Raw genomic sequence first — 57671 nt, 5'->3', positions numbered from 1 at the left:
AACCCCCACCACCAGAATGAGGCCAGACAGGATGTTGTTTTCTAAATCCGCCACCATGACACGGATGTTTTTTTCCTTGTTCATCAGCTTGGTGATGCGTGTGGTCTCTGCCCAGCCCTTCTGGTGATGAGCCACCAGGCGATCCAGCTCTTCACAGATGGCCAGGATGTTTTCGCCGCTGCGTTTTTTTACGGAAATATTGACGGCTTCATGTCCGTTGAGCCGTGCGCGGCTGTCCTCCTCCTTAAAGGTGTCGAGGACCCGGGCCAGCTCTTTTAAGTAGACCGGCTTTCCGTTGTGGTGTTTGACCACCAGGCCGAAAAGTTCATCCGGCGAGTCAAACTCACCGGGGACCCGGAGCAGGTAGCGGCCATCTCCCATGTTGAGGGCGCCTCCGGAGGTGTTGGTGTTTTCCCGGCTGACGGCTTGGGAGAAGTCGGTGATGGGGATGCGGTACCCGGCGAGTTTTTCCGGGTCTACCTCGATAAGAATTTCCCGCTCCTGGCCGCCGGTGACCGTGACCTCCAGAACCCCTGCCACGGACTCCAGGTCCTCCTTTAAGTCGTCAGCCAGGCGTTTCAGGGCGGTGCTCCCCTGGGGGCCGCTGATGGAGTACACGACGATGGGCATCTCCGAGATGTTAACTTCAAAGACGGAAGGGTCTTCTTCCATGTCAGACGGCAGGTCTCTTTGAGCCTCATCGACCTTGTCTTTGACCTTGCGCAGCACCTCGTCGATGTCGGTACCCGGAATAAACTCGATGTTGATTTCGCTTAGCCCCTCGGAGCTGACGGAGCTGATCTTCTTGACGCCTTCCAGGCCTTTGAGCTTTTTTTCAATGGGAATGGTGATGGCGGTTTCAATATCCTCTGAGGCCACGCCTTTGTAGACGGTGGCCACGAAGACGTAAGGGATGGTGATGTCGGGTTCATCCTCCCGGGGAAGCACCGAGTAGGCGTAGCTGCCCACCAGAAGGATGATGACGGCCAGAACCAGAACGCTGATACGATTCTTAACGGCCGTATCTGAAATGATCATGGATGCAGCTCCCCAGGCGTTTCGGTGTGGCGGACCACGGTCATCTTGCGACCCTCACTTACCGAACGCTGCCCCACGACGATGACGTGATCTCCCGCCGTCAGGCCCTGGGTTACTTCCACCCTCCACCCTTCCTGAATGCCCGTCTGAACCTCTCGCATGACCGCTTTTCCTCCCTCCTCGATGAACACAATGGGGCCGTTTTTTCGTGCGATGATGGCGTACAGGGGCACGATGAGGGCCTGGCTCTGAATCTGCGTGACCAGCTCCACCCGGGCGAACATGCCAGGGGCCATGCGTCCTTTTTTATTGGGGAAGAGAAGGTCCAGATTGTAAAGCCTGGCTTTGTTGTCGGTGGCTCTGGCCAGATGGAAGACGCGGCCTCCGGGGAGGGGCGAGTCGCCCAGGGCATCCACAAAGACGGAGAACGCGGCGGCGGTGCGGACCTTTGTGACCTTTGATTCCGGAATACCCACGCGTATTTTTACCGGGTCGAGCTCCACCAGCCGGCACAGCAGGGTCCCCGGGGTAACAAAGTCTCCTTTTTCCACCAGGTAGGCGTCGAGGTACCCGGAAAAGGGGGCTTTGATCTCGCATTTCGAAAGGTCAAGGCGTGCAGCGGTCAGTGCGTTGCGCGCTTGTTCAAGGTTGGCCGCGGCGTGATCCAGATCTGAAGGGGTGGCCAATTGGGTGAGGTTCAGGTTTTTCAGCCGCCTGGACGAGGCCTGGGCGGCAATGAATAAAGCCTTTTCTGCCTGAAGTCGGGCCGAGTAACGGGAGGTATCGAGTTGCGCCAGGGTCTCACCCTGTTGAATGAAATGTCCCTCGTGACGCGTTTTTTTCAAGAAAACGGCCGACACTTCGGAGGGGACGGCGAGTTGTCGGTTGGCACGGATTTCACCGGGAAGGGTGATCCTCTCTTTGATGAGGGCCGGTGCGAGAGTCAGTGTGACTACATTGATGGGGGGAGGGCCTTCTTTTCGTTGGCTTCGGCGGGCTTTGGCCACGGCCTCTGTTTTGAGGACGCTCATGAGGTAAAGGAGAACAAGGATGAGAAAAAGCACAAGCACCGGCCACCAGGACAGGCAGATTCTTATCACCGATTTTTCAGGGCATGGGGGGGACAGTTTTGGGGTCATGGGCAGCTCTCTTTGTCCTGAAGCGACGTTTACGGGGCCTATCCGTCATCCCTTGTTTCTATAGTGAAATAGATGGCGGTGTGGATGTTCCGCGGTGTCATGGATCACGGGTGAAGGTCGAAAACAGGTGCAGACCTGAGGCGTGCCTGAGGCGGATGGCGGCCAGGTGCAGGGTGAAGCGTGCGTCGGCGAGTTGATTTTCAGCTTCGACAAGGCGCGTGTTGGCGTCGATCAGGTCGAGGCTTTCCGCCAGGCCCTCTTCAAATTGCCGGGTGACAGCCGTGAGGAATTGCCGGGAGTAGGTGAGGCTCTCCGTGAGGGCGCGGACTCGTTGAGATTCGTTGTCGTGATCATACCAGGCCCGTTCCACGGCCAGACGGATTTTTTTGGTTTGTTGACGCCTCCTGTGGTCCACGGATCGCTTGTCGGAGAGGCTTTTTCGGATGTCGGCGCGCCGAAGTCCGCCATCTAACAGGGGAAGGGTCAGGGTGAGGCTTGCGCTGTATTGGGTGGTGTCCAGATCGAAATCAGCCTCCCTTGAGTCATAGCTTCCTTCCACGCGCTGCTCCCCCTTTCCGGCGGCTCCTTCGAGGGTGAGCCTGGGCCAGTAGGTGCTCTTTGCCACCGAGACCTCTTTATCCGCCACCTGGGAGGCCAGGAGCAGTGCTTTGAGTTCTGGGCGATTTTTTTCGGCCAGGACCTGGCATTCTCGAAGGGGCAGGGATTCAACGGTGGATATTTTTTCAGGTTCGGCGAGTTGAAAATCATCGGGCAGGGGGACCAGGCGCTGAAGGCTCCGCCGGCTCAGAGTGCGTTGGTTTTGCGCGTTGGTCAACCGGGCGCGCCCACCGGCGAGGTCGGCGTCTGATCGGAATCGTTCTGTGGTGACAAGGCGCCCGGCCTGGATTCGCCGGACCACGGCCTCCCGGTGGGAGGTGAGCCGTGAAAGGTTTGCTTCGGCAATGGCCAGCCCTTTCTGGCTTCGAAGACATCCGATGAAGGCCGCGGCCACCTGCAACAGGTAGTCCTGTGTGGCCGTTTGAAGTTCCATGCTCGCTTTTTCCACCAACTCCCCGGTGGCTTTGTAAACGATCAACTCACGGCCGTTGAGGTAAAAGGTGTATTGGAGCCCGATGCCTGCAAAGGAACCGTAGCTTTTTTCCTTGATGCGATTCGGAGGGGCGGAAGCCCCTTTAAGGTCTGTGCTGTTTCCGCTGAGGCGCCCTGTGAGTTCCACACTGGGGACAAGCACCGCGCGGGCTCGGAGTCGATCCTGTTCTGCGGCATAGAGAGATTCTTCGGCCAGTTGGATGGTGTCTGCATAGGGAAGGGCTTTTTTCATGCAGGCCGCGAGGGTGAGCTTTTCAGAGCCTGCCGAAGATGGACAAGGGAGGCTCCATGCGAAAAGGAGAAGCAGGGTCAGTAGGGGAAGAGATCGGTTCATGGCATCTGTCCGGCGGGTGAAGGGGATGCGGTGGCTTCCGGGAAATCTCTTGTGCAGTCCGTAGGTTACCCCACGGAAATAACACGCGTTCACGAATGGTGTCAAGAATCATTCGCACCCTGAAAGGGTACGCTATTTTTGGAAGGGGGCAAGGAAAGAATAAACGGACAAAAAGCAATGCCTTCTATGGTTAAAGTTCGGGGCAAAAACGTGCCTCCGGCGGCAAGGTGTGCCACCTTGAAAGCAGGTTGCAAATGCGCTTTGCCCCCATGTCACGGCGTAGCCGCAGGCGAAGACGGATCGCTTGTCGCGCCGTAGCCCATCGGCGTTGTTCGGATGGTGACGCATTGACATGGGCGTAGGCGGCCTTGTCACGCCGGAGGCTTTTGTGTCGGCGGCCTTGTCACGCCGGAGGCTTTTGCGCAGGCGGACTTGTCACGCCGGAGGCTTTTGCGCAGGCGGACTTGTCACGCCGGAGGCTTTTGCGCAGGCGGACTTGTCACGCCGGAGGCTTTTGCGTAGGCGGATTCCTCGGGTCAAATCACATTCGCCTTGGGCTTTAGATTTACCTGAGATTATTTTTTAAGACCTGTTTATCAAACTTTTCAAAAGTTTGGCCCCCGGCAGGGCCGCCGGAGGCATTTTTAACCTGGCTGCCTCCGGTGGCGAGGTGGCGAAGCCACTGTAGCAAAAACCACCTCGAAAGCGGGTTGGCGAATGCGCATCGGGAGTCGTCACTCCAGGCTGAAATGCATCCGCATTCGCGTGACGTGCAAGGAAACGCACAGTGCGTCGCAGGTGCATGAGCTGTAGGTGGGCAGAATCAAACTCAGCCGTTGACTTTAACCGGAATACATTTCGGACGAACCCGGGGATTCTCTTTGGAAAGAGCCTCCCCGGGTGATGGAGGGGGCTCAGTGGAGGGTGTTGATGAAACAGGTGGTGGCATCGTCCTTCCAGGTCTGGACCTGGGAGTTGTCGTCATCCGTGGCCTGGCGGATGGCCAGCCCTCCCTGGCCGTCGGCGACATAGGCGGCGCGAAGGGATGGCTGATCCAGTTCGAGTCCACCGGTGGTGGCCGCGATGATGGCCGTGGGATTTCCCAGGGAGGTCTCACAGGCATGGAGGCGGATGATCGATGGATCGGAGATGTCAAAAATCAGGATGTTGTCGATGGGTTGATCCGTGATGGCATAGAGGTTGTTGTTGTCGGTGACAAAGAGATCGGTGAATTTGCCTTTTTCAAGGGTGTACTGGCTTGTCTGGCGGAGGTTGATGACGGCCGGTGTGTTGGGGTCGGAAAAGAGATCAAAGGCGACAATGCCAGCTGTGTCATCGGCGATATAGGCATATCGGCTTCCGTCTGAAGAGACGCTCACGGTATTCGACAGGCCGACGGTGTGGAAGGCCTCGATGACAGGGGAGAGCGTCCCGGGGGTATCCGGGTTTGAGAAGAGGTCCACGACCTGAAGGCCTTCAGAGCCGCAGGCCGTAAGGACATAGTCCCTCAGAAACGGGTGAATGGCTTGAGGCTCATCGGGAAGATGTATGCTTGAACTTGGGGTGAGATCGATGGTTGGGTTTGTATCATCGGTGGGTAGCTTGACGGAAACCAGGGTGTTGGCCTCGGTGAGAATATGCAGAAAACCGGTGTTAACGTTATTGATATTTTTGTAGGTGGTGACGACTTTCAGAGCGTTTCCGCCGATGGCATCTGCCGAAAGGGTCTGAAGGTGGCAGGGGGCTTCTGAGGAAGGAACGGGGATTTGTCCTTCTCCTCCAAAGTCGTGGGCTGTTTTGCCTTCAGGAATCAGGTTGCTGTTTAGGGAGTAGCACTGTACCCCTTTTTCCGTGTCAGCGACGAAGAGCCGGTAAAAATTGCCATCCACGGCGAGATCACAGGCCTGCCCTTCGGTTGGCATAAAGAAGAGCCTCTTGGGCTGGGTGGCGTTGGCGATGTCCATGACGCGGAATCCGCCGGAGTGGATTTTCCCCTTCGAGTCGGTCCAGCTTTCAAGATCATCCACCATAAAGAGATACGTTTCTCTGGCCAGCAGATCTGCCACGGCAAAGGGGGTGGGCAGGGGGTCACCGACGCGCTCCGGGTTCTCCGTGATCGAGACATTAATTTTGGACAGGCCGTTTTTGAGATCCATGAGAAAGAGGAACGGTGTCTCTGAGCTCCGGTGGAGGGCGCCGGCACCCGATTGTTCATAGGTCCCGACAATGGCTTTGTCGGAGAGTTGCATGACCTGAACCCCGGGCAGGTGGCCATTTTTTTCCATGAGGGTGGCGAAGCAGGCATGGTCCCCCTGGGGCGCGAGATCCAGGGGGTAGCCCAGGGCGACCCCTTCCGTGTCTGGCAAGGGATAGATCTGTGTCAGATAGGGCGGGGCGGTATTCACCCTGAATGTGAAAAAGTTCCCCAGGGAGTTTTCGATGACATGGGCCTTATTCCCTGCGACCCTTAAGGTGAGGGAGCTCATGTAGAGAAGTTCGGTGGACGGAACGCTTGGGATGGTGAGGGTCGCCTTGTCCAGGCCCTTGATGACCCATTCTCCGAGGCTGGTTTTCTGTATGTTGAGAAGCCCTATCTCTCTGTTTTTGGCCACGGTGAGGATGTAGTCGTTTTCTCCCGGTACCGAGTTTTCCCATCGGGCCAGATCCACCAGCATCGTGTAGGTTTTGTCGGAGAGCATCTGCTGGGTAACCTCGACCAGTGTGGGCGTGGTGGTAAACTGAAAGACGCGATAGCCGAAATTATCGTCAATGGCGGCGATGAGGTGCGCGCTTTCGGCTGTGAAACCTACGCTGTTTTTGATGCTCAGAGGGGTGGGACTGGGTGTGTCGGGCTTGACGGTGGTGGATTCGTCGACGATGGCATCCGGGGACAGCGAAAAGGACGACCCCTCAAACTCCACAACCTGAAGGCCCCCGCTGCCGCAGGAGGCAATCACATAGTGCCGGTCTGGGATACCCACCATCTCCTCGATTTTCATATAATCAATGGCAATAATGCCTTCCGGGGCATGGAGTTCAATTTGAGCCTTCAGTTCAAAAGGTTCTTTTGAATAGGCCGATAGAATGTCCCCATTGGCTGCAAAGAGGGTGGCGGTGTTGCCGGTCAGAGTCTTCTTTAAACCCGAGGGCCAGCGTGTGCCCATGGTGGAGAAGGTATCTGCCCACGTGAGAGCGGGAAGCAGAAGGAGCGACAGAAGCAGGGTGAGAGCGCGCTGTTTGGTCATGAGACCTCCCGAGTGTTGGAAGTATTGCGTAGCTAACATTGTTTATTGCAATGTAATGGAGTTCTTCCTTGAAGTCAACATGACGCAGATGTCGTGGGTCAAATGGGTTTGTGTGGGGGAGTGAGGTTGGTTGGGGCGCTTCGTGGGTGGGGATGCGCAATGACGGAGGCAGGTAGCTATTTTAGTTAATTTATTTGGTAATTATTCAGAGCATGCCACCCAATCGTCACGCACCGATGCTGCAGGGGCGATGAGGAAGGAAACCGTATAAAGGGCCTGTCCTTTGGCAACCGTGTCGATGTGAAAGGTAGGGTGCGCCGTGCGCACCGCTTAACGTCCGATAAACCGGCAACTTTAGTCTCCGGGCGAATGCGGATGCATTTCAGCCTCAAGATACGCAGCCCGAGGTGCATTCGCAAATTCGCTTTCAAGGTTGCTCACCTTGCCGCCGGAGGCTTTTTTTTAATATTTTTTCCACCTCGCCTTCGGGCCGTAAGCGGCGAGGTGGGTAAAAGAGGGGCCGGGACGACCCGTTATTTGACGGTGATGCGTACCGTCCCATGGGTGGTTACCCGGATATGTTCTACGGAGACCGTGCCAAGACTATTCCCGGTGCCTGGTTGATTGCCGATGTGAAGACGGGTCTGAAAATTTCGAAGCGTCAGGCCTGGATTTTTAATCTCAAAGGAGTAGGAGGTTCCGTTTGCGGCCATTCGAATAGCGCTGACTTCACCGGTTCTTTCGATCTGGTACGAGGCGTCTGACAGATGCAGGGCGGCGCCAAGTCCTCCGAGGTGCATGTTGTTTGTTCCGGCGTTTCGTTGTAAATCGCTATAGCTTCCCTGGGGAGAAAAACCTGCCTGCCCAGTGATTCCAGCTAATTGTGAATCACTCATGGGAACAATCTGGGCCTGGGAACTGACAGCGCCGGATAAAACAACCAGTGAACATATCAAGGTGACGATCATATACTGCTTTTTCATGGTATTCCCCTTTTCTGCCTTTTCGGCAGGTAACCCGGCTGTCCCGTGGGTGTCAGGTAAAGATCTCCGTTGGCAGGTTTTGCTGACAGGTGTCAGGTCGTGCCGTGGGAGGTCCTTTCCGTCTCTTCTGGACCCGTGGCTTTCCGTCCCAGGGTTGCCCCTGGTTTGGTATGTTGGGAGGCGGCCCGGCTGTCCAATAAAAAGGAGCCTCTCCTGTCTTTGGAGATGGATGACCCCTGTTTTGGACCCGTGGCTTTCCGTCTCGGGGTTGCCCCCGGTTTGGCATGGTTATGTAAATCCCGCACAGGTGCGCGGGCGGTTCGGCTGTCCATGGATGATGGACCCGTGACTTTCCGTCCCGGGGTTACCCCCGGTTTGGCGTTGTACGCTTAGCCTCTCTTTTACCCACCTCAACGCTTACGTCGTGGGATGGGTTTTCATTGTCAAAGAACGATAGGTCGGGTGGGGGAGAGATGATGGGTATAGTCCCCTGCTATCTCTATATTTCGACATATCATACATGGAAGTTTAGATAAAAAACCTGCATTTTTTTAGAGACTTGCCGGTGTGATCGTGATGTCAGCCGTGTGCTTGAATTTCAGGTTATATCTGTTTTGTCTCTGATTAAATTTAATACAAAAAGGATGCCAGGTTTGCGGGAAGAGTTTCGTGAAGGATGGCTGGGTTGGAAGGCAGGCGGGAACCGGGCGGATCAGGGGATGTTCTGCATGGATGGCGCATCGGGTGGGGAAGGGATCCGGGGTGGGGCGAGGGGCAAAAAAAAGGGCGTTTTATCGGTAAAGTGAACAGGTGGTCGGGATTGCGGATCACGGCACTGGCAAGGTGCCGTGCGGGCCTGACGTGAAAGAGGTCTCGGATCGGGAGGGCATGTCAGGCTTGGACGCTGAGAGTCGAGGGGGTGGAGTCCGCTTGGCTTTGACTGTTTGCCGGGAAGGGATGGCTCCTGGCCTATTCTCCGTCAAAGGGGTTGAGGAAGTGATAGGCACTTTTCACCATTTCTGCCTGATGGTGCATATGCTCCTTCATGACATGGATGGGCATACGGACATTGACTGAGACAATGTAGGCGGTCATCTCCTCTTTGAAGTCCAGGCCTGCGTAAGGGTTGTAGACAGGTTTATTGAAGTCGGTGGAGTTCATGTTGGTACTGCCGTTATTGGGAATCTCCATCGTCTCACCGATAAGATAGGCGAAAGAGACATCGATAACGACATTGCTTTTGGTTTTAATGCCGAACCCGGTGCCGAAGTTGTGCATATCTGGTACGGCGTACATGGCATCATAGAGCTCTTCCTGCACGGAGGTGGGGCGCCATTCATACCCGAAACGCCAGGTGAGCCAGTCCGTGGGAAAAATTTCGAGGCCTGTGGCCCAGCTGATGGTGTCTTCAAAATCGCGTTGAATGATCATGGTATCCGGCCCACCAGTGTAACCCATGAGGGTGGCAAAGCGCAAAAAATCAGCCTGGCGGTCAAAGGAAAATTTATCTTGAGCAAGAACCGACCAGTCCACCCAGTTCACATCGAAGAGGAGCTGGAAATATTTCGTGGGCTTTAAGGCGATCCCGGCCTGGACGCGCTGCGGGATGGTCATGTTGTTGGTGACGTAACCGGCTTGGTTTTCTCCATTGGTGGGGAGGTTGAGCATGGCGGCCGTAACAGGCAAGATGTTGCCCTGGCCGAGCCAGTCGATCATGGCCTTGAATTGTTTGGAGTACTGAACCTCCCAGTTTCCCACCTGTTCGACATTGATCTCGCTCTGGTAGGTGATGCCCAGGGAGAGCCAACCCCAGGGTTCGTAAAGCACCCCCAGGTTATAGTTGGGCGAGAAGTCGTCTCGCATGGTGATGCTGAGCTGGGCCACTTTGTCGTAAGGCCCGACGCCCCCACCAAACCAGGGGGGGGGCAGGGTCATCTGACTGATGATGGGGATGTTGAGATCCTTGGTGGCGTCACCGAGGACCTTGGTCAGGGCCGTCATTTGGTTGGGCATGCGCATGTCGAGGGTGGCGTAGGTGGCGGTCTGGCCCATGCCCACAGAAAATCCCAGGGCGAGTTTGTCGTTGACCTGGTAGCTTAAGGCCGGCGCGGCGTAGATCAGGTGTTGCTGGCCCAGGGCCTTGGCCTGATAGCGTGCGGGGTTGTCCTCGCCTTCCTGGGTGAGGCCCACGGCGAAGGGTGAGTAGTTGGCGTAGGCAAAGGTCCATCTGGAGTCTTGTTTGCGCGATGAAATACCTAAGGTCGGGCCGGCCAGAAAGGGGATCGTGTCATTCAGGATCGGAACATACATGGATGGGCCGCTGGTCCCGGAGGTTCCGGCCAGGGGGTCCACCTTGGACGCTTCTGAGGCTCCGTTTCCATTGGGTAAATTTACCGGGTTCGGGCTGGAACCATCCATAAACGGCTCCATGTCCGGATCGGCGGTCAGGCTGATCTCTTGAAAGATAAAGGGAAGGGTCAGGCCCTGGCTGAAGGCCTGGTCGGGGAGCCTGGAGAGTCCTGCCGGGTTGTAGTGAACACTCATGATGCCTGGAGGGTCTGCGGTGCAGGCATTTCCCAGGGCGATGGCCCGGGTGGAGACCGCCATTTGCTCCACAAACATGGCCCCGGCCTGTTGAGGGGCTGAGATCAGAAGGCAGAGTATCGCCAGAGTTGAAACAGACGGTAAGTGCCATCGCATGCGCAAGGTGTTCACAGCTCTTCTCATCATGGTTTCCTTAAAGGCTCTGGGGCCGGGTTCGTTTAAGCAGATGGCTTCCTTATGTCGTCAGTAGAAGGAAACGGGATTTTTTTACTGGAACCTTTGAACGCCTTACATCGTAAAGTTAAAGGGCATGGAAAATGACAGCGTAAAATCAGAGGTCGCGTCCGTGAGGCCGACGCCCAATGTAATGTTCATGGAACTTTCGGGGGAGAGTTTCCAGCCGGTACCAATGTTCATGGAGGCTGCCGTTGAACTGCCGGTTTTGTTGCTCTCTCCGCCATGCCAGTCAAACTCGTAGCTTGTGGTATGTGAGTACTGGCAACTTAAGTGGAGGGTCACCTGATAGGAGAGAGCATAGGCGATGCCCATGGAACCGCCGATGGTGTCTCCCGGAGAGACCTCTTTTAAGGCCGAGGCGTCATTGGGACCGTTTCGTACCTGGTTGAGCCCTGTGATTTCATGGGTGTAGCGGTACGAAAGGCTGCCGAAGGCCATGATGGGGTCGATGGGTTTGCTGATGGAGAGCTCCGCCAGGGCGGAGTAGAAACCGGATCCTGTGGAGAGGGCATCGTCGACATCGATTTTGTAGGGGCTGGTGCCCGATGGGATGATCAGGGAGGTGTTGACAATGTAAGAGGCCTTTCCCGTTGAGGTGGGCACAGGCTGCCATTGGCACCCGAAGCTGATGTCGCCGATGTCGGTGGCGTTGCGTTCCGAGGAGGTGGACTGCTGGTCCCATTTGTAGAGGAAGGGGATCGACCCATTGACGGTGAGATAGTTGCGCAGGCCGTATTGTACGCTGACGCTGTTGCTGAGGCTGTGGTTGCTGGTGTGGTCCACCGTGAGCTGGGTCTTTGCATTTTCAAGGACATCGGACGAGTTGTAGGAGTAGCTGGCCCCGTAGGTGACGCCCAGAGAGCCCTCCCTGCGGAGGACATACTCCTGGCCGACGGCCGTGAGAATCCGTTCGCTCTCTTCGGTCTTTTCCTCACTGGTGGATTCGAGTTGGTCACGGATCTGGGCCGCCTGCTTGATGGCGGCCAGCTCGCTTCTCAGCTGTTCGAGTTCTGTGACAATGGATTCGAGGGATGCCTGATCCTTGCCGGTGGGCTCCTCTGCCCAGGTAAACGCCGGGAGAAAAAAGACTCCCATGGCAACGATCCATATAAGCAGTATGCCGGCTCTTCTCATCACAACCGTCTCCTTGATCAGGGGTGAACACGCTGGGGGCGTTGGGGGAACCAAACCTACCTGTCGTGCTGAGTTAAAATCATACAAAACGAATTAATTTCTGAAGTAGAGGGTGTCCCCGCTGGATTCATTCAGGATCCGCTGGGTGTCGACCTGTTTTTCGACCATGTCCTGTTGAAAAAGGGCAAACCGGGTGATCTCTTCATCAATAAAACGCAGATCGTCACGAATCAGAGTCAGATTTCCCAAGGGGCGAGAGTCTTTGTCCGACACGATAAACATCACGTTTTTATACCAGATCTTTTGAAACTGGGGCACAGTGTAGCTGCTGTGGCCGCGCCAGGGGTCCGCCACGAAGACATGCCCTTTGTGAATGCCTTTCACCACCACAAAGTGACGGTACCCGAAGAACTTGATGGGCACGATGCAGGGCCAGTATTCCGAGGCGGAGAGATCTTCCATTTTTGCGGTGTATCCGTTGGCCTCATAGCCCAGAACACTGACAAATTTTTTCATGTCCAGAAGAGAAAATGCCCGTCTTTCCTGAATGCGCTCGACATCACCGTATTTCAGAAGGCCCCAGATTACCTGTTGCTCGGTAAAATCTTCACCCATATGGAATTTGAGCAGGGTGGCCAGCGCTGCAGACCCACAGCTGTAGTCGTAGTTTTGCTTGATGATACGTCGCTTTTCGATCTCGGACAGGGGCTCAATGGGATGCCCGACCGCAAACTGGGGTTTTTCCAGGTCGAGGACGGTTACCTGATTCTCCGGGACCTTGTCGAGAGGATGGTAGATGGAAAAAAACCCGATACCGATAAGAAAAGCGGCGAGAATATGCATGCGTCCATCCTTAAGGAAGAAAAGGGTGACTTGTTTTGGGTCATTCCGAGAGGTAGAGGCCGTTTGTTGATGCGTGTCTGGCGCTCAAGGCTTTGGGAGACACATCCAGTAGCCCTCCCCTGACAGTCTGAGTCATAGGGTTCAGAAGCAATTCACTGTTCGATACCTTAGCTTTCTATGGTGACGATTACTTCTGTTCGTAAACAATGTTTTTATCAGGTGGAAAAAAAAGTGTAAAGCATTATTTCCTGTTGGTGATGCCTGATGGTCAGGCGAAGTCGTTTTATATGGTTTCAAATAAGAAAATGGGAAAAGTGGTTCTTTTAATAAAGGCGGCATGTTTTTTATTACAGGCTATTGTACGGTGATTACCATTGTGCCGCCTTCGACCAGTGTTTCGCCGGCAAAGTAGAGCGTGCCGAGCACACCGGTGTGGTCTTCTGGTGATGCCCCGATATCCCCGGCGTTGAGCCCTTTGGCATTGTTTGACAGTTTGACTGTGTATGCTGCGTTGTGTGTGGTGATCAGGCGGTTGATGTCTATTTGTACAAAGTTTGTTTTGGCAGGGATGGTGGTGAATAATCGCCACTCTGTGTTCTCTTTTTCTCCATGTGGAATAAGCAGGTTCAGAGGGACGTCACCGGTTTTTCCGACCGTCTGGACTTGGCGGTTGGGATAGATTAAAAAGGAGGCCTTGTCGGAGAGGTCATTCTTTGTATAGAGATTTCCCTGATAACTGAGAAGGTAATGTCCCTCGAGGTTGGCCCCCTTGATACGATCTTTCGAAGCCAGGATGGTTTTAAACCGCGTGACTTTATCCGCGTAGGTTGAGGGCACTGTAAATTCGCCGAGAAATGTTCCGTGAAGATGAACATACGTAAGGGTGTCCTCATCCCTGTAAAAAATATTTCCTACTTCTACGTCGCCGTGGAAATCTTTGGCGTCAATGCCCCTTCGTGCATCCCCCTCAATCCCGAGAAAATCGATAATTACAGAATGGGTGTCGGCGCTACTTGAGGTGGAGGGGGACATGCTCTGTTTGGGAAGGGCCATGCGGAGGATATCGTCATGAGCCATGGTCTCTGTCTGAACGGAGTAGGTCGTTTCGCGGGCTTCATTGGATTGCTCCACTACCGCCTGGCCCGTGATGCCGTCCATGGCATGGTTGGTGAGGGATTCAATGGCCAGAGCCACCGAAGTATTCAGCAGCAGAAAGGTAATCCACACAACAACGATTCTGAGCACTCGGCATGTCATGCTTCTCTCCTCCCCTGGCTTGATTGCCATGATTGTGGTGGTGAGCTGATTTGGATTAAGTGAACATCGTTTATGCCATAGAAGAAACGTTAGCAGAAGGATATGGGGGGGTCAAGGGAAACATGAGGGGTGGGCTCTGTCAGGGTAGATGTCCATAAACATTCAAAAAAAAGTTGACAGTAGGTGTTAAGTGACAGATAACTATTTTAGAAAGTGAACCTTGTTTATTTTGAAGTACATAGAATAAACGTGGCGTTGTGGCAGTTATCCTGCCTCCGGGTGGGACTCTCATGTGCAGGAGATAAGTCACAACAGAATCCGTCATGATGCATCGGCGGATGATTCGTTACTCAATTTACTTTTAGGAGGGTGGATTTATGAAAAAGATTCTTTTGGTTGCTTTGTTGGTTCTGCTTCCCATGTCTGTGTATGCAGATATGAAGTCTATCTCGGACGAAGGGCTGAATGAGATTACGGCTCAGGAGGGGGTGCAGATTGTTGTTGGTGGTACATTTACTGGTGCGTATGTGACCGATGGTGATGATGCTGGTGATGCTATCAATACTGGTGGTGACTACATGATGATAACCAAGACCGGAAATTCGACGGCGTGGGAAAATATAAATGCTGATGGGACCACCCGAACAGCTATCCGCATGAAGCAAGTAGACCAAGTTGATACCTTCATCATGGCCACTTTGACGATTGAGGCAAAAGATGTAAATGATTTTACTGTTGCTGGTGCCATAGGTGAAAGTGTCGTTGACATTGGTGTTGATGCTACTATTGTTAAGCCTAAAGCTACAGCAACACAAATATCTTTGGGTAATGGGCTTAAATCAAAGGATATGTCCTTTGTCAATGAAGGAATTCTGGGTACCCAATATCAGCAGGGAGGAACCACAACTGTTCAAGGAAATATCATGATCGGTGCAATAGCGTATGGTGCCCCACCCGCACCCTAATCCTTGTTGAAAACCAACTAAAACATCAGTTGTTAAAGCTTCATTCATAATTATGGGTGGAGCTTTTTTTCGGAAGAAATGGATCATCCATTTAATAAGTGTCAATGGTCGTGAGGAAATGTATCATTTTCGGTCGTCAAAAGTGTACCACCTCTGACAACTATTCAATTCCCTGTGAAAACCGAAAGAAGAGGTCACCCATTTAATATCTTGTAAAGAGAAAAAACACCCTCTTCTCCGAAAAGTTGAACTTTTCAGTCTTTTTGTTTGAGTCACCAATAAAGGTAGTTGCAAAGTGCTTTTTTTATATCGGATTCTGCTCCTGAAGTTTCAATAAATCGGTTGCAGAGGCAATCGGCACCAGTCACCCATCGGGATTAAGGCAGTGCAGGAGAAGCTACGCATCGCCTGCGGCCTTTGGCGCATTTGCGCCCCAGAAATCATCCAGTGCCATACCGTGTCCAAAAATAAATGACAGACCTAGTGGTTTTTAACCAACCCCTTATTGGTTCGCGGCATGGGCAGATCGAAATAAAAAGAGCAAAAACAAAGGGGTGATGCGGTGCCAATCAGACCTGGTGGTTTTATTCCAACCCCTATGTGGGCTACCACACCACCCCAGTGTTTATAGGATACGAAGTATCATATTTCTCCTTAGACCTTCTGTCGCCCTTGACCTCTGGAGAACGTAGCTGTCAAGGCTGTAAGAAGGGCTCAAGCCTACACATCTGACAAAACCTAAAATTATCGTCAATTCAGCGGCTTATTGAATATGGCTTTATTGTTGAACTACTTCCCATACCCTCTGCATACCTGAAAACAGGGAATTCTTCATGCCGACCGGGTTTTTGGTGTTGTGCCGGACCCTCATATCCAGTCCATCTCTTCGTCTGATGGAAATCCCCCATGTGATATCAAACAAATTTGCCTGTAAAATCAGTTTTTTCGCTGCTCCTGGGCGGCGTAAGGGATATCCGGGCATGGGTTTTCATGACCGTTGCGGTTGATCCGCGGTGCGCAAGCACACCCTACCTTACAGCCCCCACACCGTTGGCAACGCGTCTTGCCAGGGAAAAGAAGGGGTCAAGCCTACACATCTGACAAACCCTAAAATTATCGCCAATTCAGCGACTTATTGGGAATGGTTTTACCGTTGAACTGCCTCCCACACCCCCTGCACACCTGAAACAGGGCTTATTCATGCCGACTGGGTTATTGATGTTGTGTCGGACTTCATATTAAGATCACCTCTTCGTCTGATGGCAACCCCATGTGATATCCAACAAAGTGTGCTCTATCGCGCCATTCCTCTGGGAAACCAACGTCTTTAGCTAATCCTTGGCGGCGTAGGGGATATCCGTTTATGGGCATTTATGACCGTTGCGGTTAATCCGCGGTGCGCAAGCGCACCCTACCCTCACAGCCCCGGCACTGTGGGCGGATTGACCAAAGATGGTCAAAGGGAGTGCCGCGTCCATCGGGCGCGGGGTGAACCGATTCTGCCGGGAGATATCATACAGTGGCTCGCCAAGAAAAGGGGTCAAGCCTACACATCTGACAAAATTTAAAATTATGGCTAATTCAGTATCTTATGTGATGTGGCTTTAGTATTGAACTGCCTCCCACACCCCCTGAGCACCTGAAAAAAGGGGCTTCTCCAAGCCTACCGGGTTTTTGGTGTTGTGCCGGACCCCTCATATCAAGTCCATCTCTACGTCTGATGGAAATCCCCATGTGATATCAAACCCGTTGTGCGCCAGCGCACCCACCCTGATCCCGGATATTTCACGAGTTGGGTGCGCTCATGTGCAAGGCATCAGATCTGAAGATGTAGTGGTTTACCTCAAAGCTCTGATAACGAGACAGATGAGTGCACCCGGCTCGCCCGAAGGGTGAGAAAATCAAACAGAATACCGTGGATTACATTTTGCATTTTTGAAACGGCTGAAAATATGACTGCAAAGAACTGTAATTACCTATTTATTCCTTAGTCCTGATTGTTTTCTCATGAAATATCCGGGTTACAGCCCTGACACCATTGGCAATGCGTTATACTGTCGGGTGTGGTTGCGCATCATTTGCATGAAAACCAACATCTTTTGTTATTTCTGGGCAACGTGGGGGAGAGCCTGGCGTGGGTTTTATTGACAGGTACCGTTAATCCGCGGTGCGCAAGCGCACCCTACCCTCACAGCCCCGGCACTGTGGGCGGATAGACCAAAGAGGGGCAAAGGTCGTGCCGCGTCCATCGGGCGCGGGGTGAACCGATTCTGCCGGGAGATATCATACAGTGATTCGCCAAAATACCGCTGGGATTTGACCCGAGGAACGAGGGGCAAAGCCCAGCGGTAACCCGCTTTCAAGGTGGCCCACCTTGCCGCCGGAGGCTTTTTTTTCTTTTTTTTCCCTTTTTTATATCACGGACACGCTTTGTTTTCCGGCAAACCGGATGGCGGCTTCGGCGATGACGGTTAAGGGGTCCACGAAGGGGCCGGAAAAGCCATAGAGCTTCTGGGCGACGGAGAGCTCGGTGCAGCCGAGGACGAAGCAGGTGGCGCCTTGGGTTTTAAGGGATGCGACGGCTTGCATGAAGCCATCGATGGGTATTTTTTCTCCAGCTTTTATGCCGTAGATGAGATCGGTGACGTGTTTCTGCATGGGGGCATCTGGGGTAAGGGGGGTGAGCCCTTGCTGGGTTAATGCCTTATCGTAGACTCCGGCCTGACAGGTGCCTTCGGTGGCGAGGACGCCGACGTTTTGCGTATCGGGAAAATGGGTGCCGATGTAGGCGGCGGTTTCGTTGACCATGTGGAGGAAGGGGATGGTCAGGTCTTTTGTGATGTCATCGTAGAAGTAGTGGGCGGTGTTGCAGGGCATGATGAGAAAGTCGGCGCCCATGGTTTGAAGGTGTGTTGCCGTGGCGGTAAGCGCGGGGCGGGGGTCTTCTCCATCTGCCACGATGTGGGCGGTGCGGTCGGGTATCATCGGGTTGCTGTCGATGAGGACCCGGATGTGGTCCTGATCCTTTGAAACACGGGTCAGGGTGGTGACTTTCTCAAAGAGCATGGCGGTGGCCAGCGGTCCCATGCCGCCGACAATGCCTAAAGTTTTTGAAGACATCGGTTACTACAACTCCTGTAAATGGTTATATTTGTAAAAGCAAAAAAGCCTCCGGCGGCAAGGTGAGCCACCTTGAAAGCAGTTTACCTCTGGGCTTTGCCCCTCGTTCCTCGGGTCAAATCCCAAGGGTATTCAGGGGGGCAACCTGTATCATTATTTATTTCCACCAACCGAACCCGAAGCGTGGGAAAAGCGAGTAGAAAACGGTGAATTATATTTTGCATTTTTAAAATGCCTATATCTTACCTTGGTAACCATTTGTAATGACAATGCTATTGCTCGTCTTGGTCGTTTTCTCATGAAATATCCGGGCTCATGCCGTATCGCGTCCGCATTTGCGTTGAGTTTGAGGGCATGCAGCCTGTGTCACAAGCGCATGTGACCGTCGTTTAGCAAGTTTTAACTCAAACAAATGTATTTATTTAAAAAATCCCTCTGGTGGTAATGCTGGCTAAACCCCTTCGGCAAAATTTACAAAAACTTATACACCAGATGACGTGAGGTTGCATGGGGAAATGTCATCCACAGGGGTGGCAGGAGGGGGATAGAAAGATTGGGCTGTGTTTAATCATGGACATTTTAGGGTCACACTGGCCGGGACCAAGCCCCCCGCAAAAAAGCGATACCGCTGGGAGGGCGTCGCTTGTTGGGATGTGACAACGGATGCGAGGCACGTTTTGGTTGTTAAGGTAGTTCGGACGGGGGCCAAGCCCCCGACTAAAAAAGCCGCGGCGGAGCACGGCGCGCCCGGGAGGGGGGCGTGGTGCCGCCACTCCATTGCCAAAACTCTGGCAGTGTTCCTGTTCTGTGGCCCCGTTCTCTTCAACTTCTCGACAAATGTGGGCCGACATTATGGTTATTCGTAGAGGTGAAGAGAAAAGAGCGGATGGGGGGAGACGTTTTTTGTGTATTCCAAAAAATCGGGGATGTCGAAGGGGCCCGAGGCGTGACATCTTTCCTTTTTTCCAGGCTCTGCCTGGGAATGCTCTCCTGGGGGCTCGGTCTTCCTGGGGATGTCGCTTCAGCAGATGTATTCCATCACCCGGTTTTTCGTTTCCCACACCGGCAAGGCAGAGCCTTGTACAGCACGCCTCCAGGCAGAGCCTATGAGTAGGTTGAAGGGTGTCGTGATGAACCTGAGATGCTTAGCCCGGATATTTCATGAGGAAATGATCCTGTGTAGCAATAAGACGTTATTACAGCCTGTTACTGTGAAAAATTTAGATATTTGTAAAATACAAAATGTAATTCACGTTTTCTTCTCGATTTTCTAACCCTTCGGGCGAGTCGAGTGCATCCATCTTCTTTGTTATCAGTGCCTTGAGGTAAACCACTACATCTGCAGCTCTGATGCCTTGAATATGAGTGCACTCGACTCGTGAAATATCCGGGTTAGGGTGACGGCAAACAAAGCGCATTCGCAAACCCGCTTTCAAGGTGGCACACCTTGCCGCCGGAGGCGCGTTTCCTTTTTTTTGCCGTTTCAGGTGGCGATCACCTCCACGGGGATGGAGGCCATGCGTTTGACCTTTTCGAGCGTACGTTCACCGATGTCTGGGATGTGGGAAGGGTGATCGGCCATAACCACCATGTCTATCTGTTCGGCTTTAATGAGTTTTAAGATCTCTTCGGCGGGTTCTCCCACGGCCGTGTGGCGGGTGAAGAGGGCGCATCCGTCGAGGTATTTGGTGCAGAGCTGGTGGAGGCGTTTTGTGGCGGACTGTTCTTCTCGCCGGGTCAGGCGCTGGATATGGCGCTCATCGTATTCACCGTACCAGGGTTCATGGCGGGCGATATCCGGAATGACGTAGAGGATATGGACATCGGCGCCCTTTTCACGAATCAGGGAGGTGATAAAGGGGAGTGCCTTTTCGGCTCTTCGTGAAAAATCGGTGGTCCAAAGGACTTTGGGGCTGTTCATATGTGACCTTCCTTGGGCGGTCTAAAAAACCGCCTGATCGTACTTGAAGGGTTTATGCGGTGGAGGGTTGCAAGGAGCGTGGGTTGTCAGGCAGGGGTGGGGAGAGTCAGATTACTTCTTGGCAGGGGGTGCAACCGAAAAACAAGTCTATTATAGCACAATTCGGCTTCGGTTGTGCCGTTTTTTTCGCGTATAGCAGATGAGCAATTGAGAGCCCCGGAGGCAGGGCCTTAATCGGGTGGGTTCCCTGTCCGTGGTGTGTGTCTCTACAGGCCATACGAATGGGTCATGATTCCTTTGTCTCCGGGGATTGTGGCTCTAAACGGCGAGACGTTGACGTTGGGAAGAGACGCGGTTCACTGAGTGACTTTCATGGGGTATAAAATTTCGAATTGAGGAGATGTTTTTAGATTGATTTGCAGCCAAGAGTGTGAGAATGTATCAGTACATTGCATGTGAGTAACACAGGCATAATATTTTTTAAAGCTTCCCCGCTGAAAAGGTCATCGTGACCCGAGGGAGGGGGGCTGGCTGCGCTCTCAGGAATAAAGAAAAATGTGTCATCGTGACATCTACCTTAGGAATGAGAATGCATGAAAACCCAGAACAATGATGAGGAGATCGTCACCATGGCAAACGGTATTGTAAAATGGTTTAATGAGCAGAAGGGTTATGGTTTTATTGAGCAGGAAAATGGACCTGATGTATTCGTTCACCATTCAGGTATCAATGCATCCGGTTTCAAAACCCTTAACGAAGGCGACCGAGTCACCTTCGATGTTGAGCAGGGTCAAAAAGGTCCTGCGGCTGTGAACGTAACCGTTCAGTAGCTTCTGCTTGACACGTCGATTTTATAAAGCGCGATTCCTTGTTCACAAGGGGTCGCGCTTTTTTTTTGTCCGATGGTTTCAGGGGGGAGGCGGGGTTATTTTTTTCCCCACCGCTTAGGTGTTGCGGGGTTGGCATGTTGTTTGCTATTCATTTACTGAAGGGATACCGGCTCTTGGGAATGACGGGCTTTAGAAAAACCGGATCCCCTGGAAGATGTCTGTTCCGTTGCCACGTTGATAACAAGGAGGACACCATGCTTATTTCCGAACCGAAGTTTGTTCAGGTTGCCGAAGCCATCGTGAACGGCGTTCGCATTGAACTGGGTACCACGGCCCATGACGATTCACTGGTCCGGGCCTACCATCAGAATGAGCTGATTGCCGAGTGCAAGGGATCATACGCCGACCTTGACGAGGTCTTTACCGAATTGGACAATTTGCTTTACGACTGGAATGAGGTCAGGACATCCGGTAGTCGAGATGCGTGAATAAGGTGATGATGAAAAAAGCGTTACGGGTTTGCTTTGTCCTGCCGTAACGCTTTTTTTTGCGTTGGGTGATGGGGGACCTTCGTGGTGGGGTAAATATCGGTCCATGCGGCCATGACATAGCCCTTTTTGGCGCGGTAGAGTTTTTGAAAGAGGCTGTTAAGAAAGGTGGCCATCTCTCCGGGGGGGAGCCAGGGACCTGTGAGGATGAAGTGGTCGTGGCGTTTCCATTCGGCCAGTGAGAATCCATCCGGAAGAGGAAGGCCAATGGCTTTCAATCGCTCTGTCGGTGAAAAAGGCGGGCTGTACCGGACGAAAATTTTCACGGGTTTATCATACTGGATGCAGATGAATGGGTCTTGAATATATTCGAGGGAGAAGCAGGCGTACCGGTCGATACGATGCCGGTAGCTCATGAGTATCCATGTGATCAGTGAGGTTGGATCGGGAAAGTCCGGCGTGGCGCTGACGCCGGAGAGGAGGTCTTTCCGCCGCTCTTTTCTGAAGAGGTTTCGAAGCCAGCGTTTGATGGTTCTGACGATGGGCATGATCTCAAACACTCCATGATGACGGAGTTATCAGCATTTTGGGCACCCGGGGGGCGATTTCGGGTACCCTGTTCTTCATTATACCAAAGCCTTGACCATCAGTCGTCAGTTTTTACATTTTGAGTCGAAGGGTGTAGGACTTGAATCTCCGGTGGGGGTGGTAGGATCGCTTGGCATGGCGAAGCCCGGGGTCGTCCATGTCGCATTCCTTGTTGATGAGAGGGGTGTCGGGAAAGAGCATCCTGGCGCATTGTCGATCGAAAAATTGATACAGCCCTTTGACGGCGGGGTCGGCTTTTTCAAAATTGAAGTCCCCCATCTCTTCTGTGAGGTTACTCGCCATTCCGAAGGCTTTGACCTTGCCATCGATTCGAAGCAGGATGCCTCTTAACCCTTTAAGGGTTCCGACAAGATCCAGCGCGTGGGTACAGGCCACCTTTTCTCCTAAGGCATCTTCATCGGTATGGGCCTCGGGGGTCCTCAGGCTCCACCAATAGGCCAGGAGTGACTTGCATTCTTCAGCATTCTTCTGGGTAAGGGCCTCGACGCCCACCCGACCCGTTTCCACATATTCCCGCAAAAATTGATTGATGAGGTTCCTTTTCTTGCTGAATTTATTTCCTTTCAGCTCTGCCAGGTCCTCTTTTAGGTAGACATAATCTTCGTAGTCGGTTTGCTCTTCAAGGAGAAAATGCTGTTCGATGGTTTCCCTGTCCCAGGCGTGCAGATAACGTTCATCGACAAAACAGACCTGGGAGAGGCGATGCGTTCGGCATAGCTTGGCCAGGTTTTCCGGAGACCGGGCGGTGCCGTTTGGAATCGGAAGGATCAGGTAACTCTTTTGGGGGGTCACCGGGAAGAGGCGGGCCATGATGGCATCCTCTTGATCCATGGCAAAAGCCGGGTAATAGACGTGGGTTTTCCAGATGATGAGTGCCTCGAGGGAGTAACCGCACAAGGGGTTGGTTTGTCCTTTAAAACTGGGCGCGAGCCTGGCGTGGTGTTCGGGCAGGAGGGGGGTCAGGTCGCAGATGTCGTGTAATTTTGTCATGGCTTCTTCTTAAGAGGTGAAGGAAGTTTCAGTGGGGTCTGTTTCGAATCGAAACATGGGAATGGCGCCTTCAAGGGCCGTGAAACCAAATTTTCGGTAGAGGGCGGGGGAGCCTTTTTCCGCAATAAGACCCATCCAGGTGATGCCGTCTTTTTCAAGTCTCTCCATCAGCATTGCGACGATCTGCCGACCGACTCCCTGACGCCTGTGGCTTTTTACCACGGTGATGTCGTGGAGATAAGCGTCTCCCACTCCGTCACTCAAGGCCCGGCCAATGCCAATGATCTCCCGTTTGTCCCTGGCCACCACGTAACAGTGGCTTCCTCGGATCATCTGGCCGATTCGTTCTGGGTCCGACAGGGTTTCCGGCCACCATTTTTGCTGGTGATAGATGGAGAGAATGCGTGATTTTTCTTCAGGGGTTGGATGGGAAAGAGGTTCAACAGTAATCATGCAGGTTCCTGGGTCATATCGTCTTGCCATGTGTTGCAAGGTAAATCAGTGTCAAAAGTTTGGCCCCGGCAGGGCCGCCGGAGGCAATTTCAGCTGTTTTATTCGGTGGTGTTGTCCTTGTTCAGCAGGGAAATGAGATCTTTTCCCCTCGCTTTAGAGAGGTACATGGCTTGGTCCGCTCTGCGGACAAATTCTCTCAAGGGTTCCCCTGAGGCGTATTCGGTAAGCCCAATGCTGAGTGTCGTGATGACGGGTTCGGGTGCCGAGGCGGGAGAGAAAGAGCTGTCTCTCATGGCCTTCTGAATTCTTTCCGCCACCACAATTCCTTCATTGATGGTGGTCTCAGGAAGAATTACGGTAAACTCTTCTCCGCCGAAGCGGTAGCCAGAATCCATGGTCCTCAGGCACTCCCGGATCACTTTACCCAGGTTTACCAGGATGCGGTCTCCCTCAAGGTGACCATAGGTATCGTTGAAAATTTTAAAATTGTCAATATCGAGAAGCATCAGGGCCAGGGGGCGGTTGTAGCGGTTAAATCGCTCGATCTCTTTTTCGAGTTGATTGTAGAAGTAGCGGAGGTTAAAGAGCCGGGTGAGCGGGTCGGTGACGGCCATTCGTTTGAGTCGGTTGAGCATCTCGTTGCGTTCGCTTGTCAGGCGTCGTTCATGGAGTACCCGTTTGATACGCAGCAGCAGCTCTTCAAAGCGGACTGGTTTGAAGACAAAGTCACTGGCCCCTTTGTTGATCGCTTCCTCGTAGGAGTAGCCGGTGCTGTATCCCGTGAGGATGATGACATCGGCGGCGAAGTTTTTTTTGATGGTATCGGTGAGCTCAAACCCGCTGGTCCCTTTCAGGGGGATATCGGTGATCACGATATCCATGGGGGTGGACGCAAGGTGGGTGAGGGCCTCGTTTGCTGAGGCAAAGGCGATGACCTCAAACCCTGCAAGGGTAAGGTAGTCGGCCACGGAATCCCGAACGCTTTTGTCTTCATCAACGATGGCTATTGAGCGCATGGCAACCTGGGGCAAAGGGTGAGTGGCAGTCGTTCTAACGTGCAACGAGTGGCTGTTTTTAACCGTGTGTGCGGCTGGCGGAGCAACGGTCGGCAGTAAAAGACACCATGAACCGTGGAACCGTCATGAAGTCTTGCCATTGTGCCTGCTCTTACAGAAATAATGCAGGGAAGGATCCATGGAGACAGCCTGTTGGCAAGGCTTTAGGCAAGGTCCGCCGGGTAGGTGAACGACCCTTGGCTTGACAGGGCAAAAATCTATTTGATAATTAATGATGTTTTTATTGGGAAACTATAGCGGTTCGGTTTGGTTATGTCAACCCACATAGACCGTCGCATTTCTTTCATACATCTGAAATTTCACAGTATTCATTTGGTTTGTGTCTGAAACTCTGTCCGTCGTTTTCTCGGCGGGGCAGGGGACCTGCCAATGGAGAATCTCTCAGGAGCAGCAGTCGAAACGGCATGAAACATATTCGTAACTTCAGCATCATCGCCCATATTGACCATGGAAAATCCACCTTGTCGGATCGTCTGATTCAGGAGACCGGCATTATTTCAGATCGTGATTTTAAAGATCAGATCCTGGACACCATGGACATCGAACGAGAGCGGGGAATCACCATCAAAAGCCAGACGGTGTCCCTTCCATACAAAGCCAAGGATGGAAACGAGTATGTGCTGAACCTCATTGACACCCCCGGTCATGTGGATTTCACCTACGAGGTGTCACGTGCTTTGGCCTCCTGTGAGGGTGCTCTGCTTATTGTCGATGCCAGTCAGGGGGTGGAAGCCCAGACCCTGGCCAACCTCTACCTTGCCATGGAGCATGACCTGGAGATCATCCCTGTCATCAATAAGATCGATCTTCCGAGTGCCGAGGTCGACTGGGTGAAGGGGCAGATTGACGAGGATCTCGGGTTGGATTCTCAGGCCGCAATTTTGACCTCAGCAAAAAACGGCATTGGGATTGTGGATGTGCTTGAAGCTGCCGTGACATTGCTTCCCCCTCCGGAAGGGGATCCCGATGCGCCTCTTAAGGCGGTGATTTTTGATTCACATTATGATCCGTATCGAGGGACCGTTGTTCATTTCCGGGTATTTGACGGAACGATTAAGGCGGGCGACACCATCAAGTTTATGAGTAACGACGCATCCTATAAGGTCGAAGAGGTCGGTGTTTTTCAGATTGTGCGGGTTCCCAGAAAGGTGATCTCCGCCGGTGAAGTGGGGTACCTGATTGCGGGCATCAAGACGGTGAGCGATACCCGTTGCGGTGACACCATCACTCACCTCAGGCGTGAGTGTGAGACGATTGTGGCTGGCTTTAAGGACCCCACACCCGTGGTCTTTTCGTCAATCTACCCCGTGGCCTCGGACGATTACGAAGAGTTGATCGTGGCCATGGAGAAGCTTAAATTGAACGATGCCTCCCTGATCTATGAAAAAGACTCCTCTGCAGCCCTTGGCTTTGGCTTTCGTTGCGGTTTTCTTGGCTTGCTTCACCTCGAGGTGGTCCAGGAGCGCCTGGAACGGGAATATGGGCTTTCGTTAATTCTGACGGCGCCTTCCGTACAGTATGAGGTGGAATTTCATACCGGTGCCGAAGAGATTATCGATAACCCGGCTCTATATCCGGACCCGACCACTATCAAGCGGACCAGCGAGCCCTTTATCAAGGCGGCTATCATTGTGCCGGAACGGTACATGGGGGCGGTCATGAAGCTGTGCCTGGATCGACGCGGTATGAGCGTCAACTACCAGTACCTCACCAACAGCCGCATGGAGATGGTCTTTGAACTTCCCCTGGCCGAGGTGGTCTACGATTTCTATGACAAGCTGAAGAGCATCACTCAGGGCTATGGCTCCTTCGATTACGAGCTCGTCGGGTACAAGGAGACCGATTTGGTCAAGCTTGATTTTCTCATCAACGGGGAGAAGGTGGACGCCTTGGCTCAGCTGGTTCACAAGGACCGTTCCGTCTCCCGGGGGAGAATTGCCTGCGCGAAGCTTAAAGAGGAGATTCCCCGTCAGATGTTCAAGGTGGCGATACAAGGGGCCATCGGCGCCAAAGTCGTATCTCGGGAGACCATCTCCGCCTACCGCAAAGACGTCACTGCAAAATGTTATGGCGGGGATATCAGCCGGAAACGAAAGCTTCTGGAGAAGCAGAAAAAAGGGAAAAAACGGATGAAGATGGTGGGCCAGGTAGAGATTCCTCAGTCCGCTTTTCTCGCCGTGCTTAAGTCCGACGATTAAAGAAAACCCGACTTCCTGAATACGGGGTGGGTATGAACCTACAAATGGCCATGATTCTGTTTAAGAATCATGGCCATTTTCCTTCAGCCTTCAGCCTTCAGCCTTCAGCCTTCAGCCCCTTTTAACTTCTTTATCGTTTTTCCAATAAAATCCAGGACCAGGGCGGTATCTCCCGCACGGAGTCCGGCCCGGGTCAGAAGCTTTCGAAAGCGGGCGGGCCAGTGGTCGGGGTTTTCCGGGTTGTGCAGGTCGATGGCGCAAAGGAGGGCCTCTACGGCGTCAAACATCTTGCCAATCTCTTTTTTATTGGCCAGCCTTAAGGCATTTTTATTTTCCGAAGGCGGGGTCCGAGACAGTTCGTAGCAGAGGATCATCACCGCCTGGGCCAGGTTGATGGATGAAAAATCCAGGGTGGAGATGGTGACCAGGGCGTCGGCAAAGCGGAGTTCCTCGTTGGTAAGGCCCTTGTCCTCCGAGCCGAAGAGAATGGCTACCTTATCCTCCGGGGAGAGGGTGCCCACGCGTTCCACCAGGCCATGGGGGCTGATCAGGCCCTGTCGTTTTTTCCCCTTGCGGGTAGTGGTGGCGGCCACAAAGGTATAGGGCTTGAGAACTTCTTCCAGGCTGTCATGAATGGTGAGGGTGTCGATGATTCCGGCCGCATGGTGGGTGGCTGTTTTTCGCATGCGTTCCTGGTCCGGTTCTAAGGGGTTTACGAGAATCAACTCGGAAAAGCCCATGTTCATCATGGCTCGCGCCGCAGACCCGATGTTTTCAGGGTAGCGGGGGCGTACCAGGATGATGGAAATCTGTTGGGTTGGGATCGGGGAGAGGCTCATAGTCTTGTCTGGTATCTCATGGTTGAATCGGGAAATAAAAAAACGAGAGCACCGGATGATTCGGTGCTCTCGGGGGTGCTTTCCGTTTAATCGAGGAAAATATGATGGAATCAGGCCATGATGTCAAGGGATGAGAAGAAGTAGGCGATTTCGGTGGCGGCTGTTTCCGGTGCGTCGGAGCCGTGGACCACGTTGCTTTCGATGGAGGACGCAAAATCTTTTCGGATGGTACCCGCCTCCGCCTCTTTAAAGTCGGTGGCCCCCATGATTTTGCGGTTCAAAGCGATGGCCTCTTGCCCTTCAAGGATCATGACCACCACGGGGCCGGAACACATGAAGTCTGTGAGGCTGTTAAAGAAAGGGCGTTCCTTGTGGACTGCGTAGAACCCTTCGGCTTCCTCTCGGGTCATCTGCAGCATGCGCATGGCTTTGACGGAGAGGCCGTTTGATTCAAAACGACGGATCACCTCACCGATGATATTTTTTTTTACGCCGTCGGGTTTGATGATGGAAAGGGTCTGTTCCATGAGTTTTTAAGCTCCTGATCGAGGGTTAAGGGGAGAGGTTCATACCGGTGCCGCGGTCTTATTTCGCATGGTCCGGAAGCCTCGCAAGGCGCAGCCAGGCCCTGAGAAAAGCGGGGCGAATAATGAAATGGCTTGACGGGCAGTGCCTTAAAACCGATATTGGTAAAACCTTATGGAGATGGGCTTTCACATAGCTTTTCTTTATTGACAAGGGGAAATCGAATGTTTACATTGTGCGAAGCCTGAGAGACGAAACGAAAGTTTCATTTTCCTTATATATTTACAGGTTCTATGGAGGTCCCATGTTAGAGGTGACTGCAGCTGCAACGCAACAGATTGCAGAGTATTTTAAGGGCAGGGAAGTGATGCCCATTCGTATTTTTCTCAACTCCGGTGGCTGAGGGGGTCCTTCCCTTGCTATGGCTCTGGATGAGTCTAAAGACACTGATGAAAAATTTGAGATTGATGGGTATATTTATGTCGTTGACAAGGAGTTCCTTGCTCAGGCTCAGCCTGTGAAAGTTGATTTCCTTGAGATCGGCTTTAAAGTGACCTCAAGCCTTAAGCTTGAGTCGGCATGCGGAAGCTGCAGCACGACAGGTTCCTGCTGCTCCTGATCCAGTCGAGACCAACGAAAACAAGGCGCCCTCCTCATCTTTGAGGGGGGCGCTTTTTTTTATTCGAGATGTGCCAGTTTTTGCGCAATTTCTCGTACGGCGACCGGGACGGTTTCGAGGTCGTCGTAAGGGCGCGTCCCCAAACGATCGGATTCTGCTATTTCATCCAGTTCCGGAACAAAACCCAGAATTTCAAAATCGCTTAGGCTATCGATAATCATCTGTTGGTCTTGCGGGTTGCGGACACGGTTTCCGATAACCAGTACGCGCTTAATCCCCAACTCTTCGGCCAATTTTCTGATTTGAAGGGCCGCGACCCTGCTTCGTTTGCCGGGGTTGACGACGGTGACCAGGGCGTTTACCGATGAGGTGGTGGCCCGGCCCAGATGTTCCACCCCTGCCTCCATGTCCATGATCACCACTTCATCACGTTGCAGCACAAGGTGCAGCATCAGCGCTTTTAAGATAGTGCTCTCCGGGCATATGCAGCCGGAGCCCCCTTTCTGGACGGTGCCCATGACCAGCAACTTGACGCCGTCCCGTTCCAGGGAAAATCGGTCGGGGATATCGTCGACTTTGGGATTCAGGGTGAAAAATCCCCCCATGGTGCCGGGGGTGGCCCCGGTGCGCTCGGCAATGAGGTCGGAGAGTTGGGCGATGGGCGTGATAGGGGTCTCCTCGGAAATGCCCAGGGCCGATGCCAGGTTGGAGACGGGGTCGGCGTCGATGGCGATGACCTTTTTTCCCTCACAGGCGATGATGCGTGCAATTAGAGCGGTCAAGGTTGTTTTTCCCACTCCTCCTTTGCCTCCAAAAGCCAGTTTCAAACTCACAGAATGTTCTCCTGTAAAGGGGCTCGCTCGCGTAAAGGGGCGACCCCGGATATTTCATGGGACATGATGCCGGGCCTGTACCGGAGTGCTTGCCCGTTAAGCTCCAGTTTAATTGACTAACTATCGGCCATATGCAGGATTACTGCAAGTATTCTCACGTTTTCGGCATGATTTTTTCAAGTATGGAGCCTGCTTTGTCCAGGATGAAGATAAGGACATCGTTTTCAGTGGCGTAGTGTTTGAGGTCATCTTTGTGGATGGCCTGGACTTCATAAGTGGCGTGGCGGTCCATAAAGCGTCCTGAGCATATCAGAGCGCTCTCTTTTTCGTAAAATGCAGGAATAAAACGGATGCCCAATTCTTCATCGAACAATCCTGCAAATGACTCATCTTTGCCGGGGTTGTTGACAAAAAGATAGATCCAGTCACTGTCGTTTTTTTGTTTGTCCATGGGGGGCCACCTGTTTCTTTCCGTCGTATCGGGAAGATGCGAAAAGCCCCGCAGAGTCTGCGGGGCTTTCGGTTAATGGAATGCTGGGGGGTTCTGTCGAGACGTAATCAAGCAGCTTGATCGCCAGAATGCTGCGATTTCGGCCTGTTGAATTTCTCGGGATGCCCCCGTGCCGTTAGACTTCAAGCCAGGAATCGGAGAAGAGGGTTTGTCCGAGAATGACGTTACAGGTCTTCACGTAGCCACGCAGCTCATCATTCAGGGATGCCATATCAGGGGTGTTGCCATCCATGGTGTTCTGGATCACTTCAAAGATATCGGGTCGCTTGCCTTTGGCCAGTTCCATGGTGGCAACATCTTTGGCATCGGCTATAAAAGAAGCCATCCCTTTGATGCTGAGCATGGTGGTAAAGGTAATGTTGATGATATGGCGAAGGTGATCGGGTACACCGTTGGAGATGTTGGAGACGCCACAGGTGCTGCGGGCGCCGGGGGCAATGTCCTGAAGCATTTCCATGAAGTTGAGAAGGCTGACGGCCTGGGGCTGCTGGATGTTAACGGGCGTGACAATGCCGTCGACCCAGATTTTTTCGTTGGGAATCCCAGCTTCATTGGCTGCATACACCAACTCCACGCAAAGGGCTGCGCGCTCGTTTTCGTCCCTGGGCAGGCCATCCGGTCCCCACATGAGGGCGCAGAAGTTGGCGCCACTTTCGGCGGCCAGCGGAATCATGCGCTCATAGCGTTCGGGAACGGCCATGATGGAGTTGATCATGGGCGGGAGTTTGCATTTGGGAAGGGCGGCGGCTATGGCATCGATATTGGACGTATCCAAGACCAGGGGGATGTCGTCCACGACTTCTTGAACCGTTTCAACAATCCAGGGCATCAGATCCACGCCATTTTTTTTAGCCGGACCGAGGTTGATGTCGATCCAATCTACACCCTTGGATTTCTGAAAGAGGGCCTCTTCTTGAATCGGCTTGGGATCTTTTTCTTTGAATGCGCGCCCAATCTCTTTGCCGATAACGTTTAAGCTTTCTCCGATGACTTGAAAACTCATAAAATTCCCTCCGGATGGTGGTTGATATTGCAGGAATCGAAAAGACTCGTGTTGGAAAATAAGCCCGACCCGGTGGAGGCCGGGGCGGGCTTTATCAGCAACTATTTATCAGGCCGCTCCTACTTTGGCCTTCAGGAAGGCCGGCAGGTGCGCCGCTTCACGTGGACCGACGGTGATGGTCCAGCCGGGAAGTTCCTCTTCCACGTCCCCTGCGATGGCAGCGGCGTAGCCGGGAATCACCAGCTCGTTGTGTTTTACCTTGTCGGAGATACCGCTCTTCTTGACAAAGGTTCCCACATCATCGCCGCTGAATTTACCGGCAGCCCAGGCGGTCAGAACAGAAAGCCCCTCGGCATCTTTGATCAGGAGCCAGCAGGGTACGCGGCTGCCTTCGGCTTCGCCGGAGACGATGAAGTACGTCAGAGCGAAGTTGGTGGTGACCATGACCGGGGAGTTTTCATCGGGGTTGCCGATTTCGTAGATTCCTTCGGTGACCATCATGGGTCGCTGCGGATCGGTGAAGATGTTGAGTCGCTCAAGCAGCAGCGGGAAAAGGGTCTCGGTGTTAAACTCGGAGAGAACCACAATGCCGCCGTATTTGGCGATAAACGTCCCGGCGATGAGGGCTTCCATGTCGGGGTTTCCAGCCATGTCACTGGGAAAAGTGATGGTGGGGAATCCCAGGGCGCGATTACCGCCCTTAAGGGCCGCGCGGCGAATGGCCACCTGATCTTTAAAGGCCTCCTTGAGTTCACGGCTGCCCGAATCGATGACGATGTCCTTGATCCCCATTTCGTTGAGCTTTTCCGTGAGGGGGATCAGGGCTTCCACGCTGTCGGCTTTGACGGCGATGGGAAGATCCGCATCTTTGGCGATCGCACCCAAGGCATCAAGGGTGCTTTCTGTCGCCGCATAGATAAGGGGGCGTTTGAACCCTGAGGTCTCCACGCCTGCTTTGATCACATCGGGATTTTCACTCATGAGAATGAGGTTGAATTCCGATGTCTCGGCGATTAGTTTCGCTACCCTTGCAAAATTTTCAGCATTGCCGTCGACGTCTTTGACTGCGACGAGTTCCGGGCGAAGGTTGAGGCCTACGCGTTCATACTGAAAGGCATTCCAACCCTTGAGGCGTTCTGCGAGGTCGGCCTCACTGATGGAGGACGCGACGGTGGCCGCCAGGAGGGTGGGGCTGTAGAAGGTTTTTTCGTGACGGTACATCACTGTTTCACCGCCCGCGGTGGCTTTCCGAACACCTTGTCCGATTTTTACGGGGCGGATGGGGGGAGCCGAAGCTTCGGCGAGTTTTTCCCGGGCTTCGTCCGAAACATAGGGACAATTGTCCAGCTCTGCCTTGCCGGAGGCAAGGTTCATGGCAAAGGCTAGACAGGTGGGCACCCCGCACTCTTTGCAGTTTGTTTTGGGCAGAAGTTTGAATATCTGAATACCGGTAAGAGCCATGTGTATCTCCTTGTCTGAGTCCTGTAACGAGGATGCACTCAATTGTGTATGGATAATGAGTGACCCGGGGGGCAGGGCGGCCCCCCGGGTACGAACGCATTAACCAATAAGTGAGTCCATGGACAGGGCAGGGTGACCTTTTTCTTCGAGGAAGGGCATAATCTCCTCTTCTGTGGTCCCCACGGTTTCGTCGGCAATCATGTTGTAAAAATCCGGATAACCGGTTTCTTCTCCGTACTTATCAATGCGATCTTTGATCTCTTCTTTCAACATCTTGGGCATCCAGACCATGCGAAGCAGTCCTCCATCGCCCTTGATAAATTTTCTCTGGGTGATGTTGTACTTGGAGTGCCCGACAAAACCGGGGGAGGAAGCGCCGCCGCCCATGACACCGGCCAGCGTGGTAAACTTCATGCCCGAGGGGGTTTCCCCTGCAAATTCGCGGTTTACGGTCATGATCCCGTTGCAGCTGGGGAGCATGGCGGCGATACACTCACAACATCCACAGGTGGTCATGGGATCGACAACCAGGGAGTAGAAGTTGTAGTGGGTCACGGCTCCGCGTGAGGCTTTGAAGACGAAGTCGTTGACCCCTTTCCACTGACCCAGGACCGGATCAAGGCATTCGCCTTTCTCAATGGGCTGGTTGGGACCGGTGGGGTTGATCTCAAAGGCAGCCCGACAATCCATCCAGTTGTAGGCGCCACAGAGGCCGGTTCGCTCGGGGCTGACCGTACAGACGTGGTTGGGGGCAAAGGACTGACAGAGAGAGCAGGAGTAGTAGGTCTCCACGTCTTCGTCGGTCATCTTGTCCACGCGCTCGTCACGGGTCTTGTACTCGGCACGGGCCGTCTTAGTCAGCTTGGCCACGTCCTCTTTCTGGGTGTAAAGGGTGACCTGTACTTTATCGACAATCTTTTGGAATTCCTGATGAAATTTGGCATGGAGGACCACACCGATGTCCTTCAGGGTAAATCCCTTGTCCACGGCATTTTTGCCGACGCGAACCCAGGAAATATCACGCTGGCCGATGTGCATGATGCCTTGAATGTAGTTGACCAGGTGGTGGATCTGACGCTCCAAAATGGGCTCGAAATCCTCCTGGAATTCACGTCCGGCGATCTGGATGAAGATCCCCAGAGGCAGGGTCTCGCCTTCCTTCAGGTCCGGGATGTCCTTGCCGACGATAATGACCTTTCCGTCTTCGATCTCACTCATCTCGGCGCGTTTTACCAGCTCGGTACACTGGGTTTTGCCGCCACCCATCTGGCTGTGCAAATCGCCGCCGCGCACACGCTCGCCCTCAAAGGCGGGGCCAAAGGCGCACGGAATTTCAATGTCGGAGATAGACACCTTGAGGCCTCGAACTTCAACGGATTTCTGGCAGATTTCATCGTGGGGGACGTTGGCCACCACGTGCTCGTAGGTACAGATACCGGTGGGGAGAATCTCGGGGATGTCGGTGTCAGCAAGGGTCGGAAAACCCCAGTTGACGCAACCGGCAGCCGCTACGCCCCACTCGGTGCCGATGTCGCCCAACGCGTTGACAAAGGCAAAAATACGTTCTTTGTTGTACATGAGCATTTTGCGATGGTCACCAGGCTGGACCCCACCAAAAGTCATGGCTGCCCGGTTGGCGAAGCCAAGGGCAAAAACAGCCGAGGAGATGTCCGGTCCGAAGGGCACGATACGGGTGTTCCAGCCCACCTGAATATCTTGATCCACCAGCTGTTGAATAACGCTGGTGTTGTTGTGGTTGGCGGCGCAGAAGATATAAAGACTCTTCTTCTGGTAGTCTTCCACAATATTCTTGGCGATTTCAGGGGTAGGAGCGGCTCCGACGATGGCGGCAAAGCCAGGGGCGCTGCCGTCCACGAATTCCACGCCACGTTTTCGCAGGATGGTGTCGTCGGCAGGACCGACCCATATTTTCCCGGATTCCACATCGGGATCTTCCGTAAAGGTATAGAAATCGGGCTCGTTCAGGATACGCAGGGCTTCCATGATTTCGTAGCCGAAGATGGCGGCCATGCCGGCGTCAAGGAGAGGGCCGAGGTAGGGAAGGTTGTTCTTGCCCTTGACATGGGGAGGCAGAAGGCCACGGGCAAAAGCCAGGGGCTTTTTCAGGTCTTCCAGGGTTTCAACTTTGATACCCAGAAGAGAATAAATAACCGGCAGGTAGTAGGCCGTGTTGCCAAAGCTTATCTTGGTGCTGGCGTCGAAGGTTTCGAGGGCTTTTTGGTATTGCCCTTCCACCTGAGAGATTACTTTATAGCCACCCTGGATGGCAGCAAATGCAACTAATTTGGACATGCTCTTCCTCCTTCGTTGAGGATATTCTTAAGTTAGATGATCAAGCATGTGGACGGTGACCTGTCGGTCACCGACACGTCAAACGTCGATGGCCTGACGAGCGGCCATGTCCATGAGGACACGATCCCTTGCTTTGTCGATGCCCAGTTCCTTACGTTTTTTATCAATATGGGCGATCATCTTGTGAGCGTGTTTGATGGGATCGGGCTCGCAGTCCCACATCCCGCCGTATAAATCTTCCAGTTCGTTGTAAAGGTGGTCTCTGAAGACGGGCGCACCGTCCACGGGCAGAGTGACGCCGAAGACCGTGTATACGCCGGAGACGACGAAGTAATGACCGATGGAGATGGCTTTTTCACTCATCCATTCCGGGGCGCTGCCGGCCACGGGGATGTCCTTGATTGACTTGCCGAGTCCGCCGGCTTTGACCACTTCCGTGGCGGCCAGAAGGATACGGGAGTTGTCGACGCAGGAACCCATGTGCAGGACCGGAGGAATCCCCACCGTTTCACAGACTTCGGCAAGGCCAGGGCCACAATAGACGGAGGCACATTCTGGAGTGAGAAGACCTGCCATGCCTGCTGCGATGGCGCTGCAGCCGGTGGTGAGGACGATGACGTCGTTTTTGATGAGCTCTTTGATGACGGCGATGTGGTCGTTGTTGTGCTTGGTTCGGGCGTTGTTGCAGCCCACAACCCCAGCGATACCGCGAATGCGACCGTTGATGATGTTGTCATTTAAGGTGTAGTAAGAGCCGCGGAAGGTCCCGCCGAGGTTGTACTCGATGGATTCCACGCCAAACCCAACCACCTGGTTTTCCTTTTGAGACGGAATCATGACTTCAGATTTACGGTTCTCGAAGTTATCGATGGCCAGCTTGACAATACGTTTGGCATCGTCCATGGCATGGTGTTCGTCAAATTCGATATGAAGAACGTTGTTTTGCTCCATGCGGGCGATGGGGTGGGTGGTAATCAGCTTGGTGTGGAAACATTTGGCCACGTTGGCCAGGTTCTGGAAGATACACTGAACATCCACAACCATGGCGTCGCAGGCCCCGGTGATGATGGCCAGCTCCTGTTGGAGGAAGTTGCCCACAATCGGTACGCCGTGGCGTTGGGCGAGTTCGTTGGCGGTACAGCAGATCCCGCTGAGTTGAATCCCCTTGGCGCCTTTGGTGGCTGCGTAGTCGATCATCTCCTTGGATTGGCAGGCCGCAACGATCATCTCCGAGAGAATCGGCTCATGGCCGTGGACAATGAGGTTGACATGGTCGGCCTTCATGACGCCCAGGTTGACTTCAGACTGCACGGGATTGGGCGTTCCGAACATGACATCCTGGAGATCCGTGGCAATCATGGAACCGACCCAACCGTCGGCCAGGGCCGCCCGGGTGGCTTGTTTGATCAAGTTTTTGTAGTCCTGATCCACGCCTATGTGGGTGCGGTGCATGATTTCAACAATTTCGCGGTCCACGTTTCGGGGAAGGACGCCCAACTCTTTCCAGCGATTGTACATGGCTTCAGGAGCGCGCTGCAAGTAGAGGCATTCACCGTCAGATTTGCCCCACTCGTTCATGGCTTTTTCTGCCACTTCCAGAGCGATTTCGTCCATGTCCCGATCTTTGACTTCGCCGTCCACGGTCACCGTGATGTCCACGCCAAAGTGCGGGGCGATGGAAAGGAGCTTGTGGTAGTCTTTGATGTGGTAGGCATCCGTCTCTTTTCGTGCCACAGAGAGAAACACTTCGGCCACGCCGCGTCCATGATCGGAGTGGGCGGCTGCTCCGCCGGCGACCATGCGGCTAAAGTTACGTGCTGCGATGGTGTTGGCTGTGGCACCGCAGAGGCCTTTGCGGGTGTCTTCGCCTTCAATTCCCCCTTTGGGGAGGGGGAGGCGGCAGGGACCCATGGCACAGTTTTTACAGCAGGTTCCTTGAACGCCAATGTTACAGGGCTTCATGTTTTGTGCTCGGTCAAACACGGTTTCGACGCCGAGCTCCTGAGCTCTTTTGATCATTTGCTGAGTGGCCGGATCTATGGAAGCTTCGAGCGGATCTGCCAGCTTTAATTCCTTTGACTTCTTTTCGTCTGCCATCAGAGGTTCCTCCTCTTGTTGTATGGTCGTCCATTGCCTTGCATCCGAAGTTCGCTTCGATGCGGCTTCGTCAAGTTCATAAGGCTTACGCCACGCGACGATGGATCATGTTGAGACGATCGATGATCTTGTCAAGCTGGCTCTTCTGGTCCGCAGCGGCCGTGAGCGTCCGTTCGGTCGCACCAGAATGGCTATGGGCATGGGCCATTTCGTCCTTGGCTTTTGCCCGCTCTGCCCGAATGGCTTGCTCTTCCTCTTCCCGCTTGGTCTGAGCATCGGCTTCAGCTTGTTTCTTGGTTTCTGCATCTGCTTTAGCCTTGGCCTCTGCGTCTGCTTTGGCCTTGGCTTCTGCGTCTGCCTTGGCTTTGGCGTCCGCTTCTGCCTTGGCTTTGGCGTCTGCCTCTGCCTTGGCTTTGGCCTCTGCCTCTGCTTTGGCCTGCGCTTCGGGGTCTACCTTGGGTGCTTCAGCCTTGGCTGGCGCAGGGGGAGCCTCTTTGGGCGCGGCCGCAGGCTTCACTTCTGCCTTGGGGGCAGGGGCGGCAGCTGCTTTTGGGGCCTCTTTTTTTGCGGCTGGAGCGGCTTTTTTATCTTCAACGATGGTGGTGTCCGGGGTGGGAGCCAGAGCTGTAAAGTCCACCGCGACATCAGCGAGTTGCTTGGAGATGGCTGCGACATCGGTGGCCATGCCTCCGTCGATCATCAGGTCGATGAAGGATCGGACCAGGCGGATGGCTTCCGGGTGACGCATGACGAGAATGTCTCCCCCTGAAACAAGGTAGGAAACAGCGCAGACGGCTTCCATGAGGATGCCGCGTTTTTCAGGGTCCCCGAGAAGAGGCGCTTCTTCTACGCTCTGCTTGGCTTCCTTGCATTTCCAGATTTCATTTCCGAGGTTGTTGATGATGGGGTACTGAAGTTTGTCATCTCCCTGTTGCATGGCGGCCATGCGGAGACGTTCCATGACAGAGTAGGAGTACTCCAGACCGTAACCGAGGCCGCCGGAGGTGGGGTCAACAATGACCCTGTCCATGGGCATGCCCAGGTTTTCCAGGAGAATATTGACCTGCTTTGCAAGGTTGACGTCAATGGGGGATGAGGAGATCAGGGCGTGACCATATCCCATGGCTGACGCGCCGATTCCTTTGTGGTTGGAATCCTCTACGGGACCCATGGTGAGTGAAAATTCCTGGCACTCTTCGGCCACGACTTTCAGAACTTCTTCATCTTTGATGGGGTTAGCACATCCCCAGATGATTAAGGGGACGTCAATGGCAGAGGCCACTTTTTTTACCATCTCGGCGGCTTCTGCCGGGCTGGCGTCCTTGTCATTGGGGTCGATGCTTTTCAGTTGGAGGACGATGAGCTCTGCGCCATATTTTTCAACACAGAGTTTTGCCCAGGCCGCGGGGTCGTTCACGACATCTTTAAACGGAGCCAGGCATGCTTCGGGCCAGTCGTCGGGTGCCATGTCCCAGATTTCCATGGCGATTTTGGGTTTGTGTGGCATTTCCCCTTCAAATTGGTAAAAGGGATAGCATGAGGCACCACCGACAGAGACTGCCTTGTCGCCTGCCCCGATGGAAATTTCCCTGATGCGTCCTGCATAGGACTCTTTTACGATTTCGAAACCCAATGTTACCTCCTTGTCGTTGACTATTTAGATATGGATGAAGGTGTCCATTTTTATGCGGTCTTACGTCAATTCGGACTCAAACGACCGTCGGCCGTTTCATGGAAGTTATTTTCGTAAAATATAAAAGAACGGTGAGATGAAGGATGACGTCTGGCGGCGTCATGTGCTGAGTTTACTATCCAGGCGATTAAGCCCCTGTGACGATAATGAATGTTAAATTATTGGATAGACAAAACAAGAAATTTCTAACAACTGCCTTGGAGGCTGTCAATATTAAAAATCATATGATTCGAAATATTTTTATTCGAATGATCTTTGAGAAGTAATCTGAGCTTATTGTCAACGCGTGACAGGTGCAAAACATGTGTATCTTACTCGGATCATTGTGCTGAAATGGGGCAGAAAAAGTCGAAGACACAGGGTGTTGTGCAGTGGGGACGGTGATAATGTCAATTGCCATTGGTGAGTAACATCAAAAATACTAATCATGGTGAAAAAGGACTTGACTGGTTTTGGGGATTGAGACATAGTTTCGAATAATCTGTATAAGGATAGAAGGGAATTCGTTTTGTTGACATAACTACCCAAAACGTTGTTTATAATCAATACTGACGTTATGCGACATGATGATGGTTTCTTCCGGGGGAAGCGAAGAAGAGTTGCCAAAAAAGTAGTGAAAACAAGAACAGGGGGACCTGCCCCTGCGTAATTTGTTCGTGAAGGGGATAAATGTACGGCGCAATGCTGTGAAAGATCTATCTTGACTTGGATCAGTTGCATATTATCAGGTTGCGCAAATCTGAACAACCGGCATATTTCCTGCTCTTGTTTTGCAAGAGAGGGAGACATAGGTACGTACAGAACAGGGAATTTGTTTTCATCAACATGCTACCGGCTCTTTTTGTGGGCCACTTCTTGAAAAGGAGTAATGAATGGCTTTAGATCCAAAGAAGCACGCTGATTGGGAAATTGCTCAGGACGCCGAAAAAACGATGAAGACCATCTACGAGGTGGCAGAGGAATTCGGCCTCACCAAAGACGAGCTTCTTCCCCAGGGGCATTACATCGGAAAAATTGACTACCGACAGGTGCTTGATCGGCTTCATGACAAGCCCAATGGGAAGTACATTGATGTCACCGCGATCACCCCGACGCCTCTTGGAGAGGGCAAATCCACCTCTACCATGGGTCTTGTTCAGGGGCTGGGTAAACGAGGGAAGCGAGTGTCTGCCGCGATCCGCCAGCCTTCCGGTGGCCCTACCATGAACATTAAAGGTTCTGCCGCGGGTGGTGGCCTGGCACAGTGCATTCCTTTGACCCCCTTTTCCCTCGGATTTACCGGGGACATCAACGCCATCATGAACGCACATAACCTGGCGATGGTTGCGCTGACCTCCCGCATGCAGCATGAGCGGAACTACAACGATGAGCAGCTGGACCGCCTCACCAAGATGCGTCGTCTGGATGTCGATCCCACCAATGTCGAAATGGGCTGGGTCATCGATTTCTGCTGCCAATCCCTTCGAAATATTATCATTGGCATGGACGGCGTGAACGGCAAGCGTGACGGGTTCATGATGCGCTCTAAGTTCGGCATCGCCGTCTCCTCCGAAGTGATGGCGATTCTTTCCGTCTCCACCAGCCTAAAAGACATGCGTGAGCGCATGGGGAAAATCGTGGTGGCTTATGATAAGAAGGGCAACCCCGTAACGACCGAGGACCTTGAAGTGGCCGGGGCTATGACCGCCTGGATGGTTGATGCCCTGAACCCCAACCTGATGCAGACCCTTGAAGGGCAGCCTGTGCTTGTACACGCAGGTCCCTTTGCCAACATTGCCATCGGCCAGAGCTCCATCATCGCCGATCAGGTGGGTCTCAAACTTGCTGAATACCATGTGACGGAGTCCGGTTTCGGAGCCGATATCGGTTTTGAAAAATTCTGGAACCTCAAGTGCCGTTACAGTGGCTTGGTTCCTGACGCAGCGGTGATTGTGGCCACCATTCGTGCCCTTAAGTGTCACGGTGGCGCCCCGGTTCCCGTACCTGGGAAGCCCCTGCCCAAGGAGTACGGTGAAGAAAGCATCGACTGGGTGGCAAAAGGGTGCGGCAACCTTATTCATCATATACGCAACGTTCGTAAGGCCGGTATCAGCCCCGTGGTTTGCCTGAACGCCTTTATTTCTGACACCGAGGGTGAACGGGATAAGGTTCGTGAACTGGTTGAGGCCGAAGGCGCTAAATTTGCAGTGTCTCATCATTGGGAATTGGGTGGGGACGGCGCTCTGGACCTTGCCGATGCGGTTATCGAGGCCTGTGAAGAGCCGACAGACTTTAAATTCCTCTACGAGCTTGATATGCCGGTTAAAGAGCGCATCGAGCTGATCGCCACCGAGGTGTATGGTGCCGACGGCGTCGATTTCACAGCGGCTGCCCTGGCCGCCCTCAAGCGGATTCAGGCCGATCCCGAGCTGGCTAAGTTGGGCCTCTGCATGGTCAAGACCCACCTGTCTTTGTCTGACAACCCTGCGCTTAAAGGGGTTCCTGAGGGGTGGCGACTTCAGATCCGGGAAGTGCTTACCTACGGAGGGGGCGGATTTATCGTGCCCGTCGCAGGGGCCATCAGTCTGATGCCGGGGACCGCATCCAATCCCTCTTTCCGAAGGGTCGATGTCGATGTGGACACAGGAAAGGTTCAGGGCATTTTCTAATGGACGTTGCCTGACGTTTTAATTTGAGAAAAAAGGCCGGCTTGCCGGCCTTTTTTTATCTTCAAAGAGTAAATGCTGGATTGCTTAACGTTTGTGGGCTACCATGGCACCTGCGAATCTGATTTATGTCCCCCTTTTGCTAATCGAACCCCTTTTTTAAGCGGGTGCTGGTGATAATCCATTTGGGAGAGAGTATGGAAAAATTTACGGTTCACTTTATTCCCCATGATGTCTCCATTGAGGTCGTTGCCGGGGAGTCTCTCCTTTCGGCGGCCATGGATGCCGGTGTGCATATCAATGCATCCTGTGGCGGGGGCGGTGTGTGCGGAAAGTGTCGTGTGGTGGTGGAGCAGGGGGTGTCAGCCTGTGAACAAAGCGATAAATTGACGCAGGAAGAGTATGAAGGCGGGTGGCGGTTTGCCTGCAAGACGGAAGTGCGGGATCATTTGACGGTGCGTATCCCCCTGGAATCATCAGCACTTCTGGGGGGCGAATTGCCCCAGGCGACCCCGAGAACCACTGCGCACATTCGCAAAATGGATTTTGAGGCCCTGAAGGAAGAAGGGTTGTTCATACCTCCCATGGAGAAGGTGTATGTGGAATTGCCTCCTCCTGACGCATCGGACCACTGTGCCGATGTGACCCGCCTGTTTGAGTATTTAAAAAAAGTGAAGGGTGAAAATGGACTGGATATCGATTTCTCGGTGATCCGGAAAATGCCCAAAGTTCTGCGTGACGGTGGGTTCAAGGCCACAGTGACTCTGGAGCGACCGGTAAAGGATGGCAACAAGTCCCGCATTATCAATATTCAACCCGGGGATCGCACGGCCTTTAACTATGCCATCGCCCTGGATATCGGCACCACCACCGTTTACGGACAGCTCTTTGACCTGAAGGATGCCTCGGTTATAGAACAGTATGGTAAGGTCAACGGGCAGGTCAGTTACGGGGAGGATGTCATCTCCCGTATTATTTATGCTGAAAAGGAGGGAGGGCTGGAGCGGCTTCGACAGGTCGTGGTGGAGACCATCAACGACATTGTGGGCCGGATTCTTGAGCGAAGCGGCGTGGATATGGAGGAGGTGTCGACCATCGCCATCGCCGGTAACACCACCATGACACAGCTTCTGCTGGCCGTGGATCCCCGTAATATCCGCCGGGCACCCTATGTTCCAGCCGCCAATGTTTATCCTCCCCTTTTAGCCCAAAGCATCGGCCTCGCTCTTGCTGAGCACACCACAGCCCTAATCTATCCTCTTATCTCCAGCTATGTGGGGGGAGATATTGTGGCGGGGGTGATGGGCAGTGGTCTGTATCGAAGCGAGAAGCTGACTCTTTTCATCGATATCGGGACCAATGCTGAGATTGTCGTCGGCAACAACGAGTGGCTGGCTTGCACGGCCTGCTCTGCGGGTCCCGCCTTTGAGGGCGGAGGGATTAAATTCGGCATGAGGGCAGCCCCCGGGGCCATTGAGGATTTTTCCATTGATCCTGTCTCCTGGGAGCCGATGCTGCGCACCGTGGGGGGAGTTCGTCCCCGGGGGATATGCGGGACGGGCCTGATTACAGCGGTGGCGGTGTTTTTTGAAAATAAACTCATCGACAGCCGCGGAAAATTTAATACGGACATTCACACCCCCCGGCTCCGGGAAAATGAAGGCATCACCGAATATGTGCTTGTCTGGGCCGATGATACCGATATCGGACGGGATATCAGCTTAACGGAGCCCGACATTGATAACCTGATCCGGGCCAAGGGGGCTGTTTACAGCGGCTGTGAAACCCTGTTAAATGAAGTTGGGCTTTCAATCTCTGACATTGAAGAGATTATTCTGGCTGGAGGCTTCGGCAGCTACATCGACCTGGATCGCGCCTTTACCATCGGCTTCCTTCCAGAGATCGACACGGACAAGGTCACCTTTATCGGCAATGGGTCCCTGATGGGTGCAAAGATGAGCGCCCTGACCAATACCTTGCGGCAGGATGTCGTGCAGGTGGTGCGTATGATGACTAACTTTGAACTCTCAGAGACCCCTTCGTATATGGACCATTATATTGCAGCGCTCTTTTTGCCTCATACCGATCTGAATCTGTTTCCGCGTCTTAAGGCGAGGCTGTGTCATAGGTAGGGTGTGATGAGTCGCTGATGATATTTGTTAAACAGGACCCCTGATTGAGGATGACTATGGGAAAAGTAATAGCAGTTGCAGGTAAGGGCGGTACCGGAAAAACCACCACAGCGTCTCAAGTGGTGCGGTACCTTGCGGCCAACGGTATCTCACCGGTACTGGCTGTCGATGCGGATCCCAACAGCAACCTCGGGGAGACCTTAGGGATTGAGGTAGAAAAGACCGTTGGGGATATTCGTGAAGGCTTTATGAAAGACCCCCAGGGCGTTCCGTCGGGTATGGACAAGGTGAATTACCTGGAACTTCTCATCAATCAGGTGATTATCGAGAAACGAGATTTTGACCTTCTTGTGATGGGACGCCAGGAGGGGCAGGGGTGCTACTGCATGGTGAACAATATCCTGAATCGGTTCACCGAGGAGTTGGCTTCCAACTACAAATATATGGTGGTGGACAACGAAGCGGGGATGGAGCATTTGAGTCGCCGCACCAGTGGTCGGGTGGATTATCTGCTTCTGGTCACCGATTACTCTTTAAGGGGGCTGCGTGCGGTCAAGAGAATTCATGACATGCTCGATGACCTGAAGCTCGACGTGAGGCACAAGGGGCTGGTGGTGACCCGGGCACCTGAGACCTTGAACGAAACCTTTCTGGCCGAAGTCAAGGAGATCGGGGTCGAGATCGTAGGCACCATCCCCGATGATCCTCAGTTAGGCGCTTTGGATATGGAGAGGCGTTCCATGCTGGACCTTTCCGATGATGCGCCATCGGCGCAGGCCGTCAATGGTGTCATGGAGAAGGTTTTGGCCACGGTCTCCTGATCTCCGGCGGATCGATACGTGCCGGACCGCCCGGAAGAGATGTGTATTTGATATGATATTGTGAAAACGGGATGTTGACAGCATCCCGTTTTTTTACCCCTTGCCCTGGCTTCCAGCTTTATTATATGTCATGTAGACATCCCTGCCCGGTCCCGGGAATATACGTAAAAGCGATGGCCCTGATTGATTCTTAGAGCGTCTCTTCCATTGCATGGGGGCGGCACTTTCAGGCTGCGGTCAAGACGACCCGACATGGGCGGCAGGAGAGGTCGGCCTTCACCCACGGGGGTGGATTCCCGAAAAAGAGAGAGGGCTCAGGCTTGCAGTGGCCGGGCCTTTTTCAGGCGGAGGGGAACCCCCACTCCCCCCTTTATTATCCATTATTGAGGAGCAGAACATCCATATGGAAAAAGCAAGAGCAGTCATACTTGCCTTTACACCGGAACCCGAACGCATTTGCGCTTCTGCCGCGCGTATTTCATCCACCAAAGGGGCGGCCACAGAGATCTATGAGAACACGGATCGTACCAATATCGGCCCGCTGATTAAGAGGGTCGTGGCCCTGGGGCATGTGACCATTACGGAGCATGCCGTCTTTAATATCGCCTTTGAGAATGTTTCCGCTTTTTTTGAGCAGTTTTTGATCGAATTCCGCCTGGCCGCCTACACCATCAAGTCGCGCCGTTACGTGGATTATTCCGAGATGGGCGGTTTGCTTCCCGAATTCCGTTTGAAAGAGGGGGGGGAAGCCGACGCCTCCATCAGGGATCGCTTCGAGGCCCTTTCCAAAGCGTTGTTCGATGATTATCACAAACTGCTGGAAGCCGGTATTCCCAAGGAAGATGCCCGTTTTGTGCTCCCCTACTGCCTGCGAAGCCATATTTATTGTACGGTGAATGCCCGGGAGCTGCTTCATATCCTTCATTCCTCACTTCAGGGTCGGGGGGCCGCTTATCCGGAAATCAGGCAGATCGGCGAGAGCCTCCTTGCCCAGGCTCGAGAGATTCTTCCCGATGTGTTTGATGACCTCGCCAAGGTGGAGAAAGGGCGGGAGGATAAAGAGAGCCGACTCCGGGCTCTGGTCACAGGCACAGGCCTTTCGCGCCGCCCTGAAGGGGAGGGCGCGCTGGTGGAACTTTTGACCCACTCTGGAGAGCCCGATCTGATGGTGGCTGTTTCTGCCCTTGCGTCCCACGCCGGGTGCTCCTCTTCCGATGCCCTTACGTTGCTACGAGACAACGATGGGCTGGCCTCCCAGGTGATCGAGATTGTCACCTCCGATCGTCGCAAACGGGAATTGGAGCAGGTCAACGTTACCTTTCGTTTGAATGACATGAGCCTGTCCTGCCTGACGCACCTGGCGCGACATCGCATTCAATCTCTGCTGGTACCCTCTTTTACCGAATTCGGCAAGAGCCGAACCTGCGTGTTGCCTGAAACGGTCACCGAAAATGAAGCAGCCAAAGAGATCTACATGGGCTGTTTTGAAAAGAGCATGGACCTTTACGAGGCCTTTCGTGACGCCGGCGTGATGGAAGAGGATCTCGTATATCTTTACCTCAGCGGCAACGTGATGGACGTGGTGACCACCATGAACGGCCGAGAGCTTTATCATTTTCTCAAACTGCGCTGCTGTGATCGTGCGCAGTGGGAGATTCGAAATTACGCCGTGGGGATGCTTTCCGCCGTGCGGGGGATTTCTCCGGTTCTTTTTGGGAAGGTGGGACCGGGATGCTTTATGGACGGTGTGTGTCCGGAAGGCAAAATGAGTTGCGGTAAACAAGTTGAAATGAAACAACTTTTTTCCAATATGCAATAACATAAGGGAAGGTGTCATGAAAAAGGTTACCGTCACAACGCTTTACAAAAGGAAGAAGGAAGGGGAGAAGATCACGGCCATGACGGCTTATGATTTTCCCTTTGCTACCCTCATGGATGAGTCGGGGGTGGACATGATTCTTGTGGGTGATTCTCTGGGCATGGTGATTCAAGGGGGCAACAGCACCCTTCATGTCACTATGGATGAGATGATCTATCACACCCGTATTGTCGCACGGGCATGCAAACGCACCATGGTGGTGGGGGATATGCCCTTTATGGCCTACCAGGCCAGTGTGGAAGATGCGGTGAAAAATGCCGGACGTTTTCTCAAGGAGACGGACGCGTCTGCTGTAAAGCTTGAGGGCGGTGCCTCGGTTTGTGATGTGATAAACAAAATTTCCTCTGCGGGTATCCCCGTGCAGGCTCACATCGGCCTGACCCCGCAGTCGGTCCACCAGATGGGGGGCTTCAGGGTGCAGCGTGATGAAGACCGTCTGATGGCCGACGCCCTGGCCGTTCAGGAGGCCGGTGCCTTCTCCGTGGTTCTGGAGGGTATCCCCAGTCATATCGCCAAATCCATCACGGCGGCCCTTTCCATCCCCACCATCGGTATAGGTGCCGGCCCTGATTGTGACGGCCAGATTCTCGTGATGCACGACATGCTGGGCATCAACTCTGGTCATGTGCCCAAGTTCGTCAAGAAGTACACCCACCTGGGTGACGAGGCGAGAAAGGGGATCAAAGGCTTTATCGATGAGGTGAAAGGGGGCGAGTTCCCTGCACCGGAACATTGCTACGAGTAGAACGAAAAAAATGGCTTTCGGTACCCTATGGTACCGAGGCCCTGTGATTATCAAAAAAGCCTGTGCAGAGATGCACAGGCTTTTTTAATTGTAACTATTCAGCTCTAAAAAAAGCCTCCGGCGGCAAGGTGTGCCACCTTGAAAGCTGGTTACGAATGCGCTTTGCCCCTCGTTCCTCGGATCAAATCACATCCGTATTTGGGGTGATGCAAATTTGAAATATTTATTTAAGACCTGTTTGTTAAACTTTTCAAAAGTTTAGCCCCCGGCAGGGCCGCCGGAGGCATACACTGAATAGTTACAATTTTTATTTGGAATCGATGAGAGAAAAAATCTCTTTTGCTGCGTAATCCGCATCAAAGGCTTTGACGAGGGTGCGGAAGCGGGCCAGCTCTTTTCGGATGTGGGTGAGGCGGGCGGGATCATTCAAGATCGCGAGCACCTCGTCTGCGAGGCCTTCGGGGGAGGCGGCTTCCTGGATCAGCTCGGGGAAGACATGGGCCTTTAAGATGAGGTTGGGAATGGAGATGGCATCCACCTTCACCAGGCGCTTGGCCACATGGTAGGTGACGGGGTTCATGCGGTAGAGGACCACCGTGGGAACCCCGGAGAGAGCCAGCTCGAAGGTGACGGTACCGGAGCAGGCGATGGCCAGGTCTACCTGCTGGAATTCGTCATGGGGGTTGCCTTCAAACACGCGGATATTCGCCTCCTCGGCACAGGCAAAGAGAGCCGGGTCGAGGCTGGGGTGTTTCAGGACGGAGAACCGGGCCTCGATTTTACCCCCCATCTTTTTTTTGGCTTCGCACATGGTGGCCAGGTTAGATTTGACCTCTTTGCTCCGGGAACCGGGCAGGAGCAGGATACGATGCGGGCCCTGGACGCCCCGGGTCTCCTCCTTCATGGCGGGGATGGTGTTCACCAGAGGGTTGCCCACAAAGGCGGCTTCCACCCCATTTTCTCTGTAGAAGCCCTCTTCGAAGGGAAAGAGCACCAGCATCTTGTCGATGTATTTTTTGATCAGTTTAAGACGCCCTTTTCGCCAGGCCCAGAGCTGGGGGCTGATGAAGTAGACGAGCTTACGGCCCGGCTTGGCCACGCGTTTGGCCATGCGGAAGTTGAAGTCGGGGTAGTCGGTGAAGATCACCACGTCGGGATCAATCTCTTCGATTTTTGCTGCGATCTGATTAAAAATGCGGATAATCGTGGGCAGGTAACTTAAGACCTCAAAGAATCCGGTGACGGCAAGACTGGCGAGATCCGCCACCTGGGTTGAGCAGGCGGCCAGTCCGGGGCCACCTGCGGAGTAGACATCAATGTCAGGGGATGCGTTTTTAAGGGCGTGAACCAGCTCGGTGGCATGCATGTCACCGGAGGGTTCACCTGCAACGATAAAAAGTTTCACAACCTTGCCTTTGCGGGTCGGTGAGGACCCTCTTTTCAGAGTATTGGAAGACCGGGGTCCCTTTGATTGTATCGGGCTCCGGCGTTGTTTTGACGTTGGGTCAGATCTTCGTTGATTTTTAAGGCAAGGTCAAGGGCCAGGGTTGCCTTTTTTGCCAGCGCGCCGTCGCGGCTTTCTGTTGTGATCCCGGTGATCACTGGGGCCTTTCTAAGGCGTCTTTTATGGCCGTTGTAATCCGTTCAAGCTGTGCGTCGGCCAGGTAGGGGTGCATGGGCAGGCTGAGGACACGGGTCGCCACGGTGTCGCTGACGGGAAGGTGGGCCTCGGGCTGGTAAAAGACCGGCTGACGATGCAGGGGGATCGGGCAGGGTATGGCGGTGGGGATGCCTTTGGCCTCAAGGTGCAGCTGCAGGGCGTCGCGGTTTTTAATCTGAATGGTGAACTGGGCGAAGACGGAGGTGTTGTCGGGCCGAATCACCGGTGCCGTAATGCGCTCGTCTGTCAGGGCTTTCGTGTATTTTTTACCGATGGCCTGACGTTTCTCGATTTCATCCGGGAAAAGGGTCATTTTGGCCAGGAGGATCGCGGCCTGCAGGCTGTCGAGCCGTCCGTTGATTCCCAGGCCAGGGGGGTGGTAACGCCGGTCCCGGCCATGCTCCCGAATCTCACGCATGCGTGTTGCCAGCGCCTCGTCCTGAGTAAAACAGGCCCCGCCGTCTCCATCACAGCCCAGGGGTTTGGAGGGGCAGAAGGAGGTGCAGCCGATGGTGGTGAGGTTGCAGGATTTTTTTCCGTTGAAGGTGGCCCCAAAGCTCTGGGCTGCGTCTTCGATGACGGGGAGCCCGTGCGTGTCCGCGATGGCATTGATGGCATCAAAGTCGGCACACTGGCCATCTAAGCTTGCAGCCAGGATGGCCTTTGTCTTTTGGCTGATAGCCGCTTCGATAAGGTGGGGATTGATGTTGCAGGTATCGGGTTCAATGTCCACAAACACCGGAACGGCACCCAACAGGGAAATGGTTTCAGCCGTTTCGATAAAGGTGAAGGGTGAGGTGATCACTTCATCCCCCGGTTTGATTCCCAGGGCCATCATGGCGATAAGAAGGGCATCCGTTCCGCTGGCGGTACCGATGCAGTATGGGGTGCCCACGAAGTCGGCGAGGCGGTCTTCAAGCACACGGACCTCGGGACCGTTGATGTACTGGCCGTGCTTCAGCACAGCATGGATTTTTTCGTTCACATCCGATTCAATCTGGCGGTACTGGGCTCTGAGATCGATAAACTGCATGGCGTCTCCTTACTTTCTCAGCGTGGATGGGCAGGGCGTTCACCGGAGTGAGGCCGGGTACGTGTCGTCAGGGTGGCGCAGATTCTTTGATGGTGGCCCTCTGGTGCAGTGAAGGTGTCGAGTTGCCTGTTTTTTGGGTGTAGGGTGATGTTCTGTCAGAGGTTCTGTGGTTGTTGTCGATATCGATGTAAGGCAAGCTGTACGTTGTTTATGCTATAGGTAGTTAAAAAGAGGCAACATGTCAATGGTTCTTCCTTATCAAGACGTTCTGACACGTTTTAGCCCGGACATTTCACGAGTTGGGTGCGCTCATAGGCAAGGCATCAGAGCTGGAGATGTAGTGGGTTACCTCAAAGCTCTGATAACGCGGCAGATGAGTGCACCCGGCTCGCCCGAAGGGTGAGAAAATCAGACAGAATACCGTGGATTACATTTTGCATTTTTGAAACGGCCGAAAATACTACTGCAAAGAACTGTAATTAATGATTATTTCTTGGTTCTGATTGTTTTTTCATGAAATATCCGGGTTCGGCTGACCCCAGGCATAACATCCCGGTGTTTGACAATTTTTTCTCGCTCGAGGTGGGACCTGTCTCTCGGATTCGCTCTGCCATTATTGAGAAGGGGACGTCCTGCGTTTTCGTTTATTCATTTTCTGGAAAGATGAAGGAGACCGTTTCCTGGTCGCCTTCTTTTTTTATTTTGACTTTTAATTCCACGCTGTTTCCTCTGAAGCCAAGGGCCAGGGCTGTTTTTCCTTTTTCGGTTTCCAGGTGGGTGATGGCTCGGGTGAGCTCCATGATGCGAGCCCCTGTCTCTGCTCCCGGAGTTGGGAGTTGCGCGGTTCTGTATTTTGCCCGGACCTCCACCTTTCCCGAGGCCTCCTTTAATAGACTGATTTTCTCGGCGTTGCTGTTGATGCCGTGGAGAATGGCCAGGGCAATCCATTTGAGAGCGGTCTCTTCCTCCGCGGGTTCGCGGATGACCGTCGACATTTCTTTTAATGGATCGGTCTCTGCATAACAGTCGCAGAGCTCTTGGACTTTAAGGTGAGGACTGGCGGATTCTTTCATGGTCTCTCCTGGGTGGGGAAACGGTTTGGAAGATGGGGCCGTTTGGTTGAGGGGTGTTTTGATATTAGATATTTATTTTAACATACTTTGTCGCGGGGTCAATAGGGAGACACGGCTGTCGGTGGGTCTGCCGCGGTGTCGAAGGGAGAGAGGGAAAAGAGGCTGGCTCCGGTGAGGGATGGGGTCTAAAAGCTCTGTGTACTGGGGCTTTGAATGCCTCATAAGGCTCTTGACACGCTATTTTCGGTGTGGTACCGTGATAAGGCTAAGCAATTCATCAATAATATCATGGTGTTGCAATAAACAACGTGTTGCTTACTCACCTCCAGGAGATGCAAACTATGACCGACTCCACTAGAAAAGATTCATTGAATAAAATGCCTCCAGCTGCTCCCGATAAAGAATGGATTGATGATGACGATGATGAGTTTATTGAGCTGACGGAGATGGTGGATGGGAACGGTGATCTTCTGGAAGGGGATGGCCTGGAAGGGATCGACGACGACCTGTGTATTGACTTATCGGAAGAGGCGCTTTTTGAGGAAACTCCTGATGAGGGTGCCAATCCTTCGATGGAGACAGAGGTGTTTGCGGGGGGCGATGCGATCCCCCTTGGGGATGAGACCCTGGATCTAAGTGAGATGGCAGGTCTGCTTGATGAGTCCCTGGAAGCTCCAGATCTTGGGGAGGAGACCCTTGATTTGAGTGAGATGGCGGGCCTGCTTGATGAGTCCCTGGAAACTCCAGATCTTGGGGAGGAGACCATCGATTTGAGTGAGATGGCGGGCCTGCTTGATGAGTCCCTGGAAACCCCGGATCTTGGGGAGGAGACCATCGATTTGAGTGAGATGGCGGGCCTGCTGGATGAGCCCCTGGAAGCCCCGGATCTTGGGGAGGAGACCATTGATTTGAGTGAGATGGCGGGTCTTCTGGATGAGCCCCTGGAGGCTCCAGACCTCGGGGAAGAGACCCTTGACCTGACAGAAATGGCCGGTCTGCTTGGCGAGACATCTGAAAACGATGGGGTTTCCCTGGGTGAGTGGGATGCACCAGGGGGGCTTGATGGACAAGATACCCCGAAGACAGATCCTCACAATTTGACGGAGATCTCTTCTCTTCTGGAGGAAGATTCTTTTCCTGACAATGAGGAGACCTTGGAGTTATCCTTTAACCTGGACGACTTGGGGCTGGCCGAGCGGGATGAGGTCAATGCCGGTGATATCCCCTTGGATGTAGCGGCAACGACCCGTGCAGATGATGGGTTTGTCGATATCGATCTCCTCCTGGCCGAGGGTGACGATGGGGGCGTTCCGCTGGAGTCCCTGATGGATGAGGGCTTTCTTGAAGAGCTCCCCGATAAAACGATTGTTTTGTCCGAGGACGAGGATATCCTCCTGGACCTCGGCATGCCCCTGGAGGACGAAGCGGTCATGGCACCTGACTCTCAGGGCGACGGTCTTCTTGAAGAGCTTCCCGATGAGACGCTTGTTTTGTCCGAGGACGAAGATTTTCTTCTGGACCTCGGCATGCCCCTGGAGGACGAAGCGACGCTGTCACCTGATGCTCTGGACGATGACGGCCTCCTTGAAGAGCTCCCCGATGAGACGATTGTCCTGTCTGAGGACGAGGATCTTCTCCTGGATATTGGCCTGCCCATTGAGGACGAAGCGGCGCTGTCACCTGATGCTCTGGATGATGACGGCCTCCTTGAAGAGCTCCCCGATGAGACGATTGTCCTGTCTGAGGACGAGGATCTTCTCCTGGATATTGGCCTGCCTCTTGAGGACGAAGCGGCGCTGGCACCTGAGGCCCTGGACGATGACGGCCTCCTTGAAGAGCTCCCCGATGAGACGATCGTCCTGTCCGAGGACGAGGATCTCCTTCTGGACCTTGACATGCCCGAGGATGACCTGTCGATGACAGTCGACGAAAACAGCAAGGGTGATTCGCTGGTGCTGGATCTTTCAGAGATGGTCGATGAACAGGGGGGGACGGCACAGGCCATGCCGGATATGTTATCCGACACGCCGAAGCCTGAAAGACGTCCTCCGGGGTTTCCTGAGGGGACCTTTGATCTGTCGGAGATCAATGACCCGGATCCTGTTCCCGAAGACGAGGATGCCCCCGTTCCTGTTTCCATGGAAGGCCTGGCAGATATTTCCGAGGCTCAGCTGGAACGGGTGGTCGAACGTGTGGTGCGGACGATGTTCAAAGAGCGAATCGAAGAGCTGATCGTGGACGCTATCGGCAAGAATCTTTCGGATGACATTGAAAAAATGAAAAAGATGATCCGGGAAAATTTTTCCTGATTCAACCCGGTTGTTAATAAATGGTTGCAAGAAGACTGGAGATTATTTAATAATTTCCAGTTTTTCTTTTTGGATGGTTTCACAAACGTGGGCCGTTTGCTGAAATTATTTTCGGTTTATTGCGTGGTTCCGATACCTTCGGGCATTTTGCCCCGGTGTCTGCATCCAGAACAGACAGGTAGGGTGCCCTTGTTCATGTAGAGCGTCAAAGGGTGCGCGCCTATTAACATATGAGGTTTGATTATGAGCAAAGAATTGCTGGCTAAGGGGTATGAGCCCCATGAAGTAGAGAAACGCTGCTATGCGTACTGGGTTGAAGAGGGGCTCTTTTCAGCGGAGGAGACAAGCGATAAGAAGCCTTATTCCATTGTGATCCCTCCGCCCAACGTCACCGGTGTCCTCCACATGGGACATGCCCTGAACAACACCCTTCAGGATATTCTTTGCCGCTACAGACGCCTTAAAGGGGACAACGTCCTTTGGATGCCCGGTACCGATCATGCGGGCATCGCCACCCAGAACGTGGTGGAAAAAAAGCTGGCGGCCGAAGGCAAGACCCGTCATGAGGTCGGCCGAGACGCTTTTATCGATGAAGTGTGGCAGTGGAAGGAAGAGTCCGGCAGTGCCATCATCAATCAGCTCAAGCGGATGGGGGCCTCCTGCGACTGGGATCGTGAGCGTTTTACCATGGATTCAGGGCTCTCGGATGCGGTTCGAAAGGTGTTTGTCGATCTTTATAAAAAGGATCTTATCTACCGCGGCAACTACATTATCAACTGGTGTCCCCGCTGCAACACCGCTCTGGCAGATCTTGAGGTGGAGCACGAAGAGGTAGACGGAAAGCTTTATCACATCAAATACCCCTTTGCCGACGGAACCGGTCATTTTGTGGTGGCCACCACCCGCCCTGAGACATTGTTTGGTGACACCGCCGTGGCCGTGAACCCGGAAGACGAACGCTATCAGGGAATCAGCGCTACCCATGTGAAGCTTCCCCTGACAGATCGGATCATCCCCATCATCAAAGACAGCTATGTGGAGATGGCCTTTGGTACCGGTGCTCTTAAGGTCACGCCTGCCCATGACCCCAATGACTTTGAGCTGGGCAAGAAGCATAACCTTGAAACCCTCAAGGTGATGACCGACGACGGGCTGATGAACGAAGGGGCCGGTCGTTTTGAAGGGATGACCCGGGAAGCTTGCCGCATTGAGGCGGTTAAGGCCCTTGAAGAGGCGGGGCTTCTTGTAAAAATCGAAGAGCACAAACACAGCGTTGGACACTGCTACCGGTGTAAGACCGCCATCGAACCCAACTTCTCCCGGCAGTGGTTCGTTAAGGTTAAGCCCCTGGCAGATAAAGCCATTGCCGCAGTGGAAGAGGGGAAAACGCGGATCATCCCCGAGCACTGGACCAAGACCTATTACGAGTGGATGTACAATATCCGTGACTGGTGTATTTCCCGTCAGATCTGGTGGGGACATCGTATTCCTGTCTGGACTTGTGACGACTGCGGCATGGACATTGTGGAGGCGACAGACCCCACCGTCTGTCCCGGCTGCGGCGGCCATCATCTGACCCAGGATTCCGACGTTCTGGATACCTGGTTCAGTTCGGCCCTCTGGCCTTTTTCCACCATGGGGTGGCCCGAAAAAACGGAGCTTCTTAAAACCTTTTATCCCACAGCAGCGCTGGTGACCGGTTTTGACATCCTCTTTTTCTGGGTGGCGCGCATGATGATGATGGGCATCTACGTGATGGATGAAGTCCCCTTCAAAGATGTTTACATTCATGCCCTGGTTCGAGATGAAGAGGGCAAGAAGATGAGCAAGTCCAAAGGCAACGTCATCGATCCCCTCACCGTCAGCGACGAGTACGGGACCGACGCCTTTCGCTTCACCCTCACGGCCTTTGCCGCCCAGGGACGGGACGTGAAGATGTCCCTGGCTCGTGTGGAAGGGTACCGTCACTTTATCAACAAGATCTGGAACGCGGCGCGTTTCTCTTTCATGCACCTTGAGACGCCTTACCCCAAGATCGATTACGCCAATATCAGCCTGGCAGATCGCTGGATTCTTGCACGTCTCGCCGAGACCACCGAGAAAGTGGCCGAGGCCATCGATACGTACAAATTCAACGAAGCCGCCGCAACCCTCTATACCTTTGTGTGGCACAGCTTCTGCGACTGGTACCTGGAAGCCTCCAAGCCTGCGCTTTATGGGAAAACGGGGGATGCCGCCATGGCGTCTACGCGTTCCGTCCTGTATCGCGTGCTCCACGATACCTTGATTCTGCTTCATCCCATCGTTCCCTTTGTCTCCGAAGAGATTTACAGCAAACTGCCCGGAACGGAAGGGTCCATCATGACGGCTTCCTGGCCCGATTGTGCTGAGTTTGCCGCTCACGGAGCCAATGCCACCGCTGAGAAGGAGATGGAGACGGTTATCGAGGTGATCTCAGGGCTTCGAAATATCCGTTCAGAAATGAACATCGCCCCCTCCATGGAGTTGACCGTTGAAGTGCATGCGGAGACCCAGGATGTGGCAGACCTTGTGGAACGTGAAAAAGGGACGATCATGACCCTCTCACGTCTGGGTTCCTGCGAAGTCAAAGTCTCGGGGGAACGGCCTAAAGGCGTCGCAACAGCCATCGTCGAAGGCGCCGTTGTCTTTGTTTTCCTTGAAGGGGTCGTGGACTTCGACAGGGAGATCGAGCGTCTTGGCAAGGGGATCGCTAAAATCGAAAAAGAGGTGGCGGGCGTCGAAGGAAAGCTGGGCAACCAGAGTTTCATCGCCAAGGCTCCTGCTGAGGTGGTTGCTAAGTTCCAGGCTCAGTACGAGGAGGCCAAAGACAAGCGTGACAAGCTGGTGCTTAACCTTCAGAAACTCAAGGATGTTCAGGAAGGGTAAATGCCTTGTTGTGGCAGGTTGCCCCTCCTGGGGGCAACCTGCCGCAAAGGGGAGAGACAGCCTATGAATATGATGACAGAACAACTGATTCGTCTGGCCCTTGCCGAGGATATCGGCTCTGGAGATATCACCACTGACTTTCTGATCCCCGAAGGGGAGATGGGAGAGGGGGTGCTCGTGGCAAAAGAGGCGCTCATGGTGGCTGGCACGGCCACTGCAGCGGCCTGCTTTACCTTTTTGGACGCCACCTGCCGGGTGGACGTTCTGGCCTGTGACGGCTCCTGGGTAAACAAAGGAGACGTCATCCTGAAGGTGGCAGGACCCTTGAGGACTCTCCTCAAGGGGGAGCGGACGGCCCTTAACTTTTTGCAGCGTCTCTCCGGCATCGCCACCCATGTGAGCCGGTATGCCAAGATGGTCCAGGGGCTCCCTGTTCGGTTGGTGGATACCCGAAAGACCACGCCGGGGTGGCGAGTGCTTGAAAAAGAGGCCGTTCGTATCGGAGGTGCCTTCAACCATCGCATGGCCCTGTACGACGGGGTGATGATCAAAGACAACCATATCGCGGTTTCCGGTGGGATTAAGGAGGCCGTTGCGACGGTTCGCCGGTCCATTTCTCATCTGGTGAAGGTCGAGGTGGAGGTCAGCAATTTTGATGAGCTGGCCGAGGCCATAGACGCCTGTGCGGATGTGATCATGCTGGATAATATGGGTATGGCGGATGTGGCGAAGGCTGTCTTGATTGTCAACGGCCGCGCTCTTACGGAGGTCTCCGGGAATATTACCGAGGAGAATCTTCGAGGGTATGCGGAGTCGGGGGTGGATGTGATCTCCTCCGGGGCCCTGACTCATCAGGCGCGTTCCGTGGACATCAGCATGCGGATGTAATACTCTGAGCTTATTTTTATTTCTAAAAGCCCCTTTGCTTATGCACCGGGGTTTTTTGTTGCGATTTGATCGGCGATGCTCATTTTGTTTATTCTGGAAAAGCCATTGAATTAACAGTTTATTTAAGATGTCGTCGGTCTCGGTTTTTATTCTTTTTCGTCTTTTCAGGTGTGTTCTTTATCACATCGCGAAAAGCGTGTAATACTTTGTGATATTTGTGGAAGAAAAACTGCTTAGCAACCGTTTTGTGTAGTGTTAGGTATTGTGTCTTGTGTTCCAAGTCCATTAAACATTGAGAATAAACATGCGGTATAAATTGTTTTCAATGTTCATTAAGAAATGAATTAGGTAATAAAATTCTTGACCAGGTAAGGATTTCTAATTATCATCTTTACCTGTGGGTTGTTAAAATATTAACGGGAAAGGTTTGGAGATTCGTCAATGGCAGCAGGATACGATCTTGAAAGTGCATTTTCGCATGTGATTGAAACCATGCGGGGGGATTTTGTTCCAAGGGTACATTACAACAAACTTCAAAGGCAGGTTGACCGGCTTGAAGACCAGATGAGGAGTCTGAGTCGCCAGTTGGCACGTATGGAGCGTAAATTGCCGGGAGGTGGGAAAAGGAGGGCTTCCTCCAGCTCATCCAAAGAAAAAAACAAGCCGGCAAAACGGACGTACCGAGCGGATTATCTCAAAATGATGGAATTGCTTCAGAGCAACCCGGACAAAGAGTTTACCTTAAAGGAACTCATTGATGGGACCGGATTTAACGAGAAAAAGGTCCGTAACATGGTTTTTATCTACAGCCGGGACAAGTTTGGTTATGTCCAGGTCATCCGTCGGGGGGTCTACAAAGCTGGGAAACCAGTGATCGCCTCCACGGACGAGCAGGCGTTTCCCCAAGAGCTGCTGGGTGAAGAGGTAGCGGTGGAGGAAACGGACTAAGTAAGATGAAATCGGGTGAGGGCTGACCTGTAACAGGGTGCCTTCGCTTGGGTACTTTTTAAAACGGCGCGTGGCTTTAGAAGCTGCGCGCCGTTTTTTTTATGGTGCGGGGTGGGTTCGGACACCAAAATGGATGTTTTCGGGCCGCCTTCTCCTGGCGGAGAGGTTTCCTTTGTTTCTGTCTTTGTGGGCCCGGCCGGATTGCCGGTACCCTGCGCTTTTC

The 57671-nt window shown here is 53.4% G+C and carries 42 protein-coding genes and 2 riboswitches (1 of these 44 running past the window's edge); of the genes, 14 read left to right on the top strand and 28 right to left on the bottom strand.

Annotation, left to right across the window (positions count from 1 at the left end; translation table 11 throughout):
- The 9 genes from Q1Q75_RS00205 to Q1Q75_RS00165 form a co-directional block, all read right to left on the bottom strand.
- Positions 1–1038, bottom strand: partial view of an efflux RND transporter permease subunit gene (locus tag Q1Q75_RS00205; RefSeq protein WP_300666773.1) — the start only. Its footprint begins 2193 nt before the window's first position; the window shows 1038 of its 3231 coding nt (coding positions 1–1038); the start codon lies at positions 1036–1038; the stop codon falls past the left edge of the window.
- Entirely contained in the window at positions 1035–2177 is a 1143-nt protein-coding gene (locus Q1Q75_RS00200; protein ID WP_300666771.1) for an efflux RND transporter periplasmic adaptor subunit, read from the bottom strand. The genes Q1Q75_RS00205 and Q1Q75_RS00200 overlap by 4 nt, the downstream gene beginning before the upstream one ends.
- Positions 2178–2274: 97 nt before the next feature.
- Positions 2275–3621, bottom strand: coding sequence for a TolC family protein (locus Q1Q75_RS00195; RefSeq protein WP_300666769.1), 1347 nt, complete (start codon positions 3619–3621; stop codon positions 2275–2277).
- Between the two features lie 914 nt (positions 3622–4535).
- Complete coding sequence (locus tag Q1Q75_RS00190) at positions 4536–6866, bottom strand: hypothetical protein (protein ID WP_300666766.1); 2331 nt, start codon at positions 6864–6866, stop codon at positions 4536–4538.
- Positions 6867–7399: 533 nt separating this feature from the next.
- Positions 7400–7849 (bottom strand): hypothetical protein, encoded by a 450-nt coding sequence (locus tag Q1Q75_RS00185; RefSeq protein WP_300666764.1) that lies wholly within the window; start codon positions 7847–7849, stop codon positions 7400–7402.
- Positions 7850–8025: 176 nt separating this feature from the next.
- A riboswitch (cyclic di-GMP riboswitch) is annotated at positions 8026–8143 on the bottom strand.
- Positions 8144–8160: 17 nt separating this feature from the next.
- A riboswitch (cyclic di-GMP riboswitch) is annotated at positions 8161–8239 on the bottom strand.
- Between the two features lie 579 nt (positions 8240–8818).
- Positions 8819–10579: an outer membrane protein transport protein gene (locus Q1Q75_RS00180; RefSeq protein WP_300666761.1), complete on the bottom strand. Its 1761-nt coding sequence runs from the start codon at positions 10577–10579 to the stop codon at positions 8819–8821.
- Positions 10580–10681: 102 nt separating this feature from the next.
- Positions 10682–11767 (bottom strand): hypothetical protein, encoded by a 1086-nt coding sequence (locus Q1Q75_RS00175; protein ID WP_300666759.1) that lies wholly within the window; start codon positions 11765–11767, stop codon positions 10682–10684.
- A 90-nt stretch (positions 11768–11857) separates the two neighbouring features.
- Positions 11858–12607 carry a C39 family peptidase gene (locus tag Q1Q75_RS00170; RefSeq protein ID WP_300666756.1) on the bottom strand — a complete coding sequence of 250 codons (750 nt, stop codon included), beginning with the start codon at positions 12605–12607 and terminating at the stop codon, positions 11858–11860.
- Positions 12608–12961: 354 nt separating this feature from the next.
- Positions 12962–13864, bottom strand: coding sequence for a hypothetical protein (locus Q1Q75_RS00165; protein ID WP_300666753.1), 903 nt, complete (start codon positions 13862–13864; stop codon positions 12962–12964).
- 377 nt (positions 13865–14241) lie between these two features.
- Between Q1Q75_RS00165 and Q1Q75_RS00160 the strand changes: the two genes are divergently transcribed.
- A complete protein-coding gene (locus Q1Q75_RS00160; protein ID WP_300666750.1) occupies positions 14242–14829 on the top strand; it encodes a DUF6160 family protein in 588 nt (195 codons plus the stop codon).
- 2412 nt (positions 14830–17241) lie between these two features.
- Here the strand turns inward: Q1Q75_RS00160 and Q1Q75_RS00155 are convergent.
- Positions 17242–17949 carry an amino acid racemase gene (locus tag Q1Q75_RS00155; protein ID WP_300666748.1) on the bottom strand — a complete coding sequence of 236 codons (708 nt, stop codon included), beginning with the start codon at positions 17947–17949 and terminating at the stop codon, positions 17242–17244.
- A 1483-nt stretch (positions 17950–19432) separates the two neighbouring features.
- Positions 19433–19870 carry a universal stress protein gene (locus tag Q1Q75_RS00150; protein WP_300666745.1) on the bottom strand — a complete coding sequence of 146 codons (438 nt, stop codon included), beginning with the start codon at positions 19868–19870 and terminating at the stop codon, positions 19433–19435.
- A gap of 629 nt (positions 19871–20499) precedes the next feature.
- Between Q1Q75_RS00150 and Q1Q75_RS00145 the strand changes: the two genes are divergently transcribed.
- Together Q1Q75_RS00145 and Q1Q75_RS00140 are read left to right on the top strand one after the other, a co-directional pair.
- Positions 20500–20700 (top strand): cold-shock protein, encoded by a 201-nt coding sequence (locus Q1Q75_RS00145; RefSeq protein ID WP_092209830.1) that lies wholly within the window; start codon positions 20500–20502, stop codon positions 20698–20700.
- A 254-nt stretch (positions 20701–20954) separates the two neighbouring features.
- Positions 20955–21188: a hypothetical protein gene (locus tag Q1Q75_RS00140; RefSeq protein ID WP_300666742.1), complete on the top strand. Its 234-nt coding sequence runs from the start codon at positions 20955–20957 to the stop codon at positions 21186–21188.
- Positions 21189–21211: 23 nt separating this feature from the next.
- Here Q1Q75_RS00140 and Q1Q75_RS00135 read toward each other — a convergent pair whose 3' ends face one another.
- From Q1Q75_RS00135 to Q1Q75_RS00120, 4 genes are all read right to left on the bottom strand, one after another.
- The gene (locus Q1Q75_RS00135; RefSeq protein ID WP_300666739.1) at positions 21212–21736 is read right to left on the bottom strand and encodes a hypothetical protein; all 525 of its coding nucleotides are present in this window, start codon (positions 21734–21736) and stop codon (positions 21212–21214) included.
- 112 nt (positions 21737–21848) lie between these two features.
- Positions 21849–22787: a phosphatidylglycerol lysyltransferase domain-containing protein gene (locus tag Q1Q75_RS00130; protein WP_300666736.1), complete on the bottom strand. Its 939-nt coding sequence runs from the start codon at positions 22785–22787 to the stop codon at positions 21849–21851.
- A 9-nt stretch (positions 22788–22796) separates the two neighbouring features.
- Positions 22797–23240 (bottom strand): GNAT family N-acetyltransferase, encoded by a 444-nt coding sequence (locus tag Q1Q75_RS00125; RefSeq protein WP_300666734.1) that lies wholly within the window; start codon positions 23238–23240, stop codon positions 22797–22799.
- 98 nt (positions 23241–23338) lie between these two features.
- The gene (locus tag Q1Q75_RS00120; RefSeq protein WP_300666733.1) at positions 23339–24256 is read right to left on the bottom strand and encodes a diguanylate cyclase; all 918 of its coding nucleotides are present in this window, start codon (positions 24254–24256) and stop codon (positions 23339–23341) included.
- Positions 24257–24720: 464 nt separating this feature from the next.
- Here Q1Q75_RS00120 and lepA point away from each other — a divergent pair, with 464 nt between their 5' ends.
- Positions 24721–26514: a translation elongation factor 4 gene (gene lepA / locus Q1Q75_RS00115; RefSeq protein WP_300666730.1), complete on the top strand. Its 1794-nt coding sequence runs from the start codon at positions 24721–24723 to the stop codon at positions 26512–26514.
- Between the two features lie 104 nt (positions 26515–26618).
- Here lepA and Q1Q75_RS00110 read toward each other — a convergent pair whose 3' ends face one another.
- Both Q1Q75_RS00110 and ndk read right to left on the bottom strand, forming a co-directional pair.
- Positions 26619–27353, bottom strand: coding sequence for an RNA methyltransferase (locus Q1Q75_RS00110; protein WP_300666727.1), 735 nt, complete (start codon positions 27351–27353; stop codon positions 26619–26621).
- 110 nt (positions 27354–27463) lie between these two features.
- Positions 27464–27880: a nucleoside-diphosphate kinase gene (gene ndk / locus Q1Q75_RS00105; protein WP_300666724.1), complete on the bottom strand. Its 417-nt coding sequence runs from the start codon at positions 27878–27880 to the stop codon at positions 27464–27466.
- A 302-nt stretch (positions 27881–28182) separates the two neighbouring features.
- On the opposite strand from ndk, the gene Q1Q75_RS22540 reads away from it, so the two are divergent.
- Positions 28183–28497 (top strand): IscA/HesB family protein, encoded by a 315-nt coding sequence (locus Q1Q75_RS22540; RefSeq protein WP_366945118.1) that lies wholly within the window; start codon positions 28183–28185, stop codon positions 28495–28497.
- 59 nt (positions 28498–28556) lie between these two features.
- Here Q1Q75_RS22540 and Q1Q75_RS00100 read toward each other — a convergent pair whose 3' ends face one another.
- The 7 genes from Q1Q75_RS00100 to Q1Q75_RS00070 form a co-directional block, all read right to left on the bottom strand.
- Entirely contained in the window at positions 28557–29330 is a 774-nt protein-coding gene (locus Q1Q75_RS00100) for an AAA family ATPase (protein WP_300666721.1), read from the bottom strand.
- A 154-nt stretch (positions 29331–29484) separates the two neighbouring features.
- Positions 29485–29781, bottom strand: a complete 297-nt coding sequence (locus tag Q1Q75_RS00095) for a hypothetical protein (RefSeq protein WP_300666718.1) — start codon at positions 29779–29781, stop codon at positions 29485–29487.
- A gap of 175 nt (positions 29782–29956) precedes the next feature.
- A complete protein-coding gene (locus Q1Q75_RS00090; RefSeq protein ID WP_300666716.1) occupies positions 29957–30844 on the bottom strand; it encodes a dihydropteroate synthase in 888 nt (295 codons plus the stop codon).
- A gap of 108 nt (positions 30845–30952) precedes the next feature.
- On the bottom strand, positions 30953–32305 hold the full coding sequence (acsC, locus tag Q1Q75_RS00085; RefSeq protein WP_300666713.1) for an acetyl-CoA decarbonylase/synthase complex subunit gamma: 1353 nt from the start codon (positions 32303–32305) through the stop codon (positions 30953–30955).
- A 99-nt stretch (positions 32306–32404) separates the two neighbouring features.
- Positions 32405–34618, bottom strand: a complete 2214-nt coding sequence (gene acsB, locus Q1Q75_RS00080; protein WP_300666711.1) for an acetyl-CoA decarbonylase/synthase complex subunit alpha/beta — start codon at positions 34616–34618, stop codon at positions 32405–32407.
- Positions 34619–34696: 78 nt separating this feature from the next.
- Positions 34697–36715: an anaerobic carbon-monoxide dehydrogenase catalytic subunit gene (gene cooS / locus Q1Q75_RS00075; RefSeq protein WP_300666708.1), complete on the bottom strand. Its 2019-nt coding sequence runs from the start codon at positions 36713–36715 to the stop codon at positions 34697–34699.
- A gap of 85 nt (positions 36716–36800) precedes the next feature.
- The gene (locus Q1Q75_RS00070; RefSeq protein WP_300666705.1) at positions 36801–38348 is read right to left on the bottom strand and encodes an acetyl-CoA decarbonylase/synthase complex subunit delta; all 1548 of its coding nucleotides are present in this window, start codon (positions 38346–38348) and stop codon (positions 36801–36803) included.
- Positions 38349–39280: 932 nt separating this feature from the next.
- Here Q1Q75_RS00070 and Q1Q75_RS00065 point away from each other — a divergent pair.
- The 5 genes from Q1Q75_RS00065 to panB all read left to right on the top strand — a co-directional run bounded on the left by Q1Q75_RS00065 (position 39281) and on the right by panB (position 46630).
- On the top strand, positions 39281–41056 hold the full coding sequence (locus Q1Q75_RS00065) for a formate--tetrahydrofolate ligase (RefSeq protein WP_300666702.1): 1776 nt from the start codon (positions 39281–39283) through the stop codon (positions 41054–41056).
- A gap of 194 nt (positions 41057–41250) precedes the next feature.
- Entirely contained in the window at positions 41251–43185 is a 1935-nt protein-coding gene (locus Q1Q75_RS00060; protein WP_300666700.1) for an ASKHA domain-containing protein, read from the top strand.
- 56 nt (positions 43186–43241) lie between these two features.
- Positions 43242–44006 carry an AAA family ATPase gene (locus Q1Q75_RS00055; RefSeq protein WP_300666697.1) on the top strand — a complete coding sequence of 255 codons (765 nt, stop codon included), beginning with the start codon at positions 43242–43244 and terminating at the stop codon, positions 44004–44006.
- 403 nt (positions 44007–44409) lie between these two features.
- Positions 44410–45825, top strand: a complete 1416-nt coding sequence (gene thyX / locus Q1Q75_RS00050; protein WP_300666694.1) for an FAD-dependent thymidylate synthase — start codon at positions 44410–44412, stop codon at positions 45823–45825.
- A 16-nt stretch (positions 45826–45841) separates the two neighbouring features.
- Positions 45842–46630 (top strand): 3-methyl-2-oxobutanoate hydroxymethyltransferase, encoded by a 789-nt coding sequence (gene panB / locus Q1Q75_RS00045; RefSeq protein WP_300666691.1) that lies wholly within the window; start codon positions 45842–45844, stop codon positions 46628–46630.
- Positions 46631–46937: 307 nt separating this feature from the next.
- On the opposite strand, the gene lpxB is transcribed toward panB, so the two are convergent.
- From lpxB to Q1Q75_RS00025, 4 genes are all read right to left on the bottom strand, one after another.
- Positions 46938–48035, bottom strand: a complete 1098-nt coding sequence (lpxB, locus tag Q1Q75_RS00040) for a lipid-A-disaccharide synthase (RefSeq protein ID WP_300666688.1) — start codon at positions 48033–48035, stop codon at positions 46938–46940.
- Positions 48036–48070: 35 nt separating this feature from the next.
- Positions 48071–48232 carry a hypothetical protein gene (locus tag Q1Q75_RS00035; RefSeq protein ID WP_300666685.1) on the bottom strand — a complete coding sequence of 54 codons (162 nt, stop codon included), beginning with the start codon at positions 48230–48232 and terminating at the stop codon, positions 48071–48073.
- Positions 48229–49323, bottom strand: a complete 1095-nt coding sequence (locus tag Q1Q75_RS00030) for a DegT/DnrJ/EryC1/StrS aminotransferase family protein (RefSeq protein WP_300666683.1) — start codon at positions 49321–49323, stop codon at positions 48229–48231. The genes Q1Q75_RS00035 and Q1Q75_RS00030 overlap by 4 nt, the downstream gene beginning before the upstream one ends.
- 644 nt (positions 49324–49967) lie before the next feature.
- Positions 49968–50396: a hypothetical protein gene (locus tag Q1Q75_RS00025; RefSeq protein ID WP_300666680.1), complete on the bottom strand. Its 429-nt coding sequence runs from the start codon at positions 50394–50396 to the stop codon at positions 49968–49970.
- Between the two features lie 341 nt (positions 50397–50737).
- Between Q1Q75_RS00025 and Q1Q75_RS00020 the strand changes: the two genes are divergently transcribed.
- From Q1Q75_RS00020 to Q1Q75_RS00005, 4 genes are all read left to right on the top strand, one after another.
- On the top strand, positions 50738–52705 hold the full coding sequence (locus Q1Q75_RS00020) for a hypothetical protein (protein ID WP_300666677.1): 1968 nt from the start codon (positions 50738–50740) through the stop codon (positions 52703–52705).
- A 243-nt stretch (positions 52706–52948) separates the two neighbouring features.
- The gene (locus tag Q1Q75_RS00015) at positions 52949–55612 is read left to right on the top strand and encodes a valine--tRNA ligase (protein WP_300666675.1); all 2664 of its coding nucleotides are present in this window, start codon (positions 52949–52951) and stop codon (positions 55610–55612) included.
- A 63-nt stretch (positions 55613–55675) separates the two neighbouring features.
- Positions 55676–56500, top strand: coding sequence for a carboxylating nicotinate-nucleotide diphosphorylase (gene nadC / locus Q1Q75_RS00010; RefSeq protein WP_300666672.1), 825 nt, complete (start codon positions 55676–55678; stop codon positions 56498–56500).
- 699 nt (positions 56501–57199) lie between these two features.
- On the top strand, positions 57200–57448 hold the full coding sequence (locus Q1Q75_RS00005) for a hypothetical protein (RefSeq protein ID WP_300666669.1): 249 nt from the start codon (positions 57200–57202) through the stop codon (positions 57446–57448).
- Positions 57449–57671: the final 223 nt, after the last annotated feature.

Source organism: Desulfoluna sp., assembly GCF_030145185.1.
GTDB lineage: Bacteria > Desulfobacterota > Desulfobacteria > Desulfobacterales > Desulfolunaceae > Desulfoluna.
Note: the sequence above shows the minus strand (reverse complement) of the source record. Positions and strands in the feature narration are given on the sequence as shown.

Excerpts from the sequence above, each read along its gene's own strand:
- acsC (WP_300666713.1), bottom strand. The coding sequence starts at position 32,305 with ATGGCTCTTACCGGTATTCAGATATTCAAACTTCTGCCCAAAACAAAC.
- Q1Q75_RS00110 (WP_300666727.1), bottom strand. The coding sequence starts at position 27,353 with ATGAGCCTCTCCCCGATCCCAACCCAACAGATTTCCATCATCCTGGTA.
- Q1Q75_RS00195 (WP_300666769.1), bottom strand. The coding sequence starts at position 3,621 with ATGAACCGATCTCTTCCCCTACTGACCCTGCTTCTCCTTTTCGCATGG.
- Q1Q75_RS00135 (WP_300666739.1), bottom strand. The coding sequence starts at position 21,736 with ATGCCCATCGTCAGAACCATCAAACGCTGGCTTCGAAACCTCTTCAGA.
- Q1Q75_RS00030 (WP_300666683.1), bottom strand. The coding sequence starts at position 49,323 with ATGCAGTTTATCGATCTCAGAGCCCAGTACCGCCAGATTGAATCGGAT.
- Q1Q75_RS00145 (WP_092209830.1), top strand. The coding sequence starts at position 20,500 with ATGGCAAACGGTATTGTAAAATGGTTTAATGAGCAGAAGGGTTATGGT.
- Q1Q75_RS00140 (WP_300666742.1), top strand. The coding sequence starts at position 20,955 with ATGCTTATTTCCGAACCGAAGTTTGTTCAGGTTGCCGAAGCCATCGTG.
- Q1Q75_RS00090 (WP_300666716.1), bottom strand. The coding sequence starts at position 30,844 with ATGAGTTTTCAAGTCATCGGAGAAAGCTTAAACGTTATCGGCAAAGAG.
- cooS (WP_300666708.1), bottom strand. The coding sequence starts at position 36,715 with ATGGCAGACGAAAAGAAGTCAAAGGAATTAAAGCTGGCAGATCCGCTC.
- Q1Q75_RS00200 (WP_300666771.1), bottom strand. The coding sequence starts at position 2,177 with ATGACCCCAAAACTGTCCCCCCCATGCCCTGAAAAATCGGTGATAAGA.
- Q1Q75_RS00190 (WP_300666766.1), bottom strand. The coding sequence starts at position 6,866 with ATGACCAAACAGCGCGCTCTCACCCTGCTTCTGTCGCTCCTTCTGCTT.
- Q1Q75_RS00150 (WP_300666745.1), bottom strand. The coding sequence starts at position 19,870 with ATGAACAGCCCCAAAGTCCTTTGGACCACCGATTTTTCACGAAGAGCC.
- Q1Q75_RS00165 (WP_300666753.1), bottom strand. The coding sequence starts at position 13,864 with ATGACATGCCGAGTGCTCAGAATCGTTGTTGTGTGGATTACCTTTCTG.
- Q1Q75_RS00125 (WP_300666734.1), bottom strand. The coding sequence starts at position 23,240 with ATGATTACTGTTGAACCTCTTTCCCATCCAACCCCTGAAGAAAAATCA.
- Q1Q75_RS00180 (WP_300666761.1), bottom strand. The coding sequence starts at position 10,579 with ATGATGAGAAGAGCTGTGAACACCTTGCGCATGCGATGGCACTTACCG.
- Q1Q75_RS00170 (WP_300666756.1), bottom strand. The coding sequence starts at position 12,607 with ATGCATATTCTCGCCGCTTTTCTTATCGGTATCGGGTTTTTTTCCATC.
- Q1Q75_RS00020 (WP_300666677.1), top strand. The coding sequence starts at position 50,738 with ATGACCGACTCCACTAGAAAAGATTCATTGAATAAAATGCCTCCAGCT.
- thyX (WP_300666694.1), top strand. The coding sequence starts at position 44,410 with ATGGAAAAAGCAAGAGCAGTCATACTTGCCTTTACACCGGAACCCGAA.
- Q1Q75_RS00055 (WP_300666697.1), top strand. The coding sequence starts at position 43,242 with ATGGGAAAAGTAATAGCAGTTGCAGGTAAGGGCGGTACCGGAAAAACC.
- lepA (WP_300666730.1), top strand. The coding sequence starts at position 24,721 with ATGAAACATATTCGTAACTTCAGCATCATCGCCCATATTGACCATGGA.
- Q1Q75_RS00015 (WP_300666675.1), top strand. The coding sequence starts at position 52,949 with ATGAGCAAAGAATTGCTGGCTAAGGGGTATGAGCCCCATGAAGTAGAG.
- Q1Q75_RS00095 (WP_300666718.1), bottom strand. The coding sequence starts at position 29,781 with ATGGACAAACAAAAAAACGACAGTGACTGGATCTATCTTTTTGTCAAC.
- Q1Q75_RS00060 (WP_300666700.1), top strand. The coding sequence starts at position 41,251 with ATGGAAAAATTTACGGTTCACTTTATTCCCCATGATGTCTCCATTGAG.
- Q1Q75_RS00130 (WP_300666736.1), bottom strand. The coding sequence starts at position 22,787 with ATGACAAAATTACACGACATCTGCGACCTGACCCCCCTCCTGCCCGAA.
- Q1Q75_RS00005 (WP_300666669.1), top strand. The coding sequence starts at position 57,200 with ATGATGGAATTGCTTCAGAGCAACCCGGACAAAGAGTTTACCTTAAAG.
- nadC (WP_300666672.1), top strand. The coding sequence starts at position 55,676 with ATGAATATGATGACAGAACAACTGATTCGTCTGGCCCTTGCCGAGGAT.
- Q1Q75_RS00155 (WP_300666748.1), bottom strand. The coding sequence starts at position 17,949 with ATGTCTTCAAAAACTTTAGGCATTGTCGGCGGCATGGGACCGCTGGCC.
- Q1Q75_RS00160 (WP_300666750.1), top strand. The coding sequence starts at position 14,242 with ATGAAAAAGATTCTTTTGGTTGCTTTGTTGGTTCTGCTTCCCATGTCT.
- Q1Q75_RS00025 (WP_300666680.1), bottom strand. The coding sequence starts at position 50,396 with ATGAAAGAATCCGCCAGTCCTCACCTTAAAGTCCAAGAGCTCTGCGAC.
- acsB (WP_300666711.1), bottom strand. The coding sequence starts at position 34,618 with ATGTCCAAATTAGTTGCATTTGCTGCCATCCAGGGTGGCTATAAAGTA.
- Q1Q75_RS00185 (WP_300666764.1), bottom strand. The coding sequence starts at position 7,849 with ATGAAAAAGCAGTATATGATCGTCACCTTGATATGTTCACTGGTTGTT.
- panB (WP_300666691.1), top strand. The coding sequence starts at position 45,842 with ATGAAAAAGGTTACCGTCACAACGCTTTACAAAAGGAAGAAGGAAGGG.
- Q1Q75_RS00120 (WP_300666733.1), bottom strand. The coding sequence starts at position 24,256 with ATGCGCTCAATAGCCATCGTTGATGAAGACAAAAGCGTTCGGGATTCC.
- Q1Q75_RS00065 (WP_300666702.1), top strand. The coding sequence starts at position 39,281 with ATGGCTTTAGATCCAAAGAAGCACGCTGATTGGGAAATTGCTCAGGAC.
- ndk (WP_300666724.1), bottom strand. The coding sequence starts at position 27,880 with ATGGAACAGACCCTTTCCATCATCAAACCCGACGGCGTAAAAAAAAAT.